The organism is Nocardioides humi (genome assembly GCF_006494775.1).
Taxonomy (GTDB): Bacteria; Actinomycetota; Actinomycetes; order Propionibacteriales; family Nocardioidaceae; genus Nocardioides; species Nocardioides humi.
Genome location: NZ_CP041146.1, coordinates 5351695 through 5407848, shown reverse-complemented (window position 1 = coordinate 5407848; position 56154 = coordinate 5351695). Strand labels below are relative to the sequence as shown.

Annotated in this window: 53 protein-coding genes and 3 pseudogenes (2 of these 56 cut by a window edge); 26 read left to right on the top strand and 30 right to left on the bottom strand. The window is 72.7% G+C overall.

Going from position 1 to position 56154, the window contains the following annotated elements; all coding sequences use genetic code 11:
• Nucleotides 1–723, top strand: partial view of a winged helix DNA-binding domain-containing protein gene (locus tag FIV44_RS26095; RefSeq protein WP_141006999.1) — the 3' portion only. 330 nt of this gene lie to the left of the window's left edge; the window shows 723 of its 1053 coding nt (coding positions 331–1053); its start codon lies beyond the left edge, outside the window; it ends in the stop codon at nucleotides 721–723.
• A 64-nt stretch (nucleotides 724–787) separates the two neighbouring features.
• Here the strand turns inward: FIV44_RS26095 and FIV44_RS26090 are convergent, their stop codons facing one another.
• The 3 genes from FIV44_RS26090 to hrcA are packed head-to-tail and all read right to left on the bottom strand — an operon-like array spanning nucleotide 788 to nucleotide 3799.
• On the bottom strand, nucleotides 788–1585 hold the full coding sequence (locus FIV44_RS26090) for a 16S rRNA (uracil(1498)-N(3))-methyltransferase (protein ID WP_141006998.1): 798 nt from the start codon (nucleotides 1583–1585) through the stop codon (nucleotides 788–790).
• An 11-nt stretch (nucleotides 1586–1596) separates the two neighbouring features.
• A complete protein-coding gene (dnaJ, locus tag FIV44_RS26085; RefSeq protein WP_141006997.1) occupies nucleotides 1597–2757 on the bottom strand; it encodes a molecular chaperone DnaJ in 1161 nt (386 codons plus the stop codon).
• 16 nt (nucleotides 2758–2773) lie between these two features.
• Nucleotides 2774–3799, bottom strand: coding sequence for a heat-inducible transcriptional repressor HrcA (hrcA, locus tag FIV44_RS26080; protein ID WP_141006996.1), 1026 nt, complete (start codon nucleotides 3797–3799; stop codon nucleotides 2774–2776).
• A 177-nt stretch (nucleotides 3800–3976) separates the two neighbouring features.
• Between hrcA and FIV44_RS26075 the strand changes: the two genes are divergently transcribed.
• The 5 genes and pseudogenes from FIV44_RS26075 to FIV44_RS26055 all read left to right on the top strand — a co-directional run bounded on the left by FIV44_RS26075 (nucleotide 3977) and on the right by FIV44_RS26055 (nucleotide 7854).
• Nucleotides 3977–4711 (top strand): hypothetical protein, encoded by a 735-nt coding sequence (locus FIV44_RS26075; RefSeq protein ID WP_141006995.1) that lies wholly within the window; start codon nucleotides 3977–3979, stop codon nucleotides 4709–4711.
• A 45-nt stretch (nucleotides 4712–4756) separates the two neighbouring features.
• Nucleotides 4757–5533 carry an MBL fold metallo-hydrolase gene (locus tag FIV44_RS26070; RefSeq protein WP_141006994.1) on the top strand — a complete coding sequence of 259 codons (777 nt, stop codon included), beginning with the start codon at nucleotides 4757–4759 and terminating at the stop codon, nucleotides 5531–5533.
• 143 nt (nucleotides 5534–5676) lie between these two features.
• Nucleotides 5677–6135, top strand: a pseudogene (locus tag FIV44_RS34225) (glycine rich domain-containing protein); the annotation flags it as partial.
• Nucleotides 6136–6251: 116 nt separating this feature from the next.
• Nucleotides 6252–6944, top strand: coding sequence for a hypothetical protein (locus tag FIV44_RS32715; RefSeq protein WP_246086626.1), 693 nt, complete (start codon nucleotides 6252–6254; stop codon nucleotides 6942–6944).
• 67 nt (nucleotides 6945–7011) lie between these two features.
• Complete coding sequence (locus tag FIV44_RS26055) at nucleotides 7012–7854, top strand: DUF3097 domain-containing protein (RefSeq protein WP_246086625.1); 843 nt, start codon at nucleotides 7012–7014, stop codon at nucleotides 7852–7854.
• 77 nt (nucleotides 7855–7931) lie between these two features.
• Here FIV44_RS26055 and FIV44_RS26050 read toward each other — a convergent pair whose 3' ends face one another.
• The 8 genes from FIV44_RS26050 to FIV44_RS26020 all read right to left on the bottom strand — a co-directional run bounded on the left by FIV44_RS26050 (nucleotide 7932) and on the right by FIV44_RS26020 (nucleotide 14879).
• Nucleotides 7932–8192: a DUF6752 domain-containing protein gene (locus FIV44_RS26050; protein ID WP_141006990.1), complete on the bottom strand. Its 261-nt coding sequence runs from the start codon at nucleotides 8190–8192 to the stop codon at nucleotides 7932–7934.
• Nucleotides 8189–9757, bottom strand: a complete 1569-nt coding sequence (locus tag FIV44_RS26045) for a class I SAM-dependent methyltransferase (RefSeq protein ID WP_141006989.1) — start codon at nucleotides 9755–9757, stop codon at nucleotides 8189–8191. The genes FIV44_RS26050 and FIV44_RS26045 overlap by 4 nt, the downstream gene beginning before the upstream one ends.
• Nucleotides 9754–10209, bottom strand: coding sequence for an FAD synthase family protein (locus tag FIV44_RS26040; RefSeq protein WP_141006988.1), 456 nt, complete (start codon nucleotides 10207–10209; stop codon nucleotides 9754–9756). The genes FIV44_RS26045 and FIV44_RS26040 overlap by 4 nt, the downstream gene beginning before the upstream one ends.
• A gap of 33 nt (nucleotides 10210–10242) precedes the next feature.
• Complete coding sequence (gene hemW, locus FIV44_RS26035) at nucleotides 10243–11454, bottom strand: radical SAM family heme chaperone HemW (protein ID WP_141006987.1); 1212 nt, start codon at nucleotides 11452–11454, stop codon at nucleotides 10243–10245.
• Nucleotides 11455–11480: 26 nt separating this feature from the next.
• A complete protein-coding gene (locus FIV44_RS26030; RefSeq protein WP_141006986.1) occupies nucleotides 11481–12221 on the bottom strand; it encodes a hypothetical protein in 741 nt (246 codons plus the stop codon).
• A gap of 95 nt (nucleotides 12222–12316) precedes the next feature.
• The gene (locus FIV44_RS26025; protein WP_181410842.1) at nucleotides 12317–14140 is read right to left on the bottom strand and encodes an AMP-dependent synthetase/ligase; all 1824 of its coding nucleotides are present in this window, start codon (nucleotides 14138–14140) and stop codon (nucleotides 12317–12319) included.
• 50 nt (nucleotides 14141–14190) lie between these two features.
• A complete protein-coding gene (locus tag FIV44_RS32710) occupies nucleotides 14191–14334 on the bottom strand; it encodes a hypothetical protein (RefSeq protein ID WP_246086624.1) in 144 nt (47 codons plus the stop codon).
• Between the two features lie 11 nt (nucleotides 14335–14345).
• A complete protein-coding gene (locus FIV44_RS26020) occupies nucleotides 14346–14879 on the bottom strand; it encodes an MOSC domain-containing protein (protein WP_246086623.1) in 534 nt (177 codons plus the stop codon).
• Between the two features lie 21 nt (nucleotides 14880–14900).
• Here FIV44_RS26020 and FIV44_RS26010 point away from each other — a divergent pair, with 21 nt between their 5' ends.
• Nucleotides 14901–15956: a hypothetical protein gene (locus tag FIV44_RS26010; RefSeq protein WP_181410841.1), complete on the top strand. Its 1056-nt coding sequence runs from the start codon at nucleotides 14901–14903 to the stop codon at nucleotides 15954–15956.
• Here FIV44_RS26010 and FIV44_RS26005 read toward each other — a convergent pair.
• From FIV44_RS26005 to FIV44_RS25990, 4 genes and pseudogenes are all read right to left on the bottom strand, one after another.
• Nucleotides 15928–16706: pseudogene (locus FIV44_RS26005) on the bottom strand (aminoglycoside phosphotransferase family protein). The gene FIV44_RS26010 and the pseudogene FIV44_RS26005 sit on opposite strands and share 29 nt — an antisense overlap.
• Before the next feature lie 330 nt (nucleotides 16707–17036).
• Nucleotides 17037–18908: a translation elongation factor 4 gene (lepA, locus tag FIV44_RS26000; protein ID WP_141006983.1), complete on the bottom strand. Its 1872-nt coding sequence runs from the start codon at nucleotides 18906–18908 to the stop codon at nucleotides 17037–17039.
• Between the two features lie 36 nt (nucleotides 18909–18944).
• Nucleotides 18945–20465 carry an amidohydrolase gene (locus FIV44_RS25995; RefSeq protein ID WP_281285886.1) on the bottom strand — a complete coding sequence of 507 codons (1521 nt, stop codon included), beginning with the start codon at nucleotides 20463–20465 and terminating at the stop codon, nucleotides 18945–18947.
• 97 nt (nucleotides 20466–20562) lie between these two features.
• Entirely contained in the window at nucleotides 20563–22008 is a 1446-nt protein-coding gene (locus FIV44_RS25990) for a purine-cytosine permease family protein (RefSeq protein ID WP_141006982.1), read from the bottom strand.
• 136 nt (nucleotides 22009–22144) lie between these two features.
• On the opposite strand from FIV44_RS25990, the gene FIV44_RS25985 reads away from it, so the two are divergent.
• The 3 genes from FIV44_RS25985 to rpsT all read left to right on the top strand — a co-directional run bounded on the left by FIV44_RS25985 (nucleotide 22145) and on the right by rpsT (nucleotide 24622).
• Nucleotides 22145–23179, top strand: a complete 1035-nt coding sequence (locus FIV44_RS25985) for a LacI family DNA-binding transcriptional regulator (RefSeq protein WP_246086622.1) — start codon at nucleotides 22145–22147, stop codon at nucleotides 23177–23179.
• A 13-nt stretch (nucleotides 23180–23192) separates the two neighbouring features.
• Entirely contained in the window at nucleotides 23193–24131 is a 939-nt protein-coding gene (locus tag FIV44_RS25980; RefSeq protein ID WP_246086621.1) for a phosphotransferase family protein, read from the top strand.
• Between the two features lie 230 nt (nucleotides 24132–24361).
• On the top strand, nucleotides 24362–24622 hold the full coding sequence (gene rpsT / locus FIV44_RS25975; RefSeq protein WP_141006981.1) for a 30S ribosomal protein S20: 261 nt from the start codon (nucleotides 24362–24364) through the stop codon (nucleotides 24620–24622).
• 123 nt (nucleotides 24623–24745) lie between these two features.
• Here rpsT and holA read toward each other — a convergent pair whose 3' ends face one another.
• A complete protein-coding gene (gene holA / locus FIV44_RS25970) occupies nucleotides 24746–25717 on the bottom strand; it encodes a DNA polymerase III subunit delta (protein ID WP_141006980.1) in 972 nt (323 codons plus the stop codon).
• Nucleotides 25718–25754: 37 nt separating this feature from the next.
• Entirely contained in the window at nucleotides 25755–26375 is a 621-nt protein-coding gene (locus FIV44_RS25965; RefSeq protein WP_181410840.1) for a ComEC/Rec2 family competence protein, read from the bottom strand.
• Between the two features lie 26 nt (nucleotides 26376–26401).
• Between FIV44_RS25965 and FIV44_RS25960 the strand changes: the two genes are divergently transcribed.
• From FIV44_RS25960 to FIV44_RS25910, 11 genes are all read left to right on the top strand, one after another.
• Nucleotides 26402–26959: a recombinase family protein gene (locus tag FIV44_RS25960; protein ID WP_342778858.1), complete on the top strand. Its 558-nt coding sequence runs from the start codon at nucleotides 26402–26404 to the stop codon at nucleotides 26957–26959.
• Nucleotides 26935–27960 carry a recombinase family protein gene (locus tag FIV44_RS25955; RefSeq protein WP_181410838.1) on the top strand — a complete coding sequence of 342 codons (1026 nt, stop codon included), beginning with the start codon at nucleotides 26935–26937 and terminating at the stop codon, nucleotides 27958–27960. The genes FIV44_RS25960 and FIV44_RS25955 overlap by 25 nt, the downstream gene beginning before the upstream one ends.
• Before the next feature lie 610 nt (nucleotides 27961–28570).
• Complete coding sequence (locus FIV44_RS33735) at nucleotides 28571–28891, top strand: helix-turn-helix domain-containing protein (RefSeq protein WP_342778857.1); 321 nt, start codon at nucleotides 28571–28573, stop codon at nucleotides 28889–28891.
• Nucleotides 28891–29094: a hypothetical protein gene (locus FIV44_RS25945; RefSeq protein ID WP_141006975.1), complete on the top strand. Its 204-nt coding sequence runs from the start codon at nucleotides 28891–28893 to the stop codon at nucleotides 29092–29094. The genes FIV44_RS33735 and FIV44_RS25945 overlap by 1 nt, the downstream gene beginning before the upstream one ends.
• A gap of 398 nt (nucleotides 29095–29492) precedes the next feature.
• Nucleotides 29493–29807: a hypothetical protein gene (locus tag FIV44_RS25940; RefSeq protein ID WP_141006974.1), complete on the top strand. Its 315-nt coding sequence runs from the start codon at nucleotides 29493–29495 to the stop codon at nucleotides 29805–29807.
• A gap of 114 nt (nucleotides 29808–29921) precedes the next feature.
• Nucleotides 29922–30239 (top strand): hypothetical protein, encoded by a 318-nt coding sequence (locus FIV44_RS25935; protein ID WP_141006973.1) that lies wholly within the window; start codon nucleotides 29922–29924, stop codon nucleotides 30237–30239.
• A gap of 188 nt (nucleotides 30240–30427) precedes the next feature.
• Nucleotides 30428–30706, top strand: coding sequence for a hypothetical protein (locus FIV44_RS25930; RefSeq protein ID WP_141006972.1), 279 nt, complete (start codon nucleotides 30428–30430; stop codon nucleotides 30704–30706).
• 46 nt (nucleotides 30707–30752) lie between these two features.
• Complete coding sequence (locus tag FIV44_RS25925; RefSeq protein WP_141006971.1) at nucleotides 30753–31349, top strand: hypothetical protein; 597 nt, start codon at nucleotides 30753–30755, stop codon at nucleotides 31347–31349.
• A gap of 112 nt (nucleotides 31350–31461) precedes the next feature.
• Entirely contained in the window at nucleotides 31462–31731 is a 270-nt protein-coding gene (locus FIV44_RS25920; RefSeq protein ID WP_141006970.1) for a hypothetical protein, read from the top strand.
• Between the two features lie 2 nt (nucleotides 31732–31733).
• Nucleotides 31734–34616 carry a phage tail tape measure protein gene (locus FIV44_RS25915; RefSeq protein WP_484213900.1) on the top strand — a complete coding sequence of 961 codons (2883 nt, stop codon included), beginning with the start codon at nucleotides 31734–31736 and terminating at the stop codon, nucleotides 34614–34616.
• 21 nt (nucleotides 34617–34637) lie between these two features.
• Nucleotides 34638–34985 carry a minor capsid protein gene (locus FIV44_RS25910; RefSeq protein ID WP_219996179.1) on the top strand — a complete coding sequence of 116 codons (348 nt, stop codon included), beginning with the start codon at nucleotides 34638–34640 and terminating at the stop codon, nucleotides 34983–34985.
• 282 nt (nucleotides 34986–35267) lie between these two features.
• On the opposite strand, the gene FIV44_RS25905 is transcribed toward FIV44_RS25910, so the two are convergent.
• On the bottom strand, nucleotides 35268–36359 hold the full coding sequence (locus FIV44_RS25905) for a tyrosine-type recombinase/integrase (protein ID WP_246087071.1): 1092 nt from the start codon (nucleotides 36357–36359) through the stop codon (nucleotides 35268–35270).
• Nucleotides 36360–36550: 191 nt separating this feature from the next.
• Between FIV44_RS25905 and FIV44_RS25900 the strand changes: the two genes are divergently transcribed.
• The 3 genes from FIV44_RS25900 (at nucleotide 36551) to FIV44_RS25890 (ending at nucleotide 38263) form a co-directional block, all read left to right on the top strand.
• Nucleotides 36551–36889, top strand: coding sequence for a hypothetical protein (locus FIV44_RS25900; RefSeq protein ID WP_141006967.1), 339 nt, complete (start codon nucleotides 36551–36553; stop codon nucleotides 36887–36889).
• A complete protein-coding gene (locus FIV44_RS25895) occupies nucleotides 36886–37092 on the top strand; it encodes a hypothetical protein (RefSeq protein ID WP_141006966.1) in 207 nt (68 codons plus the stop codon). The genes FIV44_RS25900 and FIV44_RS25895 overlap by 4 nt, the downstream gene beginning before the upstream one ends.
• Before the next feature lie 499 nt (nucleotides 37093–37591).
• Nucleotides 37592–38263 carry a recombinase family protein gene (locus FIV44_RS25890; RefSeq protein WP_141006965.1) on the top strand — a complete coding sequence of 224 codons (672 nt, stop codon included), beginning with the start codon at nucleotides 37592–37594 and terminating at the stop codon, nucleotides 38261–38263.
• Here FIV44_RS25890 and FIV44_RS32705 read toward each other — a convergent pair.
• A pseudogene (locus tag FIV44_RS32705) lies at nucleotides 38184–39739 on the bottom strand (ComEC/Rec2 family competence protein). The gene FIV44_RS25890 and the pseudogene FIV44_RS32705 overlap by 80 nt on opposite strands.
• Nucleotides 39740–40132: 393 nt before the next feature.
• Here FIV44_RS32705 and FIV44_RS25875 point away from each other — a divergent pair.
• Nucleotides 40133–41170: an HPP family protein gene (locus FIV44_RS25875; protein ID WP_141006962.1), complete on the top strand. Its 1038-nt coding sequence runs from the start codon at nucleotides 40133–40135 to the stop codon at nucleotides 41168–41170.
• A 31-nt stretch (nucleotides 41171–41201) separates the two neighbouring features.
• Here the strand turns inward: FIV44_RS25875 and FIV44_RS25870 are convergent, their stop codons facing one another.
• The 11 genes from FIV44_RS25870 to FIV44_RS25820 form a co-directional block, all read right to left on the bottom strand.
• A complete protein-coding gene (locus FIV44_RS25870) occupies nucleotides 41202–42263 on the bottom strand; it encodes a helix-hairpin-helix domain-containing protein (protein ID WP_141006961.1) in 1062 nt (353 codons plus the stop codon).
• Between the two features lie 218 nt (nucleotides 42264–42481).
• Nucleotides 42482–43351 (bottom strand): DegV family protein, encoded by an 870-nt coding sequence (locus FIV44_RS25865; protein ID WP_141006960.1) that lies wholly within the window; start codon nucleotides 43349–43351, stop codon nucleotides 42482–42484.
• 46 nt (nucleotides 43352–43397) lie between these two features.
• Entirely contained in the window at nucleotides 43398–45830 is a 2433-nt protein-coding gene (gene leuS / locus FIV44_RS25860; RefSeq protein ID WP_141006959.1) for a leucine--tRNA ligase, read from the bottom strand.
• 30 nt (nucleotides 45831–45860) lie between these two features.
• Entirely contained in the window at nucleotides 45861–47654 is a 1794-nt protein-coding gene (locus FIV44_RS25855; protein WP_141006958.1) for an ABC transporter ATP-binding protein, read from the bottom strand.
• A complete protein-coding gene (locus FIV44_RS25850; protein ID WP_219996178.1) occupies nucleotides 47651–49312 on the bottom strand; it encodes an ABC transporter ATP-binding protein in 1662 nt (553 codons plus the stop codon). The genes FIV44_RS25855 and FIV44_RS25850 overlap by 4 nt, the downstream gene beginning before the upstream one ends.
• A gap of 106 nt (nucleotides 49313–49418) precedes the next feature.
• Nucleotides 49419–51095, bottom strand: coding sequence for an ABC transporter transmembrane domain-containing protein (locus FIV44_RS25845; RefSeq protein ID WP_141006957.1), 1677 nt, complete (start codon nucleotides 51093–51095; stop codon nucleotides 49419–49421).
• Complete coding sequence (locus tag FIV44_RS25840; RefSeq protein ID WP_141006956.1) at nucleotides 51088–51867, bottom strand: ABC transporter ATP-binding protein; 780 nt, start codon at nucleotides 51865–51867, stop codon at nucleotides 51088–51090. Before FIV44_RS25840 ends, FIV44_RS25845 begins: the two co-directional genes overlap by 8 nt.
• A complete protein-coding gene (locus tag FIV44_RS25835; RefSeq protein ID WP_141006955.1) occupies nucleotides 51864–52886 on the bottom strand; it encodes a FecCD family ABC transporter permease in 1023 nt (340 codons plus the stop codon). The genes FIV44_RS25840 and FIV44_RS25835 overlap by 4 nt, the downstream gene beginning before the upstream one ends.
• Complete coding sequence (locus tag FIV44_RS25830; RefSeq protein WP_246086620.1) at nucleotides 52886–53875, bottom strand: FecCD family ABC transporter permease; 990 nt, start codon at nucleotides 53873–53875, stop codon at nucleotides 52886–52888. The genes FIV44_RS25835 and FIV44_RS25830 overlap by 1 nt, the downstream gene beginning before the upstream one ends.
• An 8-nt stretch (nucleotides 53876–53883) precedes the next feature.
• Nucleotides 53884–54774: a siderophore-interacting protein gene (locus FIV44_RS25825; RefSeq protein WP_219996177.1), complete on the bottom strand. Its 891-nt coding sequence runs from the start codon at nucleotides 54772–54774 to the stop codon at nucleotides 53884–53886.
• Nucleotides 54771–55829 carry an ABC transporter substrate-binding protein gene (locus FIV44_RS25820; protein WP_141006954.1) on the bottom strand — a complete coding sequence of 353 codons (1059 nt, stop codon included), beginning with the start codon at nucleotides 55827–55829 and terminating at the stop codon, nucleotides 54771–54773. Before FIV44_RS25820 ends, FIV44_RS25825 begins: the two co-directional genes overlap by 4 nt.
• Before the next feature lie 112 nt (nucleotides 55830–55941).
• Here FIV44_RS25820 and FIV44_RS25815 point away from each other — a divergent pair, with 112 nt between their 5' ends.
• Nucleotides 55942–56154, top strand: partial view of an SDR family NAD(P)-dependent oxidoreductase gene (locus FIV44_RS25815; protein ID WP_141006953.1) — the beginning only. Its footprint extends 549 nt past the window's final position; only the first 213 of its 762 coding nucleotides appear in the window; the start codon lies at nucleotides 55942–55944; its stop codon lies off the right edge, out of view.

Sequence of the window (56154 nt, the reverse complement as noted above, 5' to 3'; positions counted from 1 at the left end):
GCGCGGACCGTCGACCGGGACGCCTTCACCGCGGCGGTGGACGACGTGCTCGCCGGCGGCCCGCTCCCCCAGCGGCGGCTCGGCGCCGCCCTGGCCGAGCGGTTCCCCGACCACACCGCGGCCCAGCTCGGCGGCGTCGCGCGGCTGCTCGCGGTCCTCGCCCAGCTGCCACCGCGGGGCTGCTGGAAGCCGGCCGGGTCGACCGCGGTCGCCTACGACTTCGCCTCCCGCTGGACGGGGCTCCCGCTCGCCGAGCCCGACGTGCCGGAGATCGTGCGCCGCTACCTGCGTGCCTACGGCCCCGCCACCGCCGCCGACGTGACCGCCTGGTCCGGCATCACCCGCCTCGGCCCGGCGCTCGAGGCGATGGACGACCTGGTCCGGCACGAGGACGAGGACGGCAGGCCCCTGTACGACGTCGAGGGCGCCCCGATCGCCGACGAGGACGCCCCCGCACCGGTCCGCCTGCTCGGCAGCTACGACAACGTCTGGCTCTCCCACGCCGCCCGGGACCGGGTCACCGCACCGGAGCACCGCAGGCTGTGGATGGGCGCCAACGGCGCCCAGGCCATGTCGGTGTACGTCGACGGCTGGCTCACCGGGCTCTGGCGGGTCGAGGAGGGACGGGTCGTCCTGGGCGAGCCGGTGCGACGGCTGACCCGCGCCGAGCGGGCCGATCTGGACGACGAGGTCGCTCGGGTGGAGGCCCTGCTGGCCCGCTGAGCGTTGCGGTTTGGTCCCAAACCGCAACAATTCCGGCCGATCACCTGCAGTCTCTGCCCAATCGTCAACTGGTCAGACCACCCCAGCGCGGGGTCTGCGCGAGCAGCGCGGCGACGGCGGCGACGCCGGCGGTCGAGGTCCGCAGCACCTCCTCGCCCAGCCGTACGGCGACCGCGCCGGCGGCGACGAACCGGGCCACCTCGTCGTCGGTGAGCCCGCCCTCGGGCCCGACCACGACCAGCAGGTCGCCGTCGGCGGGCAGGGCGAGCGCGGCGAGGGGCTCGGCGGCGTCCTCGTGCAGGACGACGGCGACGTCGACGCCACCGACGCCACCGACGCCACCGACGCCACCGACGCCGACGACGCCGGCGACCAGGGCGACGACCTCGTCGGTGGTGGCCAGCGGCAGCACCTCCGGGTGCCAGGCGCGACGAGCCTGCTTGGCGGCCTCGCGGGCGGTGGCCCGCCACCTCGCGAGCGACTTGGCGGCCCGCTCGCCCTTCCAGACCGCGACGCTGCGGGCGGCCGCCCACGGGACGATCCGGGCGGCGCCGATCTCGGTGAGCACCTCGACGGCCAGCTCCCCGCGCTCGCCCTTCGGCAGCGCCTGCACGACGGTCACCGAGGGCCGCGGCTCGGGGCGGTCGTCAACGGCCACGACGGCCACCGTGAACGCCCGCTTCGCCGTCGCGGTGACCTCGCCGGTCGCGACCCGGCCCCTCCCGTCGGCGAGGGTCAGCCGCTCGCCGACCCGGAGCCGTCGTACGACGACCGCATGGTGTGCCTCGTCGCCCTCGACGGTCACCTCGTCACCGGCCCGCACGCCGTCGAGCGACGGGACGAGGTGCTGCGGGAGGGTCATCGCAGCGGGGCTCAGTGGGCGCTGAACGCGTCGCGGAGCCGGCCGAACATCGACTTGTGGGTCGGCCGGACGTCGCCGGTCGGCCGCTCCTCGCCGCGGATCGCCGCCAGCTCGCGCAGCAGCTCCTCCTGCCGCGGGTCGAGTCGCGAGGGCGTCTCGACGGCGACGGTGACCGCCAGGTCGCCCCGCCCGCCGCGCAGGCCGGGGACGCCGCGGCCGCGGAGCACGACCTGGTGGCCGGACTGCGTGCCGGCCGGGATCTGGAGGTCGAAGTACCGCTCGACGTCCTCGTTCGGGCCGAGGTCGGCCTCGAGCGTGGGCAGCTCGATCGTGGTGCCGAGCGCGGCGGCGGTCATCGGCACCGTGACCGTGCAGTGCAGGTCGTTGCCGTGGCGCTCGAAGATCTCGTGCTGGGCGACGTGGATCTCGACGTACAGGTCGCCGGCGGGACCGCCGCCCGGCCCGACCTCGCCCTGCTCGCTGAGCTGGACCCGGGTGCCGTTGTCGACGCCGGCGGGGATCTTCACGGTGAGGGTACGACGCGAGCGGACCCGCCCGTCGCCGGCGCACTCGCGGCACGGGTCGGGGATGACGGTGCCGAACCCGCGGCACGCGGCGCAGGGCCGCAGGGTGCGGATCTCGCCGAGGAAGGAGCGCTGGACGTGGGCGACCTCCCCCGCGCCGCGGCAGGTCTCGCACGGGACGGGGTGGCTGCCGGGCGCCGCGCCCTCGCCGCCGCAGGTGGTGCAGCGCACGGCGGTGTCGACCTTGAGCTCGCGGGAGACCCCGAAGGCCGCCTCGGCGAGGTCGACCTCGATCCGGATGAGAGCGTCCTGGCCGCGGCGCATCCGCGGCCGGGGACCGCGACCGCCGCCCGCGCCGCCGGCGTTGCCGCCGAAGAAGGCGTCCATGATGTCGGTGAACGAGAAGCCGGCGCCCTGGCCGCCGAAGCCGCCGCCGAACGGGTCGCCGCCACGGTCGTACGCCGCCCGCTTCTGCGGATCGGTCAGCACCTCGTAGGCGGCGGTGACCTGCTTGAAGCGCTCCTGGCTCTCCGGGTCGGGGTTGACGTCCGGGTGGAGCTGGCGGGCGAGCTTGCGGTACGCCTTCTTGATCGTGTCGGCGTCGGCGTCGCGGTCGACGCCCAGCAGCTCGTAGGGGTCCTGGCTCACGTGGTGCTCTCTCACTTCAGCTCTCGTCGAGGATGCGCGAGACGTAGCGCGCGACTGCGCGCACGGCCGCCATCGTTCCGGGGTAGTCCATGCGGGTGGGACCCACGATGCCGAGCGCGGCGAGCGCGTCGTCGGGGCCGTAGCCGGTGGCGACGACGCTGGTCGACGCCAGCTCCTGGATCGGGCCCTCGGCGCCGATCCGGACGGTCACCGCGCCACCGCTGGTGGCCTCGCCCAGGAGCTTGAGGAGCACGACCTGCTCCTCCAGCGCCTCGAGCAGCGGCCGGACCGAGGTCTCGAAGCTGTCGCCGAACCGGGCGAGGTTGGCGGTGCCGCCGACCACGACCCGCTCGTCGGAGCGGTGGTCGCTCATCGCCTCGACCAAGATCTCGACGACGGCGACCGTGGCACCCGACGCGCTCGGCGTACCCTCCTCGGCCCGGACCAGCGCGTCGAGCGCGGACGCGGCGTCGGCGATCACCTCGCCGGTCGCGGCGAGGTTGATCCGGGTCCGCAGCGTGCCGAGATCGTCGTCGTCGATCTCGTCGTCGAGCTCGACCAGGCGCTGCTCGACCCGGCCGGAGCTGAGGATCAGCACCAGCAGCAGCCGGGACGGCGTGAGCGCGACGACCTCGATGTGACGCACGGTCGAGCGGGACAGCGTGGGGTACTGCACCACCGCGACCTGCCGGGTCAGCTGCGCCAGCAGCCGCACCGAGCGGTGCACGACGTCGTCGAGGTCGACGGCGCCCTCGAGGAAGCCGGCGATGGCACGGCGCTCGGCGGAGGTGGTCGGCTTGACCGTCGAGAGCCGGTCGACGAAGAGCCGGTAGCCCTTGTCGGTCGGCACTCGCCCGGCGCTCGTGTGGGGCTGGTGGAGGTAGCCCTCCTCCTCCAGCGCGGCCATGTCGTTGCGGATGGTCGCCGGAGAGACGTTGAGGTGGTGGCGCTCGACCAGGGCCTTCGAGCCGACGGGCTCCTCCGTCGCGACGTAGTCCTCGACGATCGCCCGCAGCACGGCGAGCCTGCGGTCCTCCTGCATGTCCACCTCCTCACTGTCCGTTCGCCCACGACTGGCACTCCGCCGCAGGGAGTGCCAATCCTAGCGCCGAACCCGGCGATTCCCCGGACCGCGGGACCCACCCTTCCCCCGCGTCGCCCGATCGAGTAGGTTAGGCTCACCTAATCTTTCGCAGACGTCGGAGATGAAGGAGAGGACATGACGGTCGACCCCGGTCTCGACACGAACCGCATCGCCGCGGCGGCGCGGAGCATCCTGGCCTGCCCCCACGAGGTCCAGCTGGTCGTCGACGGCATCGACGACGTCAGCGGCGGGCTCGAGGAGACCGGCCTGGAGATGCAGGACCACGGCGGCCGCCCGCTCCTCTCCTGCCCCGCCGACTCGGCGCTCGCCGTCGCCGCCACCGACCGGCGCGGCGCCCTGCTCACCCTCACCAGCGGGCTCGGCGCCGACGGCTCCCCCGACCGGGACGCCACCCTGACCCTCTCGGGCCGGCTCGAGGCGGTCGGCCTCGAGCAGTGCGAGTGCTGCGACGAGATCCGGATGCGGGTGAGCCTGCAGCTCGACTTCGTGCTCCTCGCCCGCGCCAGCGCCCCCGAGGACGCACCCGAGGGCACCCGGGTCCGGGTCCCCCTCGGCGCCTTCGCCTCCCACGAGCACGAGCTCAACCGCGGCTTCCTCCAGCGCTCGACCGAGCACGCCAACCTGTGCCACCAGGACGAGCTGCGCCGCGCGGTCTCCGCCATGACCCAGACCCGGCTCGGCGAGGTCGTCGGCGTCCACCTCACCGAGCTGAGCGCCGAGGGGGTCGTCCTCCAGTGGGTCGACCTCACCGGCGCCCACAGCGCCGAGCTGCGGTTCCCGCACCCCGCCGGCTCCGCCCACGAGCTGGGCGACCTGCTCCGCTCGGAGCTGCACGCCGGCCTCTGCTGAAGGGCGGCCGGCGTCGGCGTCCTCCGACGCCCGTACCCTGGCCCCGTGCCGTTCACCGAGGTCGCGGACCGGATCTGGGTCCGCCGTGTGCCGTCGTACGACGTCAACCTGACCGTCGTCGGCGGCGAGCGCGGCCTCGTCGTGGTCGACACGCTCGCCACCGCCGCGGAGGCCGGGGCGGCGATCGCCGCGATCGGAGACCTGCGCGCGGGCCGGGTCGTCGCGGTGGTCAACACCCACGACCACTTCGACCACGTGCTCGGGAACGCCACCTTCCGGGAGCGGTACGACGACCCGCCGGTGCACGCGACCGAGGAGGCCGCCGCCCGGACCGACCCGGCCGCGCCGCCCGCCGACCGCACCTTCTCCAGCGCCGCGGTGATCGACCTCGGCGACCGCCAGCTCGAGCTCGTCCACCCCGGACGCGGGCACACCGCCGGCGACCTCGTCGTCCGGGTGCCCGACGCGGACGTGCTGCTGGCCGGCGACCTGGTCGAGGAGTCCGCCCCGCCCTCGCTCGGCGCGGACTCCTGGCCACTGGAGTGGCCGCAGACCCTCGACCTCGTGCTCGGGCTGCTCACGCCGGACTCGGTGGTCGTGCCGGGGCACGGCGGCACCGTCGACCGGCGCTTCGTCGAGCAGCAGTGCGACGACCTGCGCGCCGTCGCCGAGACGATCCGCGACGTCGCCACGCGCGGCGTGCCGGAGGCCGAGGCGCTGGCCTCCGCCACCTGGCCGTTCCCGGCCGAGGCGCTGCACCACGCGGTCGCCCGGGGCTACGCGCAGGTGCCTCCCGCGCGCCGCCAGCTCCCGCTCGCCTGAGCCGCCGGCCCCGCCGAGCGGGCGGCCTGCCCCCTCCAGGGAGTACGGCAGGCACGCATGCCAGGACAGGTGCTGGCACTGATGCGCCGCACCGCGCCGGTCGGCGACGCTGAAGGCGACCGACCACCCTCTCGGAGGATCCCATGAACCGGCGCCTGCTCCCGCTCGCCGCCGCCACGGTCACGGCCGTGGCGCTCACCGCCGTCCCGACCCCACCGGCGGCCACGGCCGCCGACGAGGTCACCCTCACCTACTCCTTCACCGGCGGCGAGCAGACCTTCACCGTCCCCGCCGGGGTGTCCGCCCTGAGCATCACCGCGTACGGCGCCCGCGGCGGCAACAGCGCGTCGGGCGGGGACGGCGTCAAGCTCGGCGGCGCGGGAGGAGCCGTCAGCGCCACGCTCCCGGTGACGCCCGGGCAGGTCCTGTACATCAACGTCGGCGGCGTCGGCGCCACGGGAACGATCTCGGGCTCGAACCCGGGCGGGTTCAACGGCGGCGGATCGGGACGGAAGACCGCCGGTAGTGGCGGCGGCGCGAGCGACGTGCGCACCACCCCCCGCAGCCAGAATCTGCCGGCCACACGGATCATCGTCGCCGGCGGCGGAGGAGGCGCCTCGGCCAGCCCCGGCGAGGCGTACTACGGCGCCGGCGGGCCCGGCGCCCTGACCCTCGGCCCGGTGCCCTCCGGGAACCCGGGCTGGATCGGCGGCGCCGGGTGCTCGGCGGGCGCCGGCGGCGGCGGGGGGAACACGGTCGGGGGCGCCCCCGGCACCGGTGCCTCACGCCCGCCGGCGGCCACCGCGGACTCGGGCAGCTCCGGCGTCCTCGGCACCGGTGGCGGCGGGGCACCGCGGACGACGGCGCCGGCGGTGGCGGCGGAGGCTGGTTCGGCGGAGGCGGGGGCGGCGCGGGCCGGCTGTTCACCAACCCCGTCTGCTGGGGCCACCCGGGCGGCGGCGGAGGTGGGTCGTCGTACGTCGGGCCGGGGGGAACGGGCATCAGCACGGGCTCGGCCGGGGCCAACCCCGCCAGGGTCGTCCTGCGCTACCAGCAGCCGGACTCGCCGCCGTCCGCGAAGGCGGCCACCGCCCTGCAGCTCGAGGCCAAGCCGAAGCGCGACCGCAAGGCGCCCTACGCCTACCGGGTGCGGGGCCGCGTGGACGGAGTGTTCCCTGCCGACGCGATCCGCTGCCAGGGGACGGTCCGGCTGACCGTGAAGAAGGGCGGGCGGACCCTCAAGAAGGCGACGACGGCGCTCTCGGCGGACTGCACGTTCGCCAAGCGGGTCAAGGTCACCCGGGCCAAGCTCGGCACCGGCAAGAGGACCAAGCTCACGATCAAGGTCCGCTTCCCGGGCAACCCGGCGCTCGAGCCGAGCACGGGCACCCTCCCGGTGCGCGCCAACTGATCCGGGCGGCGTCCCGCGCGGAGTGTCAGCGCCGCCACCGGCTGCGGTCGACGTAGGTTGGTCCGTCGTGGATCGCTACGGGACCGACGTGCTGTCGGGCGACTGGAAGGTGCCCCAGCGGGGCCGGGCCGTGGAGGCGCCGGCCGACCTCGGCCAGGTGGTCGAGGAGGTCACCACCGACTTCTGCGGCGAGATCGTGGCCGTCGACCGCGACCTGCACACGGTGACGCTCGAGGACCGGCGGCTGAAGCGGCGTACCTTCCCGCTCGGAGCGGGCTTCCTGCTCGAGGGCAGGCCGGTCATCCTCACGGCGCCGGTGACCAAGGCGGCGCCCGCCAGGCCGACGCGTACGGCGAGCGGCTCGATCGCGGTCCACGACGCGAAGGCGCGGGTGGCGCGCGCCAGCCGGATCTTCGTCGAGGGCCGGCACGACGCCGAGCTGGTCGAGAAGGTGTGGGGCGACGACCTGCGGATCGAGGGCGTGGTCGTGGAGTACCTCGGCGGCGTCGACGACCTCGCCGACCACCTGCGCGACTTCAAGCCCGCGCCCAACCGGCGGGTCGGCGTGCTGGTGGACCACCTGGTCGCCGGCTCCAAGGAGAGCCGGATCGCGCAGGGCATCATGAGGTCGGCGGTCGGCAAGGACGTGCTGATCGTCGGGCACCCGTTCATCGACATCTGGCAGGCGGTCAAGCCGTCGCGGCTGGGGTTCGAGGCCTGGCCGAAGGTGCCCAGGGGCATCGACTGGAAGAAGGGCACCTGCCAGCAGCTCGGCTGGCCGCACCGCGACCAGGCCGACATCGCCCGGGCGTGGAAGCACATCCTCGGCGGGGTGCGCGGGTTCCAGGACCTCGACCCGGCCCTGCTCGGGCGGGTCGAGGAGCTGATCGACTTCGTGACCACATCCTGAGACTGGGCATGCGGTTTGGGACCAAACCGCGGCTTTTCCGGCCTCAGGCATGCAGTCTCTGCCCAATCGACGAGCCCTCAGAGCCCGCTGCGGTACCGCTCCAGCACCTCGTCCACCCGGGCCTGGTCCCGCGCGCCGAGCGGCAGCAGCAGCTCGGTCACGACGTCGGTGAGCTCGGCGATCCGGCGGTTCAGCTGCCGGTTCTCCTGCACCTCCTCCTCGAGGGCCCGCACCCGCTCGCGCAGGCCGGCCCGCTCGCGGATCCGGTTCGCGACGGGGGCGGGGAGGCGGTGCCGGGCCTGCGTGCGCAGGCGCTGCCTCAGCTCGTCGGTCGTCATCGGGTCTCCTCCTCGTCGGGCGCGGGCCAGGCGGCGCGCATCCGGCACACGGCCGGGTCGGGCAGGTCGAACATGTCCTCGCCGAGGCCGACGGTCGCCAGCTCGACGACGCCGCCGGACCGCTCGATGGCGGTGCGTACGACGTCGGGGGCGACCCGGCGGACCAGTCCACCGGGCTCCACGGGGGTGCCCGCCGCGCCGTCCGGGCCGTCGTAGGTCGTCGCGAACTCCAGGAACAGCCGCCCGCCGCCGGGCCGCAGGGCCATCCGGGCGAGCAGCCACAGCTGGTCGAGCGCGGCGGCGTCGAGGCAGCCGACCAGGTGGCGGGCGTAGAGGTGGTGGGGGTCGCGGGCCAGGCGGGTGCCGTGGACCAGCGTGGAGCGCAGCTCGCCGAGGATCAGCTGGTCGGTGTCGACGGCGACGCCCGCCCGCCGGGCGCGGCGACGCACGACGCCGAGGCTGCCGCGGGAGAAGTCCAGCGCCTCGACCCGGCGCCCGTCCCGCGCGAACCACAGCGCGTCCCGTCCGCCGCCGGCGCCGAGGTCCACGACCGGGAGCGCACCCAGCTGCGGCGCGACCCACGCTGCGAAGGTCGAGGCCCGCTTCGGCACCGCCGCCCGCCGCGGCCCGTTGTGGAACTCCGTCCACCGGCCCATCTCGGTGCGGAACCCGCGCAGCCACCCGTCGAGACGGCGTACGCCGGCGGGCGGGTCGGCGTACTTGAACGAGGGGTCGGGCGTGCGCCAGTGCGGGCCGTAGAGGAAGGCGAGCATCGCCTCGGGGTCGCGCGGGGCCGGGAAGTCGTGCCCGTGCAGCGAGATCGTCGAGAACGGCACGATCGCCTCGCGCGGCAGCCGGCCGCTGCGGTTGCCGAGCTGGTAGAAGGTGCCGCCGACGTGGAAGGCGGCGAACACGTCGATGTGGCAGTACCGGCCGTCGGAGAGCGGCAGCAGCAGCTTCACGTCGCCGCCGGACATCCGCAGCAGCCGCCAGCCGCGGGCCCGCATCGCGCGCGAGATGCGGTACGACTCGGTCACCACGTCGGCCGGCGAGGTGTGCTCGGACAGGTAGCACAGGTCGGTGTCGGAGTCGTGCGCGAGCATCCGGCCCTCGCGGACCGCGCCGAGCAGCGCCCCGTAGTTGAGGTACGCCGCCACGCCGGCGTGCTCGCGCAGGTCGTCGATCGCGCGGCGGGTCCCCGCCAGGATCTCGTCGCGGATGCCCTCGTCGGTGGCGGCGAAGGAGCGGGCGAGGTGCCCGACCTTGTCGACGCTGAGCCGATGGCCGGCACCGTCCACCACGGCCAGCACGCCCTCGCCGGAGCCGAGGCCGACCTCGTCGTCGTACAGGACGGCGGCGCCGGCGCCGTCGGTGACCCGGACCCGCCCGCGGCCGCTGAGGTAGGGCCGGAGCACGCCGGGCCAGGGCACCAGGACGCCCCCGTCGGCGGGCCGGCCGTCGCGCAGCGGGGTCAGCGACCAGACGTAGTGGCCGTCGATCTCGACCACGAGCGGCTGCGCGCCAGGCGGAACCAGGAGGCCGTCGTCGGAAACGGCGACGCTCATGCCGAGGAGGCTCCGGGCGTCCCGGACGAGCCGCGGTGGGCCAGCGCCTTGCGCAGCGCGGTCGAGGAGGTCTGCAGGGTGTAGGGGAAGTAGCTGACCTCGACGCCGAGCGCGGCCATCTGCCGCTCCAGGCGCCGGCCCTTGGGCGTCCCCTGCCAGTCGTCGCCCTTGAAGATCCGCTGGAAGCCGACGTCGCGCCAGGAGTCGGTCTTGTCGGCGGTGACCTCGGCGTAGACGGCGTCGACGATGCCGATCGCCTCGACGATCTCCAGCCGCTCGGCGAGCGGGACGGTCGGCAGCACGCCCTTGGTCTCGAGGCAGATCTCGTCGGCGACCACGCCGGCGACCAGCACGTCGCACCACTGCCGCGCCTGGCGCAGCGCATTGAGGTGGCCGACGTGGAACAGGTCGAAGGCGCCCGGCACATACCCGATCACAGGTCCCGACTTCATAAAGTCGAGTATAACACTAGATTTAAATGCTGTTTACCTCAGCAGGCGGTGCACGACACCGTCGGCGAGCAGCCGGCCGCGTGACGTGAGCACCACCCGGTCGGCGCGGTCCTCGACCAGGCCGTCCTCGACCAGCCCCGGCAGCGCGCCGCGGCCGGCCTCGTCGAGCGCCGCCACCGGCAGGCCGCTGCGCAGCCGCACCTCCAGCAGCACCCGCTCCACCCGCTGCGTCTCCGCGTCGAGCACCTCCCGGGCGTGGGCCGGCGTCACGCCCCCGGCCAGCCGGCCGGCGTACGCCGCCGGGTGCTTGACGTTCCACCAGCGCACCCCGCCGACGTGGGAGTGGGCGCCCGGCCCGATCCCCCACCAGTCGGCGCCCGCCCAGTAGCCCAGGTTGTGGCGGCAGCGGGCGGCGTCGTCGCGCGCCCAGTTGGAGACCTCGTACCAGCCCAGCCCCGCCGCGCCGAGCCGCTCGTCGGCCTGGACGTACTTGTCGGCCAGGTCGTCGTCGTCCGGCATCGGCAGCTCGCCGCGTCGTACCCGGCGGGCCAGCGCCGTGCCGTCCTCGACGATGAGGGAGTACGCCGACACGTGGTCCGGCGCGCACGCGAGCGCCGCCTCCAGCGTGTCCTCCCAGTCGGCGTGGCTCTCCCCCGGCGTGCCGTAGATCAGGTCCAGGCTCAGCTGCTCGAAGCCGGCGGCCCGGGCCGCCTCGACGACTCCCGGCACCCGGCGCGGGTCGTGGGTGCGGTCGAGCACCTCCAGCACGTGCGGCACCGCCGACTGCACGCCGAGCGACAGCCGGTTGTACCCGGCGGCCCGGAGCCGCTCGAGGTAGCCGAGGTCGACGGAGTCCGGATTGGCCTCGGTGGTCACCTCGGCGTCCGGCGCCAGGCCGAACTCGTCGTCGATCGCGGCCAGGATCCGGCCGAGGTCCTCCGGCGGCAGCAGCGTGGGGGTGCCGCCGCCGAGGAACACCGTCGCCACCGGGAGGTCCTGCTCGCCCAGCACGCGGCGGGCCAGCCGGACCTCGGCGACCGCCTGGTCGGCGTACGTCGCCCGGGAGACACCGGGTCCCAGCTCCTCGGCGGTGTAGGTGTTGAAGTCGCAGTAGCCGCAGCGCACCCGGCAGAACGGGACGTGGACGTAGAGCCCGAACGGGCGGGTGCCGAGCCCGGCGAGCGCCTGCGGCGGGAGCCCGCCGTCGGGCGGGACGGGCTCTCCCTCGGGCAGCGCGGACGGCATCCGGCCATTGTCCTCCCCGGGCCGTCCTACCCGGCGGCGAGGCTCCCCTCCGGCGGCGGGTCGCCCCACCGGCCGCCGTCGACCGCGCGCTCCTCCGCGAGCCGCGGCCAGTCGCCCTGCGCCCGCGTGGCGTCCTTCGGGTCGATCGCGACCGGGATCTCGGCGCCCGGGTGGACGTACCACCGGACGTACGGCGGCACGTGGTCGCGGTGGATCGTCGCCCGCGCGCCGTCGGCCCGCTGGACGACGACGTCCCAGTCCTGGCTGGGCATCCCGAGCACGCGGGCCTGCTCCACCGACACCACGACCGCTGTCTCGGCGGGCCACTTCCGCAGCCGCGACAGCACCCGGGCGTCCAGGGAACGGTCGTCGACGCCCTGCTCGGGCACCTTCCGGGAGCGCCGGCCGGGGTCGGTCCAGCCGCCGAGCCGGCCCGCCATCGCGGCGACGTCGAGTGCCACGGTGTCACCGTCGGTCCGCACCCGCACCGTCGCACCCAGCCGGATCACCGGCGCGAGGTCGTCGCCGAAGCGGAGCGCCCCGGCCCTCGCCTCCGGTGCGCGCCACTCCAGGCGGACCTGGGTCTCGGTGGTGCCGTCGTTGAGGCGCCGCCTGATCCCGGTCACCACGGCCTCGCCGGTGCTGCCGGTCGCCGCGAGCTCCTCGGCGCGCTCGAAGCGGCGGTCCCGGAACACGTGCAGCTCGGCGCTGGTCTTCGCCTGCTCGGCACGGTTCGCCGCACCGATGAGTCGGTCCAGGAGTCCCATGAGCGGATCGTAGGCGCTCCGCGGCACCCGGCCGGGTGCCGCGGAGTCTCACTCCGGTGTCAGCCTGCGCTCGCCCCGCGGCCGACCGCCCGTCGTCAGCCGTAGAAGGACTCGATGAGGTCCTTGTTGTTGTTCTCGACGACGGTGCGCTTGACCTTCAGCGACGGGGTGAGCTCACCGGACTCGATGGTGAGGTCGTGGTCGAGGAGCTTCCACTTCTTGATGGTCTCCCAGCGGTTGAGCTGGGCGTTGAGCTCGTCGACGTACTCCCCCACCATCGCCTGAACGGCGTCGTCGTTGACGAGGGCGGTGTAGTCCTTGCCCTCCTTGCCGTTCTCGGCGGCCCAGCCGGCGATGGCGTCGGGGTCGAGGGTGATCAGCGCGGAGACGAAGTTGCGCTCCGCGCCGAAGACCATGAACTGGCTGACGTAGGGGCAGATCGCCTTGAACTTGGCCTCGATGGCGGGCGGGGCGATGTACTTGCCGCCGGAGGTCTTGAAGAGCTCCTTGATCCGGCCGGTGATCGTGAGGAAGCCGTCGGCGTCGAGCTCGCCCTTGTCGCCGGTGCGCAGCCAGCCGTCCTCGGTCAGCGTCTCGCCGGTCGCCTCGGGCCGGTTGTGGTAGCCGGCCATGACGTGCGGGCCCTTGAGCTGGACCTCGCCGCCGTCGCCGATGCGGACCTCGGTGCCGGGGAACGGCTGGCCGACGGTGCCGAGCTTGTAGGCGTCGGGGTGGTTGACCGTGGCGCCGGCGGCGTTCTCGGTCATGCCGTAGCCCTCGAGGATGAGGATGCCGGCGGCGTGGAACCAGGCGGCGATGTCGGCGTTGAGCGCGGCCGAGCCGGAGATGAAGAACTTCACCCGGCCGCCGAAGCGCTCGCGGACCTTGCTGAACACCAGCTTGTCGAACAGCCGGTGCTGCAGCTTGAGCGGCAGCGGGACGGACTTGCCGGCCAGTTCGAGCTGGTCGACCTTGCGGCCGACCTCGAACGCCTTGAGGAAGATCTTCTCCTTGGCGCCGCCCTCGGCGGCCTGCATGGTGACGATCCGGGCGTGCGCCTTCTCGAAGATGCGCGGCGCGGCGCCCATGAAGGTCGGCTTCACGACGCCCAGGTTGTCGACGATCTTGTCGACGCGGCCGTCGATCGCGGTCGCGAACCCGCACGCGAGCTGGGTGGAGAGCAGCACCTTGCCGAAGGAGTGGGCCATCGGCAGCCAGAGGAACTGCAGGTCGTCCTCGTGGAGGATGTCCTGGGTCTTGATCGCCTCGCCCTCGAACACCCACGCGCGGTGCAGCGTGCGCACGCCCTTGGGCTTGCCGGTGGTGCCGGAGGTGTAGATCAGCGTGGCGAGCTGGTCGGGGCCGATGCCGCGCGCCACCTCGTCGACCGCGTCCGGGTGCTCGGCCAGGTGGGCGTCGCCGAGCTCGGCGAGCTGGTCGAGCGAGATCACCCAGTCGCCGTCGGCCAGGCCGTCGTCGAAGCTGACGACCTTCGCCAGGGCGGGGAGCTCGCCCTGGTGGTCGCGCAGCTTGGCCAGCTGGGTCTCGTCCTCGGCGAAGACGATCCGGCACTCGGAGTCACCGAGGATGTACGCCGTGTCGTCGCCGCCCGTGGACGGGTAGACGGTCGTGGTGGCGCCGCCGGCGCACATGATGGCGAGGTCGGCGAGGATCCACTCGTAGCGCGTGGACGACGCGATGCCGACCCGCTGCTCGGACTCCAGGCCGAGCGCGAGCAGCCCGGCGGCGAGGCGGCGTACCCGGTCACCGGCCTGGCGCCACGTCACCGACTCCCAGGCCTCGCCGCGCGGGAAGCGGAAGGCCTCCCGGTCGGCGCTCCTCTCCACCCGGTCGAGGAACTGCACCGCGCAGTTCTGCGGCATGTGCTCGAGGAAACTCGTGTCGTGGTTGATGGGCATGGCGCTCCCTTGCGTCTGCTCGTCCGAGACCGGCCTAACTGAGCAGTAACCTAAGCCACGGGTTCCGCGGGCGGTAGCGAACCGGCCGTCCTCTGGACGAATTCCTCCGCTTTCGCGCGCACCTTGGGCACCAGGCCGTCGATCACGAGCAGGTCCGGGAGCCGGCTGCGGTCGGTGCTGAGCGCCACGAACATGTCCCGGACGGTCACGCCGTGCCCCGGCGCGTGCACCACCTCGACCGGGTCGCCGGGTGCGATCCGGCCGGTCTCCAGCACCCGGAAGTACGGCCCCGGCCGGGCCTCCGCGGTGAACCTCTTGACCCAGGCCCGCGGGTCGTAGCCGCTCTCCCCATCCAGCCCTTGAAGTCGTTGCAGGGGATGCGCACGGCGACGGCCTCGAGGAGCACGCCGACGCCGGGTAGACCGACGCGCAGCCGGCTGCCGATCTCCAGGGCGTTGACGTCGATGCCCTCGGTGGTGAGGTTCTCGCCGAACTGGCCGTCGCGGATCGGCATCCCGAGCCGCTGCTCCCAGAAGTCCAGGTCCTCGCGCGCGTAGGCGTACACAGCCTGGTCGAGCCCGCCGTGGTGCTGGGTGTCGGAGACCTGGTCGCCCTCGATCCCGAGCGGGTGGACCTCGACCGGGCCGCCGACCGCGCGCTTGTCGATCGACGTCCGGCCGAGGCCGGCCCACTCCTTGTCCTGCGGCCGACCGACACTGATGGTGCGCACGAACGACATGCTCCGAGGCTACCGTCGGGGATGTCTCGGATCCTGCTGGTTTCCTGCCTCGTGCTGGGCCTGGCCGCCTGCACCGGCGGGGACCGGACGCCCGCAGGCCCCGGCGGTCCCGGCAGTCCCGGCCCGACGGCGCCGTACGCCTTCGCGGCCGAGGCGCCCGGCGTACCGGACGGCTTCCGGGAGATGCGCTGCCCCGACCTGCGCGGCGACGGCACCGGACTGACGGTGCGCCTGGTCGTGCCCGTCGCGACGACGGGCGGCCAGCAGTCCGGCAACGTCTGCTCCTACAGCCACGGCTACGTCCGCGGCGTGGGCGTGGAGCTCGGGCCGGACGAGACCCTCGCGGACTACCGCGCCGAGGAGCTGGACCCGTTCGAGGACATCGGCGGGGACGACGAGGTCAGCGACATCGCCTACCGTGCGGACGCCCCCGGCCTCGACGGCCGGCCGGCGGAGGAGCTGACCTACCGGGTCTACAACGACGGCCTGCCCTATCGGCAGGTCACCGTGCAGTCGGCCGGCGTCCGGCTCGGCTGGTCGGTCCCCGACGAGAGGCCGCGCCGGTTGGACGCCTTCGACGTCGTCCGCCGCTCGGTCGGGGTCGACGCCGGCACGACCTCGCTCTGCCCCAGCTGGGGCCGGCCCGACCGGGCGACCCTGGTCTTCACCCCGCCGCCGGACGTGGGCTGGATCGAGCGCGAGCGCGGCCACTGCCGGATCTACGTCGAGGGCGCCCCGACCGTCCTGGAGTACGGCGCCGTGCACCCCGCCCCCGGCCCGCTGGAGGACCTGGCGGCCCGGGTGCGCCGGGACCCCGAGGCGACCCGGGTCCGGCTCCGGCGCGGCGCCGGCGAGATCGACGGGGAGTCGGCCGACCGGCTGACCTGGGTGGTGGTGCGCACCGAGGAGACCGAGACCTACGAGCCGCCCGGCACCTGGCGGATCGTGGCGCTGCAGAGCCCGAGCGCCCGGGTCGAGTGGGGCGCGACGCCGCAGTGGTGGCGGGCCCACCGGTCGACGTACGACGACCTGGTGGCGTCGGTGCGGGTCAGTCCTGGACCGCCTTCGCGACCGTGATGCAGGCCGTCACGTGGACGCGCTCCGCGGCCTCGAGGGGCCGGTGGGCGCGGACGGCGTCCTCGTGCGCCCAGTGGGCGTTGAGGACCGAGCGGACGACGACCCAGTCCCGAGCGCGGGCCTCGTCGAGCCCGGCGGCGTCGACGAGGGCGTGGAAGCGGCGGCGGATGCCGTCGCGGACCGATCCGGCGGCCCAGGGGGCGGCGTACTCCTCGAACCGGTCGCGCAGCATCGGCTCCAGCTCGTAGTGCGGGTCGCCGTTGGTCGGCTTCGGGTCGATGACCAGCCAGGCGTCCTCGCCGTCGCGGCGACCGCGCAGCACGTTGCCGTAGTGCAGGTCCCGTGGATCACGGCGGTCGCGGGCTCGGCGACCAGGTCCCGCGCCAGCCCGAGCGCCTGCTCGACCAGTCGCCGCGGGACCGGGACGCCCTGGGCGTCGCGGGCGAGGGCGGCCGCCCAGCGCTCGACATACGACGCCTGCGTGCGCAGCTGCGGCATCGGGGGCACGTGCAGGTCGGCGTACCTGCTCGCGACGACCTCGCAGGCCTCCACGTCCCAGGCCTCGCCGAGGTCCTCGCGGTCGAGCCGCTCGAGCAGCAGCGCCCGGCGGCCCGGGTCGGCGCGCAGCAGCTCGACGGCGCCGCGGCCGCGCCAGCGCTGCAGGGCGAGGTGCTCGTGCTGCGACTCGTCGTCGGGCAGCCCGACCTTGAGAGCCGCGGGCGTGCCGTCCGCGGTGGCGACGGGCAGCACGAGCGAGCAGAAGCCGTGCCAGCTCTCGCCCTCCGGCGTGAGCTCCCAGTCGTCGAGGACCGCCTGGGTGGTCGCGGGGAGCCGGTCCAGCCACGCGGCCCACTCGGGCCCGAGGGCGCGCCGGGCGTCGAGCTCGGCGGGGACGGTCACGGACGCGGGCACGGGGTCATCCCACCAGAGCCGGCCAACCGACGTACCGTGCGAGGCATGCGGATCGACGACATCCGGCGGATCGACCTCGGCAGTGGTCAACTGCCACGGCGTCGGCGTGGTCGGTGGACGTGCTCGCCGCGCAGGCCCGCGAGCGCTGCGGTGTGGGAGCCCTGAGCGCTACTTCTTGGGCTTGTCGCCCGACGGGCCGCTGGTGGAGAGCGCGGCGACGAAGGCCTCCTGGGGCACCTCGACCCGGCCGACCATCTTCATCCGCTTCTTGCCCTCCTTCTGCTTCTCCAGCAGCTTCCGCTTGCGGGTGATGTCGCCGCCGTAGCACTTGGCGAGCACGTCCTTGCGGATGGCGCGGATGTTCTCCCGGGCGATCACCCGGGCGCCGATGGCGGCCTGGATCGGCACCTCGAACTGCTGGCGCGGGATGAGGTCCTTGAGCTTGCCGGCCATCATCACGCCGTAGGAGTACGCCGCGTCCTTGTGGATGATCGCGGAGAAGGCGTCGACCGGCTCGCCCTGGAGCAGGATGTCGACCTTCACCAGGTCGGCGGCCTGGTCGCCGGAGCGCTCGTAGTCGAGGCTCGCGTAGCCCTTGGTGCGGCTCTTGAGCTGGTCGAAGAAGTCGAAGACGATCTCGCCCATCGGCAGGGTGTAGCGCATCTCGACCCGGTCGGCGGAGAGGTAGTCCATGCCCTGGAGGCTGCCGCGCTTCTCCTGGCACAGCTCCATGATCGTGCCGATGTAGTCGCTCGGGCTGAGGATCGTGGCCTTCACGACGGGCTCGCGGACCTCGTCGACCTTGCCGTCGGGGTACTCGCTCGGGTTGGTCACCTCGATGACCTTGCCGTCCTCCATGTGCACCTCGTAGACCACGTTGGGCGCGGTCGAGATGAGGTCGAGGCCGAACTCGCGCTCGAGCCGGTCGCGGGTGATCTCCATGTGGAGCAGGCCGAGGAAGCCGCAGCGGAAGCCGAAGCCGAGCGCGCCGGAGGTCTCCGGCTCGTAGGTCAGCGCCGCGTCGTTGAGCTGGAGCTTCTCCAGGGACTCGCGCAGCACCGGGTAGTCGTCGCCGTCGATCGGGTAGAGCCCGGCGTACACCATCGGGTTGGGGTGCTGGTAGCCGCCGAGCGACTCCGTGGCGCCGTGGTGCTGGGAGGTGACGGTGTCGCCGACCCGGGACTGGCGGACGTCCTTCACGCCGGTGATCAGGTAGCCGACCTCGCCGACGCCGATCTCCGCGGCCTTCACCGGCTCGGGGCTGATCACGCCGACCTCGAGCATCTCGTGGACCGCGTTGGTCGACATCATCTTGATCCGGTCGCGGTGCTTGAGCTTGCCGTCGACGACCCGGACGTAGGTGACCACGCCGCGATAGGTGTCGTAGACGGAGTCGAAGATCAGCGCACGGGCCGGGGCGTCGGCGTCGCCCACCGGCGGCGGGGTCTGCTTGACGATCTCGTTGAGGACCTTCTCCACGCCGAGGCCGGTCTTGGCGCTCACCCGGAGCACCTCGTCGGGGTCGCAGCCGACGATGCCGGCCAGCTCCTCGGCGTACTTGTCCGGGTCGGCGCTGGGCAGGTCGATCTTGTTGAGCACCGGGATGATGTGGAGGTCGGCGCCCATCGCGAGGTAGAGGTTCGCCAGGGTCTGCGCCTCGATGCCCTGCGCGGCGTCGACCAGCAGGATCGCGGCCTCGCACGCCTGCAGCGAGCGGGACACCTCGTAGGTGAAGTCGACGTGGCCCGGGGTGTCGATCATGTTGAGGACGTAGGTGCCGGGCTCGGCGCCCTCCTCGTTGTCCTCCGCGACCGTCCACGGCATCCGCACGGCCTGGGACTTGATGGTGATGCCGCGCTCGCGCTCGATGTCCATCCGGTCGAGGTACTGCGCCCGGGCCGCACGCTCGTCGACGACGCCCGTGAGCTGCAGCATCCGGTCGGCGAGGGTCGACTTGCCGTGGTCGATGTGCGCGATGATGCAGAAGTTGCGGATGATCGCGGGGTCGGTGCGACCCGGCTGCGGGGCGGAGGCTGGCATGGTGCCGCCCATTGTCCCGGATGCCGCTCCGGTTCGCTAAACCGCCGCGAGCCCCGCCGGGCGCAGGGTCGCCTGCTCGACGCCGCCGACGTAGGTGCGCAGCACCTCGGTGGTGAGCAGCGCCTCGGGCCGGGCGGCGAACGGGTCGGCGGCGAGCACGACCAGGTCCGCGGCCATGCCGGGGGCGAGGGTGCCGATCCCGCCCTCCAGCCGGGAGGCGTACGCCGCGTCGCGGGTGGCGTGGGTGAGCGCCTCGGCCAGCGGTACGGCGAGGTGCGGGGTGTTGGCGGGCAGGCCGGCCACCAGCGCGGAGCGGCGGGTGGTGGCGACGTACATATTGGGCAGCGGCGGGTGCGGCGCGGTGGGCGCGTCGGTGCCGAAGGCGAGCACAGCGCCCGCGTCGGTCATCTCGCGCCACGGGTAGCCGCGCTCGACGCGCTCGTCGCCGAGCATCGCGCGCCAGTTGTCCTGGATCGCGGGGTCGGCGTGGACGGGCTGCATGGAGGCGACGACGCCGAGGCGGGCAAGCCGGGCGACGCTCTCCTCGGAGACCACCTCGAGGTGCTCCATCCGGTGCCGGCGCTCGCGCGGACCGTTGACCCGGATCGCCTCCTCGAGCGCGTCGAGGGCGATCGCCGAGGCCTCGTCGCCGATGGCGTGGATCGCGATCTGCAGCCCGGCCGCGTCGGCCGCGACCACCACCGGGGTCAGCGCCGCGCGGTCCCAGATCGGCGCGGCGTTGCTGCCGTCGGCGTACGGACGGGCCATCGAGGCGGTGCAGCTGTCGATGACGCCGTCGGCCATGATCTTGATGCCGGCGATCCGCAGCCGGTCGCCGTCGAGGCGGCGGGCGTGGGCGATCGCGGTCTCGACCTGGGCGAGGTTCTCGGCCTCGGTCGCGGCCGGCTTCACCAGCCAGTGGCCGACGATCCGCAGCGGCAGCGCGCCGGCGGCGAGCGCCCGCTCGAAGGTGGCCAGGTCGTGCGCCTCGACGCCCATGTCGACCACGGTGGTCACGCCGTCGGCGAGATAGCGCGCGCAGGCGGTCCGCAGCCAGGCGTCGCGGTCGGCGTCGGTGACCTGGGCGGCGAGGAAGGAGCGGGCCAGGCCGAGCGCGGCCATCTCGCTGAGCAGGCCGGTGGCCTCGCCGGCGGCGTCGCGCTCGATGGTGCCGCCGATCGGGTCGGGGGTGCGCTCGTCGATGCCGAGCTCGCGGAGCGCGGCGGAGTTGACCCAGGTCGAGTGCAGGTCGTTGGCCTGGAGGTAGACGGGAACGCCGGGTACGACGGCGTCCAGCAGGTCCTTGTGAGGGGCACGGCCGCCGAGGGCGGGGTACAGCCAGCCGTTGCCGATGACCCGCGCGCGGCCCTCGGCGGCAGCCGCGACCCGGTCCTGGATCTCGGCGAGGCCGGCGGCGTCGACGAGGGCGACCTCGCCCGCCGCGGCGCCCATCTCCACGAGGTGGGTGTGCGCGTCGACGAAGCCCGGCAGCACGAAGGCGCCGTCGAGGTCGACGACGGTCGCGCCCGCGGGAGCGTCCGCGTCGACGGCCCGGATCCGGCCCTCGGCGATGACGATCGCGTCGGCCCAGGGCGGTCGGGGTCGGCGGTGAAGATCCGCGCGTTGCGCAGCACGAGGGTCTCGTCGGCGGCGGTCATCGGGCGGTCCTTCCGTAGAGCAGGCGGGTCAGGCCGACGTACAGCGCGGAGGCACCGATCATGCCGACGGGCAGGGAGAGGTCGAGGCCGTCGAGGGCCTTCGCGACCGGGCCGGTGAAGGCCTCGGTGCTCGCGCACGTCAGCGCGGCGGCGAACGAGGTCAGGCACGCGATCGCGCCGGCGAGGTTGACGCCGCCGGTGTACCAGTAGCGGGAGGCCGGGCCGTCGACGCTGAGCTCGATGCCGTCGTACCGGTTGCGGCGCAGGAGGATGTCGGTCACGTAGATCGCCATGATCGGGCCGACCAGCGCGACGAGCAGGACCAGCGCGCTGCTGACCGTGTCGAGGAAGTCGAAGACGAAGAGCGCGTAGAGGGTCATCCCGGCGCCGATGAGCGCGGTCACGGCGACGCTCGCCACACGGGTGAGCGGGACGCCGACGGCCTGGAGCGCGAGCCCGGAGCTGTACGTCGTGAGCGCGTTGTTGGCGAGGATGCCGACGAGGATCGCGACCAGGAAGACCGTGATCAGCCAGCCGGGCACGATGCCCTGCAGCCCGGTCTCGGGGTCGGACAGGTCGGTGACGGTCGCCGCGAGGGCGCCGACGGTGAGGAAGACGACATTGGGGACCGCGCCGCCCAGGGCGGTGTACGACGCCACCGCGACCGGGTTGGTGGAGCGGGGCAGGTAGCGCGCGAAGTCCGAGCTGATCGTGTACGACAGCGGGGTCGCGGCGATCAGGGTGACGGCGGCGAGCCAGGTGATCCACAGGTCGGCGCCGTGCAGGGCGACCGGCGGCGTGTAGGAGAGGTCGGCGTCGGCGACGAGGAAGACCGAGACGACCAGGAAGACGACCGTCAGGCCCGCGGACAGCGGGCCGTAGAGCCGCATGATCAGGCCCTGGCCGTAGACGGAGATCGCGGTCGTCGCCGTCGCGATGACGAGCACCACGACGACCTGGACCGGCGTCGAGGAGCCGATCCCGAGGCGCTGGGTCAGGGCGAAGCCGATGATCGAGGCGGTCACCCAGTTCAGCGCGATGTAGCACAGCGAGACGAACCAGCCGTTGACCGCGATCGCGACCCGGTTGCCGCGCACGCCGTACATGGTGCGGGTGACGACCTGGCTGGGCGTGCCGGAGGCGGGGCCGGTCACCGCGACGATGCCGGTCGCGATCGAGAACAGCGAGCCGGCCACGACCGCGGCGACGGCCTGGACGAGGGAGAGGCCCATCAGGACGAGCACGCCGCCGACGACGAAGGAGAGGTAGTTGACGTTGGGCGCCACCCACAGCGCGAACAGGCTGCGGGCGGTGCCGTGCCGCTCGGCGTCCGGGATGACGTCGATGCCGTGGGCCTCGACGTGGCCGGGCAGCAGGCCGTCGTCGGCCGGCGGGGTCGCGATGCCGACCTGCTCGGGCGTCGGTGTCTGGTCGATGGCCATGGCTCTCCCGTGGTGGGTCCGTCGGCGCGGGCGCCGAGTCGGTGTGTCGCGGGTCACGCTAGGCAGCCAAAACGATTTGGGCCAGACCTGGGCCGATGGTGGCCAAAACGGTTTGGTACCACCTACGGTGGCTGCCGTGGCAGCCCGCCGACCCACCATCCGCGACGTCGCGCGGCGCGCCGGCGTCTCGGTGACGACGGTGTCGCACACCTTCACCGGCAACGGGACGGTCGCCCCGGCCACCCAGCAGCGGGTCCGCAGCGCCGCGCACGACCTCGGCTACCGCCCCGACGTCATCGCCCAGGGCCTGCGCCGCAACCGGCTCGGCGTGATCGCCCTCGTCGCCCGCCAGCTCGACGCGCTGCGGCCCGACCTCCTCGTCGACGTCGACTACTTCGCCCGCTTCGCCGGCGCGGCCGCGGTCGCCTCGCTCGCGGAGGGCCTGGGCCTGATGCTCGTCTCCGACCCGACCGGACCCCGGGCCGCCGGCGCGGCCCTCGCCAGCGACGGCTTCATCGTCACCGAGCCCGTCACCGACGACCCGCTGGTCGCCATGCTCACCAGCGCCGGGATCCCGTTCGTCACCGTCGGCGAGGTCCCCGGCGGCGCCCCCGTCGACGACCCGGCCGCTGCTCCGCTCGTCGACATCGAGTCCGGTCGGCTGACCACGCTCGCGCTCGACCACCTCTGGGAGGCCGGCGCCCGCCGGATCGCCCTGGTCACCGGCACCGACCGCAACGAGTGGAACCTGCGCACCGCCGCCGTCTACCGGCGCTGGGCGGCCTACCGCCGGATCACGCCGGCGATGGCCCATGTCCCGGAGGCGCTCGACGACGAGGGCGGGCGCCGCGCCGCCGCGACCCTGCTCGACGCCGGTCCTCCCCCGGACGGCGTCTACGCCCTCACCAGCAACCATGCGCTCGGCGTCGTCTCGGTGCTCTCCGAGCGCGGGCTGCGCGTGCCCGAGGACGTCCGGATCGTCGCCGGCTCCGACGCCGAGAGCCTGCGCACCGCCCATCCCGCCATCTCCTCCATCGACCTCCAGCCCGACGAGCTGGCCCGTCGCGCCGTCGAGGCCCTCGTCGCCCGGCTCGACGACCGGCCGGCCCCCGACCACACCGGCGAGCCGGTCGGGCAGCTCGTCGTCCGGGCGTCCTCCGGCTCCGCGTGATGAGCCTTCGACCATGATGGGCCGCGTGTTCCCCACCGCCATCCCCCACGGACGGACCGCCCGGCGCCTCCCCTGGGCGCACCTGCCCCCGCTCGTGCGCCACGCGGTCGAGCGCCGGCTGGGCTCGCCGGTCGTGGACGCCGCCTCGCAGGACAGCGGGTTCACGCCCGGCTTCGCGTCGGTGCTGACCTGCGCCGACGGCACCCGGACGTTCGTGAAGGCGGCCTCCGCCAAGGCGCAGCAGGTGTTCGCGGACGCCTACCGCGAGGAGGCGCGCAAGCTCGCGGCACTGCCCGCCGCCGTACCCGCTCCGCGACTGCTGTGGACCGACGACGTCGCGGACTGGTTCCTGCTCGCCACGGAGCACGTCGACGCCCGGGCCCCGCACCGCCCGTGGCGCGACGACGACCTGGCCGCCGCGTCGGCGATGGCGGTCGCCATGGCCGGCGCCCTCACCCCGGCGCCGCGGATCCCGCTGGACAGCGCGGTGGAGGAGTTCGCGACCTGGCCCGCGCTCTGGGACCGCATCGACCACCCGCGCGCGGCCGAGATCCGGGCGCTGGCCGAGCGGTACCCCGACGTCGTCGCCGGCGACACCCTCGTCCACACCGACATCCGCGACGACAACATCCTGCTGCGCCCCGACGGCACCGCGCTGCTGTGCGACTGGAACTGGCCGACCGTCGGCGCCCCCTGGCTCGACTCCCTGCTCCTGCTCATCGGACCGCGCGGCGACGGCCTCGACGTCGAGGCCCACATCGCCGCCCACCCGCTCCTCGCGAGCGTCCCCGCCGAGCACGTCGACGTCTTCCTCGCGCTGATCCTCGGCTACTTCGCGGCCAGCGCCCTGCAGCCGGTCCCGCCCACGTCGCCGTACATCCGCGAGGCGCAGGCCTGGCAGCGCGACGTCGTCGACCACTGGCTCGCCGAGCGGCGCGGCTGGTCGGTCTGAGCCGTCGTGGTTCCGCGGCGGTGTCTCTCCGACCGACGTGTCCGACCGGCGCTCGCGCGACGGCGCTGATTTGGGCGGCGGATCGACCCGCTGTTAGTCTTGCTGGTCGCGTCTCCGCGTTCCGCCCTGCCCGCCCTCTGCTCACGCAGTCGAGGCGATCAGGACCACGGCGACCGAGACGCGCTCCGGACCAGAACCAGCATCCCACCTGACACAGAGGCGAGTAACACGTGGCGAACATCAAGAGCCAGATCAAGCGCAACAAGCAGAACGAGAAGCGTCGCGAGCGCAACAAGGCCGTCAAGTCCGGCCTGAAGACCGCGATCCGCAAGTTCCGCGAGGCCGCCGAGGCCGGCGACAAGGACAACGCCGTCGCCCTGGCCCGCGAGGCCGGCAAGAAGCTCGACAAGGCCGCCTCCAAGGGCGTCATCCACAAGAACCAGGCCGCGAACCGCAAGTCGTCGATCGCGAAGCAGGCCGCCTCTCTCTGAGACCACCCTGCTGGCTCCGGTCCTGAGCCATCACGACAAGGGAGTCCCCGTCCGGGGGCTCCCTTCGTGATTTCCGCGGCACGCCGATGACCGGCGGTCCCCGGCCGGACAGGCGGCCCTGGGTCAGCCGCGGCGGAGGGCGGTGACGGTGAGGACCAGGCGCTCGAGGGCGTACGACGCGTCGCTGGCGGCGCCCTTGATGTCGGCGTCGGCCTGGGCGACGGCGCGGATGGCGCGGGCCAGGCCGGCGTCGGTCCAGCCGCGGGCCTGGTCGCGCAGCGAGCGCAGCTTCCACGGCGGGACGCCGACCTCGCGGGCCAGGTCGGCGTCGCGCATCCCGCGCGGGGCGCTCACCAGCCGGGCCAGGCCGCGGGCGCTGCCGGCGAAGGCGGAGGTGATCAGCACGGCGGCCGTGCCGGAGTCGAGCGCCCAGCGCAGCTCCTCGAGCGCGACCCGGTCGCGACCGGCGAAGGCAGCGTCGGCGACCGCGAAGGACTTCGCCTCGGCCCGGCCCCCGAAGTAGCGACGGACCTGCGCCTCGCTGATCCGCTCCCCCGGGAAGTCGTTGGTCAGCTGGTGGACCGCGCCGGCCAGGGAGCGCAGGTCGCGGCCGATCGCCTCGATCAGGGCGTCGGCGGCCTCGCGCTCGATGCCGGCGCCGAGGCGGCGTACCTCGCCGGCGACGAATCCGGGATAGTCCGACGGGCGGAGCTCCTCGGACTTGTGCTCGGTGACCGCGGGCAGCTTGCGCAGCTTGGTGAGCACGCCGCTGCCCTTCTGGCCACCGCCGTGGACGAGCACGAGGGCGACGTCCTCGACGGGCGCGGCGGCGTACCCCAGCAGGCCCTCGACGGACTCGTCCGGCAGGTTCTCCAGGCCGCGGACCACCACGCAGCGGACCGCGGAGAACAGCGACGGCGCCGCCATCTCCCCGAGTGTGGCCAGGGTGAGGTCGGCCGCCGGGCTGTCGGCGAACTCCGCCTCCGGGTCGTGGCCGCGCACCGCGGCCCTGACGTCGTCGACCGTCCGGGCGCCGAGGAACTCCTCCTTGCCGGTGACCAGGATGACCCGGCCCAGCACGTCCTCGGCCCGCATGTGCTCACCCTCCCACACGCCCCCGACACCGCAGCCATCACCTCCGGGTGACCGTGCGGACCCCGCCGGAGCCGTCCGCGACCACCGCGACCTCGCCGTCGCGGTCGGTCCGCAGCACGCGCGCGCCCCGCGCCTCGAGCGCGCCCACGACCGCCGCCGACGGGTGGCCGTAGTCGTTGTCGGCACCGACCGACACCAGCGCGACCTCGGGACGGAGCGACACGAGCCAGGGCAGGTCCTGGTGGGAGCTGCCGTGGTGGGGGACCTTGACCACGTCGACGTCGAGGTCGCCCACCAGCCGCGCCACCTGCCCCTGTCCCGGCGGCTCCAGGTCGCCGGTGAGCAGCAGGCGCAGGCCGGTCACCTCCACGAGCAGCACCACGCTGGCGTCGTTGGCCGTGCTGCCGTCGCCCGGCCCCGGGACGGGCTCGCCCGGCAGCTCCGGGTGGAGCACCTGCACGGTGGCGTCGCCGATCCGCCGGGTCGCGCCGTACGACGCCGTCGTCACCGGCACGCCCGCCTCCGCCGCCGCGCGCCGGACCAGGTCGACCCCGCCCGGAGGGTCGGCCAGGGCCGTGGTCTCGACGGCGTCGACACGGCGTCCGGCGAGGACGCCCTCGAGGCCGTCGACGTGGTCGGCGTGGAAGTGGGTGATCACCTCTTTGCAAGTTGTACGCTCCAACAGTGGAGACTAAACGAGCCGTCGGATACGTGAGACTGTCCAACCTGACCGAAGTGACCACCTCCCCCGAGCGGCAACGCGAGCAGATCCGCGCCTACTGCGAAGCCCGAGGCTGGGACCTAGTGGACATCGTGGAGGACCTGGGCGAATCCGGCAGCCGTGTCGGCAAGGGGCTCGAGCGGCCCGGCCTCCAACGCATCCGCAACGACTGGACCCGGTACGACGTGATCGTGTCCGCGAAGCTCGACAGGCTGGCCCGCAACGTCCGCGACTTCACCAGCCTCGCCGAGGAAGCCAGAGACAACGGCTGCGACCTGGCGGTCGTGAGCGAAGGTCTCGACCTGTCCACGCCCACCGGCCGTTTCGTCGCGACCATCCTCGCCGCCTTCGCGGAAATGGAGGCAGACCAGATCAAGGAACGCATCCTGGCGATGCGCACCGACGTTCGCACCAACCACATGGGGCGCTTCATGGGCGGCATGGTGCCCTACGGCTACCGGCCCGCCCCCGCGCCGCAGGGGGCAGCACCCTCGTGGTGGACGAGGCCGAAGCCGCGTTGATCCAAGAGGCCGCACGGCGAGCGCTAGCCGGCGAGACGCTATACAGCATCACCAACGACTGGAACGCCCGCGGCCTCACCAGCAAACACGCCAAGCCGTGGATCGCGACCACCCTCCACGGGGTCCTCACCGGGTACCCCGTGATCGGCGCCCAGTCCCACAAGGGCGAGCCGCTGCGCGACGGGAACGGAGTCGTTGTCGAGGTCTACCCCGCCATCCTGGACCGCTCCACGTGGGGACAGCTCCGCGCGATACTGGAACGACAGAAAGCCACCACTCGGAGAAGGAAGCCCGCCCTGATGCTTGCTGGACTGGCCGTCTGCGGCGGCTGCGGTACTCGGCTCTACTCCCGAACTCGGCCCGGAGGGAAGCCGCCCCTGTACGAGTGCAACGGCCGCCGGCAGGGCAACGGCTGCCGTGTCGGAACCATCACGGCGCACAACCTGGACGCCGAAGTGGAACGCCAGGTGCTCGGCAGGTTCTCCGATCACGTCGTCCTGCGCAGGGTCCAGGAGCAGAACGACCACACCGACGAGCTGGCCGAGGTAGAAGAGGCCATCCGGCAGACCACCCGCCAACTAGCCGAGGACGACGCCGACGAGCAGCAGACCCTGGCTCGGCTTGGCGAGCTGAAAGGCCGCCGGGCTCGCCTACGCGCCACCCCGGAAACCACGGAGGTGCTGCGGTGGCTCGCCTACGGAGACACCTATTGGGCCGAAGCAGACATGGGCACCCGGCGCGAGCTGCTGCAGGAGCTGCTCGAGGGCGTGAAGGTGACCGGCTCGAACACCCGCGGCGGAGGCTTCGACCCGTCCCGGGTAAGTCTCGACTGGTCCGAGACCGGATGGTGGATGGCCGGTCAGGAAGTCACCGGCAGCCAGCCGTGGCTTGTACTCGGCGGGATGCCGCAGGGCGCCTGTGAGGTGCGGATGCCGGACTGGATGGACGACCCCGCCGAGCGAGACCGGCGGTGGCGCGACACCCCGATGGGGCGTCTGTAATCCGGACCGGGCCGCACGCGACCGTGGAAACCGACATCCTTAGACATGACACCCGCGAAGGACCTGCGTGGGATCCGGCAGTTCGAACAGGTGTTCTAATGTGGTGGCATGCAGAACCCCGAGTCCCCACCGCGGATGCTGTTAGCCGGCGGCGTACGCCACGTGTGGGCGTGCCCACCAGGGCTACGCGGCTACGCGGCGGGGCTCGTGCTCGACTGGAAGCAGTCGGGCGAGGACTGGTGGTCTCTTGTCACGTCGGTTCCCTCGGAGCAGCTGGCAGCGGAGACGCAGTGGCTTCCGTCGCGGTCGCTGATCGCTCGACCGGGGAATCCGCCGTTGTTCGGGGCGCCGTATCAGGGGGTGGTGTGTCCGAGGTGTGGGCATGTGCTTGTGCCGCCCAAGGAGTGAGCGGGCTCACCTCATAGCCACTGTCGTAACGGCGACGTTCCTAACCGTTACGACAGTGGCGAGTCGGACCGTTGGCGTTACGCAACCGTGTTCGCGCGAACGCTGATTGAACTTCGCCCGCAAACGGGGACAGGGGTGCACACCCCAGGACGCCGCTGTCCCGGCCAGGTTTGCGTAATACGCGCGTAGTGTCCTAGTGTTGATGTCACGGTCGCCTTTCCTGGCTGACTCTCACGTCGAGCCCTTGGCCTCAGTCGCGGTCAGGGGCTCACTTGTATCCCGATGCGTTGAGCACGCCCGCTCCGCGTCGAACCCCGAAAGGTGGCGATCAGCCATGCCAACTGCGCGCCCTCGATACCTCAGCCAGCAGGCCCTTGCCGATGAGTTGGGGGTCTCTGTCAGGACAATCAGAAGGAGAATCGCCAGTGGCGCGATCCCTGGCTACCTCGTTGGCTCCCGCATCCGCGTGAAGGAATCCGACGCCGCGACTCTGATTCGCCCGATTGCCGCAGGGGTGGCTTGATGACCGGCCTTGACAGCGTCGTCGTGATCCGGTTCGGAGACGGTGACACAACTTCGCTGACCGTCACTCAGGCTTGCCGCCACCTGGGGGTCAGCGCCACTGAGTACGAAGCCGTCATGAACGATCTGGTAGCCAAGGGCTGGCTGGCGCCCTTGGACGACGGGAGCTTTGCCGCAGTCGTGCCGACTGCGGAGGCAGTGTGAAGGTGGCGGGTCGCCCGGCTCGCGACCGCAACGAGTACCGCGACGCGGTGTGGTCGTCCGACCTCAAGCCGCACCGCCGCCTTGCTGCTCTGTGCTTCGCAGATCATGCAGGCGACGGCAACACCAGTCAGGTGTGGGTGGCGACCGCCCGCGGCGTTGAGCGGACCGGGATGGGAAAGACGGCATGGCACGAGTCGCGGAACGGGCTTGAGTCAGACGGCTGGCTGTTGGAGACGGTGCCGGCGACCTTCAAGGAGTCCGCTCGGTACCAGCTGACGATCCCGACCGGACAGTACCGGGAGACGGACACCCCCCTACCGGGAGACGGACACCCCCCTACCGGGAGACGGACCGAACCCCTGCGAACCCCTGATGAACCCGCAGGCACGGAGGATCACATGGACGATCTAGCCACATGGCTCGCCGCCGAGTTGGACGAGGACCCCGCGGCGTGTGCTGCGGCGATCAGGTACAAGCGCCGCCGCGCAGAAGATGCTGGCAGGCCGTGGCGCAACCCGGTGGCGATGGTCAAGACCATCCCGTTAGACGAGTGGCGCTCCCTGGTCGGGCGCAGTCGTCCCGCGGCCAAGCGCGCCACGCTGATGCAGTGCCAGGACCGCGACCCGCACGTCCGGCACCGCTGGGAGGACTCCCGGAACCTCTACCACTGCCAGGGGATCGAGGACGACCAACTGGCAGCGGCGGGCACCTGAGCCCCTTCCCCGGCCGCAGGGTCCTGCGGCACCCCGCTCCCCCAACCACGTAGAGCCCGGACAGGTTGTGCCTGTCCGGGCTCTGCTGTTCGACAACGAAACGAGGAATCACAGGTGGCCGGTCGCAAGCTCAGACGACAACGAGAAGAGCGGCTTGCGGCTCTCACCGACGAGCAAGCGGTAGCACTCGCGCAGCGCGCGATGCGAAAGCTGAACGACAGCCAGGTGCTGAGCGTTCTCGCCGCAGGCTCCGGCGCCGACCTGCGGAGCCTGCTCCGCACCCCCATGGACGAAGTCCGCGCCAACATCGCTGAACAGGTCACCTCCAACCCCGCACACGCCCGCCTGGTGCTGGTCGCGTGTCAACACCTCGCAGTAGTCGAACAAGGCATCGGCCTCACCCGGACACCCGGACAGCAACGCCGCCGATAGCCCTCGCGCACACGCACGCGCGTCCAGGAAGAAAATCCCGGAGCGAACGTGCTCTGTGCTCTCGCCGGATGCCCCTGTTTGTGGCGGGGGTGTCTGCGGTCCGGCATGCCTGGCGCTGTCGTGGCCGTGGCGTCGATGCGAGCGACGCCACCTGTCTCTATCCCTCTTGGTTCTGAAAGGACCGCTGCATGACCCTCGACAACGGCACCGCGAGAGCGGCACAGGCCACGCTCGACAACCCGTATGCCAGCCACGAGTCCAGGCAGCGAGCTACTGCCGTGCTGGGCATGGTTGAGCTGATCGGTGACGGCTCGGACCTCACTGGCGCGCACTTCGCGAGGCTCACTCGGCAGGAGCTTGCCTACCTGCTGTCGGACTATCCGGAGCAGTACGAGCGCCTGAGCCGTGAGGCGGATCGGCTGACTGCCCTGGCGCGCATCGAGTCCCGCGGCGCTGGGCACCTCTAAGCGCCGCCCGGCGCATCAGACAACGACGACTACCGAATTGAGCATCATGACGACCGACAAGAAGACGACTGCCGCCGCGCTGGAGCAGCGGGCCCACGACCTGGAGGCCCACGCATACCAGCTGGAGCAGCGGGTGCTGGACGGTGACGACCAGATCACGCACGAGCAGATCACCGAGGCCCGATCCCGCTGCGACTTCCTCAGGCTCCAGGCTGAGGGCAAGCGGCGCAGAGAGGCCCGGGAGGCGCGAGAGGCGCGCTCCCTGGCTGCTCAGGCGCTGCATCAGGACGTGGCGGCCGTGGCTCCCACTGATCCACTGAGGGAGGGCAGTACGGCGGCCAAGGCGGCGGCCAAGACCATCGCCGGGGCGTTCACGAAGTACCTGACCGCCGTCCGCGCGTACGACGAGCAGGCGACGGCGCTGGCGAGACGCGCGAACGACCTCCAGGTCCCGCCGTGGGGCGAAGACCTGGAAGGGCTTTCGTTCTTCGGCAGGTCCGGCTCCACGTTGGTGGCCCGCGTAGACGACGCCACCGTGTGGCACCTGGAGCGGAGTACCAGCGCCACGCTGGAGGCGTCTCTCCGGAAGGTGCTGCAGGACGCGATGAAGACGCTTCCGGCAGACGACCGGGTGCGTCTGTGACCTGGCTCGAGCTGATCCCCAACGGCTTCATGGCGACCGTCAAGTTCATCGGGATCCAGGCCGCCCGACTCCGTGGGGCCTCGCGAACGAACGAAGCCGCAGGGGGAATGCGATGAGTAACCGAAGAAAGCTCCCCCGTCCCAAGGTCTCGCATGATGCCCGCTCCACTGCGGCGCGCATCGTGCAGGCCGGCGCACGGGGTGACGCTGCTGCGGCGGGTCGTCTGCTGAACGCGTACGCCGCGACGGCCGACGGGCCGGATCTCGCGCGTCTGCTTGAGCAGATGGTGGCCGCTACGTGCCTGTTCGCCAGTCACGCGCCCGAAGCGATCCGAGCGCAGGCGATCGCTGAGCTTGACAGCCTCGGGAAGGGGACGCCGTGACCATGTCCATTGGTGGCCTGCTCGGGTACGTGGACCTTGAGACTGGTCCCGCCGAGAAGGCCGCCGGCTGGCTCGATGGGTTCTTCAAGAACAAGGGCGGCGCGTGGGGTAAGACTCTTGCTGTCGTGGGCGCCACGGCCGGAGGCGCGTTGGCAGCGGGGGTTGTGGGCGCCATCAACATGGAGCCCTCCCGGGACCGGGTGGTGGCGGCTCTCGACCTCACCGAAGAGGCAGCGGCCCGCGCCGGCAAGGTGTCGGGGCAGTTGTTCGCGGACGCCTGGGGCGACTCGGCTGCGGAGGTTGACTCCGCCGTGGAGGCGGTCATGTCCTCGATCAAGGGCATGCGGAACGCCTCTGAGGGCGAGCTGCGGAAGACCACTGAGGCCGCGCTGGCGCTGTCGTCCGCCATGGAGGTGGACGTGGTGCGGGCGAGCCAGGTCGCCGGCAACATGATGTCGAACGGGCTGGCCAAGGACGGCGTGTCCGCGATGGACATGCTGGCTAAGGCGATGTCCAAGGTCCCGGTCCAGCTCCGTGAGGATGTGCTGGACGCCGCAGACGAGTATGGGCAGTTTTTCAGCCAGCTGGGCATCAAGGGTCCGCAGGCGATGGCGCTGCTCACTCAGTCGGCCGGCAAGGGCATGTACGGCATCGACAAGATGGGCGATGCAATCAAGGAGTTCACCATCCGCGCCACGGATGGCTCCACGGCGACCACGGACGCGCTCAAGGCTGTGGGCCTGGACGCGGACAAGGTGGGCGTGGACCTCCTGGCCGGTGGCGACCGGGCGGCGGGGGCGTTCGACAAGGTTGTGTCCGCGCTGGTGTCCGTGAAGGACCCCGCGGCGCAGTCGCAGGCCGCTCTGGCGCTGTTCGGGACCCCGCTCGAGGATCTGGGAACCAAGGACATTCCGAAGTTCCTCAAGTCGCTCAAGACGGGCGGCAAGGGGATGAAGGACTGGCAGGGCGCCACGTCCCGCATGAGCGACACCATGGGCGGCAACGCGTCTACGAACCTCAAGAAGTTCACGCGTGGCATCCAGACCGGGCTGGTTGATCTGGTGGGCGGCAAGGTGCTGCCTGTCCTGGAGGACTGGACGGGCTCTCTGTCCACCTCGCTGGGCCCGGCACTGGAGACCGCGGGGTCGGCTGTCCAGTCGGTGACTGGGTTCCTCCAGGAGCATAAGACGGTCGCGATCGTCCTCGCGTCGGTGATCGGCGCCTTGACGGCTGTGACGGCGGCTCATTCAGCGGTGATGGCTGTCTCTGCTGCCGGCGGCATGGCTAAGTGGCTGATGCAGACGCAGCTGATCAGCGCTGCCACCAAGGTGTGGACGGCCGTTCAGTGGGCGCTCAACTCGTCTCTGTTGGCCAATCCGATCACTTGGGTAGTTCTCGCCCTTGCGGGCCTCGTGGCTGGGCTCGTGATCGCCTGGAAAAAGTCGGACACGTTCCGGGCGATCGTGATCAGCGCCTGGGAGGCGATCAAGTCCGCCACCGTGACCGCTTTCGGAGCGGTCAAGGACGCCGTGGTGAAGGCGTTCGGGTTCCTCAAGAACATCTTCCTCAACTTCACCGGGCCCGGGCTGATCATCAAGCACTGGGACAAGATCAAGTCTGTTACGGGCAAGGTCTGGTCTGCGATCAAGTCGGCTGTGTCGGCTGGTATCAACGGCGTCAAGGGCGCTATCGGCGGCCTGGCCGCGCTGCCCGGGAAGGTCGCCGGCTGGTTCGGCGCCATGCGGGACTCTGCCCGCCAGAAGGCGCAGGCGCTGCTGAATTTCGTGAACGGGATCCCGGGCAAGATCCTCGGCGCCCTGGGTGACCTGGGCTCGATCCTGCGCGACGCCGGCCGGAAGATCATCGGCGGCCTGATCGACGGGATCACCGACAAGATCGGTGCTCTCAAGGGCAAGCTCAAGGAAATCACGGGCAAGCTGACCTCGTGGAAGGGCCCGCCGTCCACGGACAAGAAGATCCTCCGGAAGAACGGCCGCCTCATCCTGCGCGGCCTGATCGACGGGATCAACGACGAGGTGCCGAACCTCAAGAAGCTGCTGCGGGACGTGACGGACAAGCTGGGCAAGAAGCGCTTGGCGCGTGTCGAGCAGGCTGTCAAGGCCCAGTACCAGAAGGGCCTCAAGATCGCTGCTCAGCGGTCTGAGGTTGCGGCGAAGATCGAGAAGGCGACCGGGGAACTGGAAGCAGCGATCAAGCTGCGGGACGACTTCTACGCCAACGTCTACGACTCGTCGGTTTCGTACGCGTCGCTGTCTGCGGCGGCTGAGGGCGCGGCCGACGCCAAGGGCATTGTGGCCGGGCTGCAGGCTCGGTACGACGCTATCGAGAGGTTCCGCGAGAACATGCAGACCCTGCTCGCGAAGGGCCTGGACGACGACTCGTACCAGCAGATGCTGGAGGACGGCGTGGACCGGGCCGGCGCGATCGCTGACGCACTGGTGAAGGACGACGAGTCCATTGCCGCGATCGGTGATCTGCAGGGGAAGATCAAGACCGCTTCGGCTGCGTTGGCTAGCGAGTCGTCCAAGCATCTGTATCAGGCTGGCGTGGACATGGCGCAGGGCACCGCCAACGGTCTGGCGTCGCAGGCGGCGTACCTGGAGTCGGTGGCTACACAGATCGGTACACAGATGGCTGCGGCGTTGTCGAAGGCGCTCAAGGTCGCGGTGGACGTGTCGGGGTCGGTGAAGCCTCAGGGTCAGAGTCAGGGCGGCAACGGCAAGTCCAAGAAGGACAAGAGCCAGCTTGGTGCGACGCCTACGCCGCGGGCTGCTCCGTTGATCGGTGCTGTGTATCAGCAGCCGGGTGAGTCGTCCTCGGTGCTGGCTGAGCGATTGGGCCTGTTGGTCCGGACTGGGGGTTGATCCTTGGCGAATAGAGCAAGAGTGGTCGTCAAGATCGACGTGAGCAAGGCCCTTCGTGGCGTCCGCGAGGGCGCCACGAAGGGAGTGACGCTCGCCGTCGAACACGTCCTCAGCGAGGCGAACAAGCACGTGCCGCACGACGAGGGCACCCTGGAGCGTTCTGGCGCCACGGTCGTGGGACCGACGGCGAAGGGTGTCCGCGGGGTCGTCTCCTACGACACGCCGTACGCCGTGAAGCAGCACGAGGACATGACTCTCAACCATCACGGGAAGGGTCAGGCGAAGTGGCTGGAGAACACGCTGGCCGCTGAGCGTCAGACTGTCGGCAAGATCATCGCCACTGCGATCAGCAAGGAGCTGGGTTCGTGACCGCGCTCCCCGGACTGGATGCGGTGCGGCTGCGGATCCTTGAACGCGCTGCGGATGGTGGTGAGTCGGCCGCAAGTATTGCCCGCCGGTACCCGGACCTCTGGAGCTGCGCGGAAGCGGTACACGCCGACGTAGACCGACTCCAGCGGCCGACGTGACCTCACCCCGCAGAAACGCCCCACAGGGCTGCCATAACGGCGCACTGTGGGGCGTTTCTGTCGTTCCAGGCCTCTCCGTCCCCGTGACGAGCTGCCGGCCGCGCAGGGAGGCGCAGGCGAGCAGTCAGAGAGTGTCCATCGGCGCTCGAGACTGGTACGCCTTCCGGGCCCTCTGAGCACGCGTCGCTGCCGCGTACCGATCGACCATTTGCCGCGACGACCACCCAAGCAACGCCATCAGGTCCCCCTCGGTTCCGCCGCCTTCGAGCCACACGTGAGCGAAGCTGTGCCGGAACAGGTGCGGATGCAGGTAGATCCCGAGGCGATCGGCTCGGCGGCGCATCATCTGATAGATGCCGTTCTTGGTGAGCCGGCCCTTGTTGGTCGAGCTGAGCCACAACCAGTCCATACCCTCATACGCCATCCGTCGCCGCGCTCTGATGTAGCGGTCGAGCGCGGCAGCGGTCTTCACCCCGAACGGCACCGTCAGCTCACGGCCGCCCTTGAGGATGACGCAGCCGGTGCGCTCACGCAGGTCCAACTGCGACACCCTCATGTCCGCCACCCCGCTAAGCCGGGCCCCGGTGTCCGCGAACGTCATGAAGATGGCGCGGTCCCGCACGGATGCGAAGTCGCGGCCGGCACAGTCGTTGATGAGCTTGGCCAGGTCCGCGGTGGCAAGTGGCGCCGTCGTCTTCGGCACGCTGGTCGGCTGGACGATGTTGGCCATCGGGTTGTGCGAGAATTCGCCCTCGGCTAGGCACCACTTCACGAACTGTCGGAGGGCGACGTAGCGGGTTCGGCAGGTCTCTGCGCTGCGGGTGGCGGCGAGGTGGGCGAACCAGCCGCGCACCAGCTCGGGCGTCACGTCGCGCACGTCATCCACTGCGTGGCCTTGGGTGAGCATCCACCGCGCGAACAGATCGACGGTGAGCATGTACGCCTCGATGGTGCGGGGTGACTTGCGTTCGGCGGTCAGGGTGAACGACCAGGAATCTGCGAGTCCGAAAGCATCCGCCACAGGAGTGCCGTTGTGCGCGCGAGCGACGGCCCTCGAAGTGATCGCGCTATGGCCCGTTGGGCGACGGGTGGACGGCGACCTCTCCGGCGGCCGTGGCGCACGATCGGCACCGCGCTTCAAGGCCGCTTTCCGGGACCGCGCGCGCCTCTGCTCTGGGGTCAGGGTGGAGTGCTCGGCTCGCCTCCTGTCGGGCATTTCTAGGGGTTCGTCGGCGCTCATGCTGTGACGCTATTGCGGCGTCTTGTGGGGTGTCTATAGAGGGCTTCGCGTACCTAATGCGTAGAGCTATACCGCTACGCGCGCAGGTTCGAGCATGTCTCCAAACATTGCTTTAAGCATCGCTTTGGGGTTGATCTTCCAGCATCACCGGGCGTAGCGTTCCACCCATGAACAACAACGACACGTGGGAGCCGGTGGCCCTGATCCCGGCAACGCTCAGCGACGAGAACAACACCACCGTGGAGGTCGTCCAGACCCGCGGCGGCATCTACCTCCTGGCGATGGAACCGAACAGCGACACCGCGGCCCGCGACTGCTGCATGACCGAGGGCGAGGCACGCCGGCTCGCGCTTGCCATCCTCGCCACTGTCGGCCCCGAGCCGGCTCGAGCCACCAGCAAGCCGGACAGCGAGTGCCAGCCCGACGCGACGGTCGCCCACCTTCCCAGCGCTCGCCGTGGCCGCAAGTACGCCGGCACCCCCGCCTACCTCCAGGCCGCCGCGTGACGGCCGAGAAGGTGCGAGAGAACCGCCTGCGACGGATGGCCGACCGCCAGGGGCTGCGGCTCAACAAGTCGCCCCGCCGCGACCCTCGCGCACTGGACTTCGGGACGTTCACCATCGTCCGCGGTGACGAGGTGGTGGCCGGCCCCGGGCTGACCGTGGATCAGGTGGAAGAGTTCCTAACCAACGGTCCTCAGGGCGAATGACGGCCGCCGTCGAACCGCGGCCAGGACGCACCCCGATGCCCTCGGGGGATGACCTGTTGCGGTGGTACGTGTGCCAACGGAAACGGACCTATTCGACCGAGGACGCAGCGCTGACATGGCTCTCGCGGACAGGGCGCCGGCAGTGGCTCGTCTACCTCTGCCCCCACTGCTCTTGCTGGCACGTCGGCAGGCCGATGGGGCATCCGCCGAACAGTGTCACCCGTCGCAACGCGCGCAAGGCCTGGCGCCGACTGGAGGCGCACACCCGAACCGAACACGCCGAGGCCGCATAACGGCAACGTCAGTCGCGTAGCGGTAACGCTCGTCAGCGTCACTAGTACCGAAAGACAGATCGGCCGCAGCTGGTGCGCCAACACCGACTACGGCCTAGGAACCACGTCTCTGGAGGACGCAGGACCATGCAAAGAACCCTAGCCAGCGCCGCCGCCCACCTCGCGCGTAAGGCTCCGTGCGCGCACGGAGCCACTGGGCGGACCCAATGAGCACACCGGCAGGTTCTCCACTTGCCCTCGGGTACGTACGCGTCTCGACCGCCGAGCAGGCCGACAGTCGCTTGGGTCTCGACGCACAGCGGGACCAACTCGAGCGCGAGGCGCAAGCCCGCGGATGGCAACTCGAGATTGTCCCCGACGAGGGACTGACCGCAAAGCACACTCGCCGGCCCGGCTACCAAGAGGCACTCCGGCGCTTGGCCGACAAGAACGACCCTGCCACCGTGCTAGTGGCTACCAAGGTGGATCGAGTCTCACGCTCCCTCCTGGACTTTCTGCAGGCGGTCGAGCTGGCCGACCGTCAGGGGTGGCAACTTGTCGTGCTCAACATGCCTGAGGTGGATCCCGCCAACCCGTTCTCCAAGATGGCGCGTGCTGTCCAAGCCGCGTTCGCGGAGGTCGAGCGCGACCTGACTAGCCTCCGAACCCGTGAAGCGCTCGCTCAGCTCAAGGCACAAGGGGTCGAACTGGGAACTCATGTCCAGCACTCGGAGGCAACTCTGCGAAGGATCCTCGCTGCGCGTGCGGCGGGAGCGTCGTTCGGGCGCATCGCGGACGACCTGAACGACGAGGGGGTGCCTACCTCGAACGGCGGTAGGTGGTACGCGACGACGGTGAAACGTGCCGCCGAGTCACAGCGGGCAGCGCGCTTGACGTAGTGCGGCTTGTACACCTTGGGAGGTTGTGACTGAGCACCACCAGCGGCACCCGCTCGACGCCGAGCCGGTCCAGGCAGCCGTCGACCGCGCGTGGGTCGGGGCCGGCGTCGACGACCACTGCGGCCCGTCTCCCGACTGCCAGCGCCAGTGCGTCGCCCTGGCCGACGTCGCAGGCGACCAGCACCCAGCCCGGCGGCGGCCAGTCGCCCGCGACCAGGGCCGACCACAGCCGGCCGGGCACGCCCAGCACGACCAGGACCACCAGCGCGAGCAGGGCCGCCCCGACCGTGCGGTGCCGGACCAGCCGCGGCAGTGCCACGGCCAGCAGCACACACAGCAGGCTCAGCAGGCCGATCGCCGGCGCGCTGCTCCCCCACCCGATCGCGGCGCCGGGCAGGGCGGCCGCATGGCGGGCGACGGCGACGATCCAGCCGACGCTCCATCCCGCGACCGTCCCGCACAGCCGGCCGGCCCACGGCCACACCAGGCCGACCAGCCCGCCGACGAGCCCGAGGACGGTGGCCGGCGCGACCGCCGGCCCGGCCAGCAGGTTGGCGCCGATCGCCACCAGGCTCACCTCGCCCGACAGGCCCGCGATCACGGGCGTGCAGGCGAGCTGGGCCGCCGTCGGGACCGCGACCGCCTCGGCCGCCCCGCCCGGCAGCCAGCGGGCCAGCGCCCGGCTCAGCGGCGGCCCGAGCAGCACGATCCCGGCGGTGGCGAGCACCGACAGCGCGAACCCCGCCGCGACCGCGAGGTCCGGCTGGACCAGCACCAGGCCGGCCACGGCCACCCGAGGGCGCGCAGGCCGCGGCGACGGCCGTCCGGGCCGAACGCGAACAGGCCGACCGTGCCCATCACCGCCGCCCGGAGCACGCTGGGCTCGGTGCGGGCGAGCAGGATGAACCCGGCGATCCCGGCCAGGCCGACCACGGCCAGCCAGCGCCGCCGGACTCCGACCGCCCGCGCGACCAGCAGCAGCGAGCCCACGACCAGGGTCAGGTTGGTGCCGCTCACCGCCGTGAGATGGGTCAGCCCGGTGGTCCGGAAGTCCTGCTTGATGTCCGGCGGCAGCCCGGCGTCGTCGCCGTCGACCAGCGCGGGCACCAGGCCCGCCTGCTCCGGCGGGCGGTGCGCGACGGCGCGGCGGATCGAGGCGCGGACCACCGCCGAGGCGCGCCACCACGGGTCGGGGCCGCGGATCCGGACCGGGTCGCGGGCGCCCGTGAGCAGCGCCGCCGTACCGGGGTCGTCGGACACGGTCAGGCGTCCTCGGGCCAGCACGCGCTCGCCCAGCTCCGCCCGGTTCCAGCCGGGGACGCCGATGACGACGACCGTCCCGCCGGTGCGCAGGTGCCGGTCGCGGGCGGTCACCTCCCGCACGCGGAGCCGGAGCACCGCCTGCGGCCCGGACCGCCCCTGGATGGCCCGGGGATCGGACACCACCGTCCCCACGACCTCGGCCGTGGCCCGCATCGCCGCGAAGTCGCGGAGGGGCGAGCCCCGCACCGCGTCGTGGCGCAGGACGGCGCCGGTGACGGCCGCGGCCGCGATCAGCAGGGCGGCGAGCAGCAGCCGGGTCCGCCCGGGCGGCAGCCGCGGGCCGAGGAGCCAGACGAGGCCGGCGGCGACCGCGAGGCCGGCGTACGCGGCCGTGCCGGAGCGCTGGGTGGCGATGGCGCCCAGCCAGGCGGCCGCGCCCAGGAGGGGCATCCGCAGGTCGGGGCCGGGTCGTCGAGGAGTGTGCTGGTCGGTGTCGCCGTCGCGAACGTCGCGAGGCGCGTGCGACGGCGCGGCAACGCCGCCAGCGTGCGTGCGTCGCGGCGTGGAGCAGGCGAGATCGTCCAGCGGACTCCTAGAGTTCCGGGGGTGAACCGCTACAGCTCCCCCGAGCTCGCCCGCGGGGCGCTCGGCGCCCTGGTCGGGATCGCCGTCGCCGGCGCGACGGCGCGCGCCGTCCCCGGCGGTCCCGAGCTCCTGCCGTTCATCGTGGCCCCGATGGGAGCGTGCGCGGTGCTGCTGTTCGCGGTCCCGGCCAGTCCGCTCGCCCAGCCGTGGCCGGTGCTCGGCGGCAACGTCATCTCCACGGCGATCGGCCTGGGGGCGCACTGGCTGGTCGACGACTTGCTGCTCGCGGCGGCCGTGGGCGTGGGCGCGGCCATCGGCGTGATGATGCTGCTCGGCTGCCTCCACCCGCCCGGCGGCGCCTGCGCCCTCCTGACCGCGACCGCGACCCCGGCCATCCACGAGCAGGGGGCGCTGTTCGTGCTCACCCCGGTCGCGGTGAACACGGTCGTGCTGCTGCTCGTCGCGGTCGCGGTCAACAACCTCAGCGGGCGGAGGTACCCGCACCGCCCCGCGGCTCCCGCCGCCGCCTCGCCCGCGGCCGCCGCGCTGGGCATCACCACCCCCGACGTCGAGGAGGCGATGAAGCGCCTCGCCGACCGGCTCGACGTCCTGCCGGCCGACATCGTCTCGATCGTGCGGGACGCCGAGACCCACGCCCTGGACCGGCGGCTGGGCTCGATCCCCGTCTCCCGGATCATGAACCCCGACGTGGCGGTCGTGCACCCGTTCGAGTCGATCTACCGCGCCCGGACCCTCCTCGTGCAGCGCCAGGTCAAGACGCTGCCGGTCGTCGACGACGGGCGGCACGTGATCGGCGTCGTGTCGATCATCGACCTGTTCACCCGCGACATCGTCGAGCTGGAGTCGGTCGACTCGATCATGCGGCCCGACGTCACCACCATCCCCGCCGACACCCCCGTCGCGGACCTGGTGCCGATCATGACCACCGAGGGGTACAAGAACGTCCCGGTGGTCGACGACGACGCCCGGCTGGTCGGCATGATCACCCGCGGCGAGCTGATCGCCGTGCTGCACCGGGCCCTGCTCGGCGCCCCCTGATCCGACTCCCGGTCGCGTCATCTCCGCCCCCTCACACCGTCACGTGCGGGGTCAGCCGCTGCAGGGTCTTCGCGCCGATCCCGTCGACCTCGAGCAGCTCGTCGACGCGGGTGAACCCGCCGTGGGCCTCGCGCCAGGCGATGATCGCCTGCGCGGTCACCGGACCGACCTGGGGCAGCGACTCGAGCTCCGCCTGGCCGGCGGTGTTGAGGTTGACCAGCGCACCGCCGGGCGCACCTGCACCGGCACCGCCGGCGCCCGACGTCCCGGACGGCGCCGCCGCCGACGCCGGGGCGCCGACCACGATCTGCTCGCCGTCGACGAGCACGCGGGCCAGGTTGAGCGAGGTCAGGTCGACGCCCTTGCGTGGACCGCCGGCGGCCTCGAGCGCGTCGGTGACCCGCGCCCCCGTCTCCAGTACGACGATGCCGGGACGCCGCACCTTGCCCGCGACGTCCACGGTGACGGTCTCCGTCGTCGTGGCCGGCGCCGACGCCTCGCCGGCCGCGGGCGCGGGGTCGGCGCCGGTGGCCGCGACCAGCGGCGCGGTCGGCTCCGCGGCGACCGGCGCGAGCGGCTGGGTCCGGTCGCGCAGCACCCACCAGGTGGTCACCGCGAGCCCCAGCGCGACGGCGATGGCGACGACCGCGACCTGTGCCGTGCCGAGGGCCGGCAGACGGTCGGCGAGGGGCGCGAGCACGACGCGGGCGTCCGGTCGCTCGCGTCGCCCGCGGGCGGCGTGGCGCCCCGGCCGGGGCAGGGCGGGAGCCCTCTCCCCCACCTCAGGCGCAGGCTCGGAGCGGGCGCGCTCGGGAGGCACCGGCTCCGGCGTGACCGGCGAGGCCGCCTCGTCCACCGCAGCGGCCACCCGGGTGTGGTCGGCCCACCACGGCTCGGCCGCGCCCTCGGGCCCCCGGACCGACGGCGCCGACGACACCGAAGGCCCCGAGGACACGGAGGACAGCGCGGGCGCGGTGGCGGCCGGCACCGTGGGCGCCGTGACGCCGAGGTCGGCCGCGATCAGCGCCAGTCGGCGCGCGGCGGCGTCGGCACCGGGCGGGTCGGGGCGGGCAGCGGGGCGTCGTACGGACATGGCGGCACGCTAAGGACTCCGGGCGACCCTCCGCCCCGGCGCCGGCGCGGCCTGTGGAGGACCGGCCACCCGACCCGGCCCTGTGGACGAACGAGGTCGCCCCTTGTGAATCCTGGGGCCAGAGGGAGCGAAGCGGCGAGAGCCACTGCCACGCGGCCGCCGACGGACCGCGCACCACCATGACCTCGACCGCGGTGGCCGGCAGCGTGTCGGGCCCTTCAGGGCAGCGCCGGCGCGACGCAGATCGCGAGCATGCCCGGACCGACGTGCGCGCCGAGCACGCCGCCGAGCTCGACGCACCGCACCGGCTCCCCGGAGCAGGCCGGCACCAGCCGCTCGCCGAGCTCCTCGGCCAGCCGCGCGGCCATCGCCGCCGCCCGCTCCTCGGCGGCCAGGTGCGCGACGCACACCTCGACCGAGCGCTCCCCCGCCGCCTCCAGCGCCAACGCCTCCAGCCGGGCGATGGCCTTGGCGGCCGTGCGGACCTTGGCCCGCGGCGAGATCACGCCGTCGACGATGCCGAGCAGCGGCTTGACCGCGAGCGCGCCGCCGAAGACGGCGGCGGCCGCGCCGACCCGGCCGCCGCGGCGGAGGTACTCGAGGGTGTTGACGTAGAACAGCGACGTGGCCTCCGCCGCCCGCGAGCGCGCGGCCTCGGCCGCCTCGGCCGCCGTGCCGCCGGCCCCGATCACGTCGAGGGCCGACTCGACGGCGTACCCCGTGGCGACCCCGACCTGCCGGGTGTCGACGCAGGTCACCGGCACCGGCGCCTGGCGGGAGCCGACGAGGGCCGACTCGAAGGTGCCGCTCACCTCGGCGGAGAGGTGGATCGAGACGATCTCGCTCGCGCCCTCCTCGGCCAGCCGGGCGTACAGGTCGGCGAAGACCGCGGGGGCGGGCCGCGAGGTGCTGACGGCGCGCTTCTCCCTCAGCGCGACGGCGAGCCGCTCGGGGGTGACCTCCTCGGCGCCCTCGTCGTAGACGTCGTCGTCGATGACCACCTGCAGCGGGACCACGTGGACCCCGCTGGACTCCGCGACCTCCGCCGGGACGGTCGAGGTGGAGTCGGTGACCACGACGATCGACATGTCGCTGAGGCTAGCGCCTCGGGGCCCGATCGCTGACGGTTCGGACTCAGACGACGATGTTGACGAGCTTGGGCGCCCGGACGATGACCTTGCGGACCTCGCGGCCGTCGATGGCCTTGACGACCGCCGGGTCGGCGAGGGCGGCGGACTCCAGGTCCGCCTCGCTGATGTCCGGCGCGACCTCCAGTCGGCCGCGCACCTTCCCCTGGATCTGCACGACGGCGGTGACGGCGTCCTCGACCAGCAGCTCCGGCTCGACGACCGGCCAGGACACGGCGGCGACGGTCGGCGCGTGGCCCAGCCGCTCCCACATCTCCTCGGCGGTGTAGGGCGCGACCAGCGACAGCAGGATCGCGACCGTCTCGGCCGCCTCGCGGACGGCGGGGTCGTCGGGCCCGCAGCCCCCCTGTCCCAACGGGCCGTCGATCGCCTTGCGGGTGGCGTTGACGAGCTCCATCATCCGCGCGACCACGACATTGAACCGATATGACTCGAGAAGGTGCTGTGCCTCGCTGATCGTCCTGTGGGTGACCTTGCGCAACGCGACATCCCCACCGGAGAAGTCGATACCGGGCGCCGACGTCACGTCGCCCGCCAGCCGCCAGGCCCGCTGCAGGAACCGGACCGAGCCGGACGGCGAGACGTCGGCCCAGTCGATGTCGTCCTCCGGCGGGCTCGCGAAGACCAGGGTCAGCCGCACCGCGTCGACGCCGTACCTCTCCAGCTGCTCGCCGAGGTTGACGCCGTTGCCCAGCGACTTGCTCATCTTGTGGCCGTCGTTGATGACCGTGCCCTGGGAGAGGTACGCCGAGAACGGCTCGTCCCAGTCGATCAGGCCCATGTCGCGCAGCACCTTGGTGAAGAAGCGCGCGTACAGCAGGTGCAGCACGGCATGCTCCGCGCCGCCGACGTACAGGTCGATCGGCCCCCAGGCGTTGGCCAGCGCCGGGTCGAAGGCCTGGGTGTCGTCGCGCGGCGAGAGGTAGCGGAAGAAGTACCAGGACGAGTCGACGAAGGTGTCCATGGTGTCGGTGTCGCGCTCGGCCGGACCGCCGCACGCGGGGCAGGCGACCTCGACCCACTCGCGGGCGGCGCCCAGCGGCGAGGTGCCCTTCGGCTTCAGGTCGGCGCCGCGCAGCTCGGGCAGCTCGACGGGCAGCTGGTCCTCGGGGACGGCGACCTCGCCGCAGGACGGGCAGTGGACGATCGGGATCGGCGCGCCCCAGTAGCGCTGCCGCGACAGCAGCCAGTCGCGCAGTCGGAAGTTGACCGTGCCCTGTCCGTGGCCGTCGGCCTCGAGCGCGGCGATCGCCTTCGACACCTCGGCGGCCTTGTCGTAGGGCTGCGCGCCCTCCTCGTCGGTCTCCGTGTAGACGGGGACGATGGGGAGGCCGAACCTCTCGGCGAACTCGCGGTCGCGGTCGTCGTGCGCGGGCACCGCCATGATCGCGCCGGTGCCGTAGTCGGCCAGCACGTAGTCGGCCGCCCAGACCGGGATCTGCTCGCCGGTCAGCGGGTTGGTGGCGGTGACGCCCAGGTCGATGCCGGTCTTGGGCCGGTCGGTCGCCAGGCGGTCGATGTCGGACGACTTGCGGACCTCGGTGAGGTAGTCGTCCAGCGCCTGCGCGCGCTCGGGCGCGACCAGCTGCTGCGCCAGGTCGGCGTCGGCGGCGACGACCATGAAGGTCGCCCCGACGAGCGTGTCGGGACGTGTCGTGAAGACCGTGATCGGGTCGTGGCCCTCCACGTCGAAGGTGACGTGGGCGCCCTCGGAGCGGCCGATCCAGTTGCGCTGGGCGTTGACGACCTTGCCGATCCAGGTGGCCTGCAGCTCGTCCAGGCAGTCGTACAGCTCCTGGGCGTACGCGGTGGTGCGGAAGTACCACTGGGTCAGCTCGCGCTTGGTGACCTCGGCGCCGCAGCGCTCGCAGGTCCCGTCGGCCAGCACCTGCTCGTTGGCCAGCACGGTCTGGTCGTTGGGGCACCAGTTGACGGCTGAGTTCTTGCGGTAGGCCAGGCCGCGCTCCCGGAACCTCAGGAACAGCCACTGGGTCCACTTGTAGTACTCGGGGTCCGAGGTGTGCAGCCGGCGCGACCAGTCGAAGCTGACGCCGTAGCGCTTCATCGAGGCGTACTGGGTCTCGATGTTGGCGTAGGTGTACGTCGCCGGGTGCTCGTCGTTGCGGATGGCGGCGTTCTCGGCGGGCAGGCCGAAGGAGTCCCAGCCCATCGGGTTGAGGACCTCGTAGCCGCGCAGCCGCCAGTAGCGGGCGATGACGTCGTGGAGGGCGAAGACCTCGGCGTGACCCATGTGCAGGTCGCCGCTCGGGTAGGGGAACATCGTCAGCGCGTAGCGCTTCTCCCGCTCGCCCGAGGTGACGGCGTCGTCGTCGGCCCGGAACGGGTCGAGCGACTCCCAGACGGGGAGCCACTTCTCCTCGACGGCGTGCGCGTCGTAGTGGACGTCAGATTCACTCACGGTCGAAGGATAGTTCCCGCCGTCGGCCGGTCAGGCGACGCCCTCACCCGTCTGGACGCTCCACAGCGCGGCGTACGCACCGCCGAGGGCGACCAGCTCGTCGTGGGTGCCGGCCTCGCTGACGCGCCCGTCGTCGAGGACCCAGATCCGGTGGGCGTGCCGTACCGTCGAGAGCCGGTGGGCGACGACGAGCGTCGTGCACCTCTCGCCGGCGACCCTCAGCGACCTCTGGATCGCCGCCTCGGTCTCGTTGTCGACCGCGCTGGTGGCCTCGTCGAGCACCAGCAGGGCCGGCTCGCGCAGCAGGGCGCGCGCCAGCGCGATCCGCTGCCGCTGGCCGCCGGAGAGGGTGACGCCGCGCTCGCCGACCCAGGTGTCGTAGCCGTCCTCGAGGCTCTCGACGTACGACGAGACGGCCGCCCCCTCGGCCGCGGCGACCACCTGCTCGCGGCTGGCGTCGGGGCGGCCGTAGGCGATGTTGTCCGCGATCGTCCCGGAGAAGAGGTAGACGTCCTGGGCGACGTACCCGACCGAGCCGCGCAGCGAGTCCCAGTCGAGGTCGCGTACGTCGGTGCCGTCGAGCAGCACCGCCCCCGAGCGCGGGTCGTCGAAGCGCAGCACCAGCCGCAGGAGGGAGGACTTGCCCGCTCCGGTGGGGCCGACGATCGCGTGCGTCTCCCCGGCGGGCACGACGAGGTCCAGGTCGTGCAGCACGTCCGGCCCGTCGGCGTACCCGGCGCGGACGGAACGCAGCTCGACCCGGCCCCGGACCGGCCGCGCCAGCGCGCGGGTGCCGGCCGGCACGGTCACCGGCTCGGCCAGCAGCGCCAGGATGCGCGCGGTCGAGGCCCGCCCGCGCTGGTAGAGGTCGAGGACCTCGGCGACGTCGGTCATCGGCCACAGCAGCCGCTGGGTCATGAACACCAGGACCGAGTAGAGGCCGAGCTCGAGGTCGCCGTCGAGGGTGGCCCAGCCGCCGAGCAGCAGGGTGCAGGTGAAGCCGGCCAGGATCGCCATCCGCACCAGCGGCACGAAGGCGGCCGAGGAGCGGATCGCCCGCAGGTTCGTGTCGCGGTAGGCCGAGGAGACCTCCTCGATCCGGTCCCGCTCCCGCTCCTCGGCGGTGAACGACTTGATCGTCGCGATGCCCGCCAGGTTGGCGCTCAGCGCGCCGGAGAGGTCGCTGACCTTCTCCCGGACGTCGTCGTACAGCGGCTCGAGCCGGCGCTGGAACACCAGTGAGCCGGCGATGATGACCGGGATGGGCAGGAAGGCGTAGAGCAGCAGCTGCCAGGAGGCGACGGCGAAGACGATCCCGACGAGCAGCACGTTGAGGGCGGTCTGCAGGATCGCGGGGATGCCGATGTCGAGCATCCGCTCCAGCTGGTTGACGTCGTCGTTGAGGGTCGCGAGGGTCGCGCCGGCGGTCCGCGACTCGTGCCAGCCGAGGTGCAGGTGCTGGGCATGGTCGTAGGCCTCGACCCGCAGGTCGTGCTCGATGCCCTGGGCCAGGCCGCGCCAGAGCACGGCGGCGACGTACTCCGAGGCGGACTCGATCACCCAGACCGCGAGGTTGATGGCCGCCAGCCAGGCCAGCTGGGCGTAGCGGGACTCGACGCCGAGCAGGTCGGCGACGAAGGACCCCGAGCCGCGGACGACGACGTCGACCGCGGCCCCGATGAGCAGCTCCGGGACGACGTCGGCGACCTTGTTGACCGTCGACATCACGATCGCCAGCACGAACCGGCCACGGTAGCGCCGGTAGCGCTCCCACAGCGCCGCCAGCGGTCGTCGCACGACGGCCGCCTCGCTCACCGCGCTCATCCGGGCTCCCCGGAGCCTCGCGCCCACGCGGCCCACAGGCGGGCGTAGACGCCGCCCGCGGCCATCAGCTCCTCGGGGGTGCCGAGCTCGACCAGCCGGCCGTGCTCCATCACCGCGATCCGGTCGCAGCGCGCGGCCTGGCTGAGCCGGTGGGCGACGATGATCGTCGTCCGGCCGGCGGTGGCGCGCTCGATCGCCTCCTCCAGCTGGCGCGCGCCGGCGCTGCCGGCCTCCGCCGTCGCCTCGTCGAGTACGACGACAGGCGGGTCGGCCAGCACCAGCCGGGCGAGCGCGACCTCCTGGGCCTGGAGCGCGGTGAGCGGGTGCCCGCCCGCGCCGATGGCGGTGTCCGTCCCGTCGGGCAGGCCCGCGACCCATCCCGACGCGCCGACCAGGTCGAGCGCCGCGGCGAGGTCGTCCTCGCTCGCGTCGGGCGCGGCCAGGAGCAGGTCCTCGCGCAGGGTGCCGCGGAAGAGGTGGACGTCCTGGGTCACCAGCGCGGCGGTGTGGCGCAGCGCCTCGGGCGCCAGCTCGCTGGTGGCGATGCCGCCGAGGCGGACGCTGCCCGTCGTGGGGAGCCGCAGGCCGGTGGCCAGCGCGCCCAGGGTGCTCTTGCCCGCGCCACTCGCGCCGACGACCGCCAGCCGCTCCCCCGGCGCGACCTCGAGCGAGAGGTCGTGCAGCACCGGGTGGTCGGCGTGGTAGCCGAAGCCGACGGAGGCGAACGCGACCGAGCGGTCGGCGACGGCCACCTCCCCGGGCGGCACCTCGCGCCGCGGCGACTCCAGGACGCCGACCAGGCGGCCGAGGCCGGCCGCCGCGGCCTGCACGTCCTCCAGCAGCGCGAGCACGATGTTGATCGGGTTGAAGAGCCGGATGAACATCAACGCCGCCGCGGTCGCCGCGCCGGCGGTCACGGCGTCGCGGGCCACGAGCCACCCGCCGACCGCGAGGATGGCGCCGGTGCCGACGTACTCGGCGAGGTTGAGGCGCTGGAAGAAGACCGTCCGCATCCGGACGGCGTCCAGCCGCAGCCCGCGGGTCACCAGGGCGCGGCGCAGCACGGCGTCGCGGTGGCGCTCCCCGAGGCCGAGGGCGCGGACCGTGCCGCTGGCCTGGACCGACTCGAGGATCTGCTGGACCTCGGCGCCCTCGGCGCGCGAGAGGGAGCGGTAGGTGGGGCCGGCGAGGCGCAGGTAGCCGCGGGTCGCCCACACCTGGATCGGCACGGCGAGCAGCGCGGCCAGCGCGAACCGGTAGTCGACGACGGCCAGCCCGACCAGGCTCAGCGCGAGGGTGATCGCGGCGCCGCCGAACCGGCTGAGCACCGCCCGGACGACGTCGGCCAGGGCGCGCACGTCCTGGCTGACCCGGGCGAGGAGGTCGCCGGTGCCGGAGTCCTCCACGACGCCGTACTCCAGGTGGAGGGCGTGCTCGAGCACCTCCTCGCGCAGCTCCGCGACGGCGGGCTCGCCGACCCGGGCGATGAGCAGCTCGGCGGCGAGGCCGGCGGCGCCCGCCAGCGCGGCGAGCGCGACCAGGAGGAGCACCGGGCCGGTCAGCGAGCCGCCGCCGGCGCCCGGCGCGAGCACCTCGTCGACGACCCGGCCGATCACGACCGGCACGGCGATCCCGGCCGCCGCGGCGACGACCATCATCAGCACCGCCCCGCGGCGAGGCCGGCGCGGGGACGCAGGATCCGGCGCAGCTCACGGAGGGTCGTCCGCCCGGAGGCGACGCCGATCAGGGTGCTCTCGACCTGGCTCATCGCAGCACCGCCGTCGCGTAGCCGGTGTGCTCCAGCAGGGCGTGGTGGGTGCCGACGGGCACGCCGTCGGTCAGCCACACCACCTCCTCGCACGCGTCGAGCAGGACCGGGCTGGTCGTGAGGACGACGGTCGTCAGGCCGGCGCGGAGCCCGGTCAGCCGGGAGGCCACGAGCGCCTCGGTGACGGAGTCGACCGCGCTGGTCGGCTCGTGCAGGACCAGGGCGGGCGCCCGGACGGCGAGCGCCCGGGCCAGCCCGACCCGCTGACGCTGGCCGCCGGAGAGCAGGTGACCGCCCTCGCCGACCTCCGCGTCGAGGCCGCCGGGGAGCACCTCGATCACGTCGGTGACCGCCGCGGCCTCGAGGGCGGCGGCGACCGCGCCCGGCTCCCGGCCGGCGCCGTCGACGTTCTCGGCGAGGGTGCCGGTGAAGAGCCGGACGTCGTGCGGCGCGACGACCAGCGCGGCGCGGAGGGCACTCGGGTCGGCCTCGCTCAGCGGCAGCCCGCCCAGCCGGACCAGCCCGCCGTCGGGACGCGGCTCGCCGGTCAGCGCGGCGGCCAGGCGCTCGAGCTGCTCGGGACTGCCGACGACGCCGGTCGTCGCGCCGGCCCGCAGCCGGAGCGTCCTGCCCGCCAGGCCGACCACGGCACCGTCCACGTCGATGGGCTGGGGGCGCGGCGGCACGTCCGTGTCGCCGTACGCCGGCGGGGTGGTCGCGAGCACGCCGGCGACCCGCTGCGCGGCGGCGCGCACGGTCGCGAGCTCGGCGAAGGTGTAGGCCACCATCTGCAGCGGGCCGGCGAGGAACTGCGCCAGGCCCAGGGCGGCGACGAGCGCGCCGAGGCTCAGCTGCCCGTCGAGGGCCAGGGCACCGGCGACCGCGACCGTGGCGGCGACCAGCAGCGCCGGGGCGAGGGCGGCCAGCGCCTCGAAGCCGGCGCTCGCGCGGGCGCTGCGCAGCGCGGCGGCCAGCGCCCGGCCGCTGACCAGCCGGAAGCGCCGGCTCGCGGCGTCCTCCGCGGAGAGGCCCTTGAGCACCCGGAGGCCGGTGAGCAGGTCCGAGGCGGCGTCGGCCGCCTCCGCGCTGGCCTGGCGGTCCGCGACGATCCGTCGCTCCAGGAGCGCGGACACCCGGTGCAGCAGCAGCGCCACCACGACGACACCGACCACGACGACGACGCCCACCACGACGTGGATCCGGAGCAGGGCGACGACCGCGACGATCATGCCCGCCAGTCCGGCGGCGAACATCTGCAGCACCCCCGAGATGTCCGCCACCACGCGGACGTCGGAGGAGGCGACCTCGGCCAGGCCGCCCGAGCCCGCCTCGTGCGGGCCGACGCCGCGGACGTCGAGCAGGTGGGCGGCCACCCGGCGGCGCAGGGCGACCTCGGCGTCGGCGGTCACCCGGGTCGCCGTACGGTCGAAGCAGAAGTAGGAGTACGACAGCAGCGCGAAGGTCGCGCCGAGCACGACCAGCCAGAGCAGGAGCGCCCGGTCGTCGCGGGCGCTGACCCCGCGGTCGAGGGCGAGGCCGACGACGACCGGGACGAGCGCCTCGCCCGTCTGGTGGCCGATCGCGCAGACGGTCGCGAGGGTCACCCGCCACGGCTGGGCGGTGACGGCGTCGCGCAGCAGGCCGCGCGCCTCGGGCGTGGTCGGCTCAGGCATGGCTGCCCAGCGGGAGGACGAGCGGGGCGCCGGAGACGGGGTCCTCGATCACCTTGCACGGCAGGTCGAAGACGTCCTCGACCGTGGTCGCGGTGACGACGTCCGCCGGCGCGCCCTCGGCGACGATCGCGCCGTCGCGCAGGGCGACGATGCGGCTGCCGTAGCGGGCCGCCTGGTTGAGGTCGTGGAGCACGGCCACGATGGTGCGTCCTTCCCTGTTGAGCCGGGTGAGCAGCTCCATGAGCTCGATCTGGTGGGCGATGTCGAGGAAGGTCGTCGGCTCGTCGAGCAGCAGCAGCCCGGTCTGCTGGGCGAGCACCATGGCGATCCAGACCCGCTGGCGCTGGCCGCCGGACAGCTCCTCGACGAGCCGGCCGGCCAGGTCCGTCGTACCGGTCGCCTCGAGGGCCTCACGGCACGCCTCCTCGTCGGCGCGCGACCACTGCCGCAGCGCCGACTGGTAGGGGTGGCGGCCGCGGCCGACGAGATCTGCGACGGTGATGCCGTCGGGCGCGAGGGCGGTCTGGGGCAGCAGGCCGAGCCGGCGCGCGACCTGCTTGGAGCTCATCGAGCCGATCGCCTTGCCGTCGAGCAGCACCTGGCCGCCGGTCGGCTTGAGCAGCCGCGAGAGCGCGCGCAGGAGGGTGGACTTGCCGCAGGCGTTCGGGCCCACGATCACGGTGAAGGAGCCCTCGTCGATGGTGAGGTCGACGTGCTCCCCGACCATGGTGCCGGCGTAGCCGAAGGTCAGGTCTCGTGCCTGCAGTGTCATCGGATCTCCTTGCGCGCCTGGACGACCAGCACCCAGACCAGGTAGCAGCCGCCGACCACGATGGTGACCAGGCCCACGGGCACCAGAGCGGGGAAGGCGTGCTGGGCGACGAGGTCGGCGACCACCACCAGGCAGCCGCCCATCGCCGCGGACGGAACCATACGGATCCCCGCCGACCGGGTCAGCCGCCGGGCCAGCTGGGGAGAGGCGAGCGCGACGAACGTGATCGGTCCGGCGAGCGCCGTGACGGTGGCGGTGAGCATGGTGGCGCCGACCAGCAGGCCGAGCCGGACCCGCTCCACCCGGACCCCCAGCGCGGCCGCGGCGTCGTCGCCGAGGTCGAGCGCCGTGAGCTGCCGGCCGGACCAGCCGACCACGACCAGCGCCACCGCGATCGTGGCCGCTCCCGCGCGCAGGTCGGACCAGGTCAGCCCGTTGAGGCTGCCCGCCGCCCAGATCGCGGACATCCGGGCGACCTCGACCGGCGCCTTCAGGACGAGGTACGCCGTCAGCGCGCCGAGCATCGAGGTGACCGCGATGCCCACGACGATGAGCCGGAAGCCGTGGACGCCGCGGCGGTAGGCGAGCAGGTAGACCGCGAGCGCGGTGGCGATGCCGCCGGCCAGCGCGCCGGGGATGACCAGCGCGGTCGAGCCGACGGCGATGATCGTGATCACGGCGCCGGCGTACGCACCGGCGTCGAACCCGATGACGTCCGGGCTGCCGAGCGGGTTGCGGGTCAGTGACTGGAAGATCGCGCCGGCGAGGCCGAGCGCCCCGCCGAAGAGCAGGCCCAGCAGCACGCGGGGCAGCCGCCAGTCCGTCACGACGGTCTCGAGCGCGGGCGTGGTGTGGCCGACCAGCGTGCGGACCACGTCGATCGCGGAGATCTGCACCTTGCCGATCGCCAGTCCGGCGATCGCCGCGGCGGCGGCCGCCGCGCACAGCAGGAGGGTCGTCACGAGGGTGCGCAGCGGCACCCGCCAGGAGAGGGCCCCGCCGAGGCGCAGGACGACCATCACAGCGCGCTCGCCGTCCGGCGCCGGACCAGGCCGATGAGCACCGGCCCGCCGATCAGGGCGGTGACCACGCCGGCCGGGATCTCGTCGGGGATCACCACGACCCGGCCGACCACGTCGGCGGCGACCATCAGCAGCGCGCCGAGCAGGGCCGACCACGCCAGGATCCGGCGCTGGTCGGGGCCGGTGATCCAGCGCGCGATGTGGGGCACCATCATGCCGAGGAACCAGACCATCCCCACGGCGGCGGTGGCGGCGCCGCAGAGCACCGTGACGCCCACGATCACCAGCGCCCGCACCAGCCAGGGGTGCACGCCGAGGGCCGCGGCGACGTCGTCCCCGAGCGCGACGGCGTTCAGGCCGCGGGCGGCGAACGCCGCGACCAGCACGCCGGCGAGGACGAACGGGGCGACCTGGCGCACGACGTCCCAGTCGGCGCCCTCCAGGGACCCGGCCTGCCAGGAGCGCGAGGCCAGGAACGCGCGGCGGTTGAACAGCACGAGCAGGGAGGAGAGCCCGGCGAGCACCGAGCCGACCGCCATCCCCGCGAGCACCAGGGTGACCGGCGAGCGGCCGCGCCCGCCGGCGTTGCCGATCAGGTAGACGACCACCGTCACCAGCGCGGCGCCCGCGAAGGAGAACCAGACCAGGGTGGTGGCGCCGGCCCCGGGCCACAGGATCGCGCCGAGCACGATCGCGAACGACGCACCGGCGCCCACGCCCAGCAGCCCGGGGTCGGCGAGCGGGTTGCGGGTCATCCCCTGCATCAGCGCGCCCGAGAGCCCCAGCGCCGCACCCACGACGACACCGAGGACGGTGCGCGGGATCCGCTGCTCGACGACGATCGTGTGGGGATCGCCGTTGTCGCGGATCAGCGCCTCGACGACCTCCGAGAGCGGCAGCGGCCGCGAGCCGAACACCAGGCTGGCCACCAGCAGCAGCCCGAGCGCGAGGAGGGCCCAGCCCAGACCTCGCAGCCTCGGTGCCACCGGCGAGGTCACAGCCCGAGCTCGGTCAGCCGGGCGTCGTACTCGTCCTCCAGGTCGTCCTCGTCGCCGCCCTTCTCCCAGATCGCGTCGAGCGCCGCGCGGGTCTCCTCGTCGAGGTTGTCGTAGCGCTCGCGCCACTTCTCCGCGTCCTCGATCCAGTACCCGACGGTCTTGTACGCCGTCGCCGGCAGCCGGAGCTCGTGCCGCAGGTGCTTGCGCACGCCGCGCAGCACCTTCGACTCCCCCGCGACCCAGACGTAGCCGAGGCCCTCGGGCCGCGGCAGCGAGCGGACGATCTCCTCCAGCCGGCTCGGCGCGTGGCCGTTCCCGCCGTGCACCCAGACCACCTCCAGGTCGGGGCGCACCGCGATCTCGACCTGGTACGACGGCCCGGGCACCTCCAGCACCAGGCGGGTCGGCACGCCGGGGGTGGTCTCGGCCAGCCGCACCGCGGCCGGGAGTCCCGCGTAGTCGGCGATCAGGACCTGCCACTCCAGCCCGGCGGGCGGGGCGTACAGCGCCGTGGGCGTGTTCAGCCCGATCACCTGGCCGGGCGTCGCCTGCCGCGCCCACGTCGCGGCGACGCCGCCCTCGTGGACGACGAAGTCGACGGTGAGCCGGCGGGCCTGGGCGTCCCAGTCGCGCACGGTGTAGGTGCGCAGCCGGTCGAGGTCGATCGAGCCGTAGTCGAGATTGCCGTCGACGACGTCGGGCAGCTCCGGACGCTGGTCGGGGTCGGCCGGGAAGAGCAGCCGGATGTACTCGTCGCCCACGCCGGTGGACCGGTAGCCGGCGAGACCCTCGCCGCCGAGCACGACGCGCCGCATGCCGTCGGTCAGGTCGACGGCGTCGAGCACCTCGGCGTGGTGGACGCTCATCGCGATGTCGGCGGCGCTCACGTCGCCAGCGCCTTCTCGACGACGTCGAGGAACGCGAGCTGGCCGCTGGGCGAGCCGTAGGTCATCTCCCACTCGTAGGTGACGATCTGGCTCTCCTGCACGAAGCCGAGGTCGCCCCACAGTGCGTTCTTCTGCAGCTCGGCGAGGGTCTTGTCGTACTCCTGCTGGCCCTCCTCGCCGAGGCCCTTGATCATGAAGCCGTAGTCGACGTCGCCGAGCTGGCCGAACTGCTCGGCGCTGAGCGCCTCGCCCTCGCGGTCGTTGACGAGCGAGGCGGCGTTGATGGTGAGGCCGAGGTCGTCGAAGACCTGGCACTCCACGCCGGAGTAGCAGCCGGTCTGGATCTTGCCGTCCCAGTAGCCCACGGGAGACACGACGACGTCGGAGACGTCGCCGATCGCGGCCCGCACCTCGGCGACGCGCTCGTCGTAGATCTTCTTCCAGGCGTCGTAGTACTCGCTGCGCCCCAGCGCCCTCGCGGTGTCCTCGAAGTGCGTCATCCAGCTCTCGCCGTCGAAGGCGTCCACGCTGTACGTCGGCGCGATCTCCGGCAGCCGCTTGACCACCTTCTTGTCGTACCCGAGGCCGTTGAGGATGAAGTCCGGCTCGGCCAGCAGGATCGACTCGTAGTCGTAGTCGGGGTAGTTGGCGAAGGTGCTCACGCCGTCGAGCGGGTCGTAGGGGAAGAAGCACGGGAACGTCTTGTAGCCGTCGCCGCGGATCGGCTGGCTGCCGGCGAGCGGGTAGCGCAGCCAGATCAGCATGTCGACGTCGGTGGTGTACATGCCCAGCGCCGCCTTCGGGTGCGTGGGCAGCTCGACGGTGCCGAACTCGGTCTCGACCTGGCCGGTGCCCTCCTCGGCCGGGATCGGCTCCAGGTCGGGCAGGTCGGGGATGACCGTTCCTGCGCACTGCTCGTCGAAGAGCTGCTGGCGCTTCTCGGCCGTCGGGGCGTCGGTGGCGCTGTCGGTGCCGCAGCCGGCGACGGCCAGGACCAGCGCGGACAGGGCGGCGCCGGCCACCAGGGACCGGACGCGGGGGGAACGACGGTTCATCAGGAACTCTCGAGATAGGTAAGGCACACCTTAGGCAGTCGCGGAGTCGCCGTTCTCCCCGGGTCCACATCGCGGCAGCACGCGCCGGGACGCCGACCGATAGCGTGCAGCCATGACCGTCCTCGACCTCTTCCGACTCGACGGCAAGGTCGCCGTCGTCACCGGCGCCAGCTCCGGGCTGGGCGTCGACTTCGCCCGTGCGCTCGCCGAGGCGGGCGCCGACGTCGCCCTCGGCGCGCGCCGCGCCGACCGGCTCGCCGAGACCGCGGCCCTCGTGGAGGCCGCCGGGCGCCGGGCGCTCAGCGTCGCCACCGACGTGGCCGAC

What these genes read in the sequence shown, in the direction of transcription:
- FIV44_RS26090 (WP_141006998.1), bottom strand. Translation starts at nt 1,585, where the DNA reads ATGACCCTCCCGCAGCACCTCGTCCCGTCGCTCGACGGCGTGCGGGCC.
- hrcA (WP_141006996.1), bottom strand. Translation starts at nt 3,799, where the DNA reads ATGCAGGAGGACCGCAGGCTCGCCGTGCTGCGGGCGATCGTCGAGGAC.
- FIV44_RS26075 (WP_141006995.1), top strand. Translation starts at nt 3,977, where the DNA reads ATGACGGTCGACCCCGGTCTCGACACGAACCGCATCGCCGCGGCGGCG.
- FIV44_RS26050 (WP_141006990.1), bottom strand. Translation starts at nt 8,192, where the DNA reads ATGACGACCGACGAGCTGAGGCAGCGCCTGCGCACGCAGGCCCGGCAC.
- FIV44_RS26045 (WP_141006989.1), bottom strand. Translation starts at nt 9,757, where the DNA reads ATGAGCGTCGCCGTTTCCGACGACGGCCTCCTGGTTCCGCCTGGCGCG.
- FIV44_RS26040 (WP_141006988.1), bottom strand. Translation starts at nt 10,209, where the DNA reads ATGAAGTCGGGACCTGTGATCGGGTATGTGCCGGGCGCCTTCGACCTG.
- hemW (WP_141006987.1), bottom strand. Translation starts at nt 11,454, where the DNA reads ATGCCGTCCGCGCTGCCCGAGGGAGAGCCCGTCCCGCCCGACGGCGGG.
- FIV44_RS26030 (WP_141006986.1), bottom strand. Translation starts at nt 12,221, where the DNA reads ATGGGACTCCTGGACCGACTCATCGGTGCGGCGAACCGTGCCGAGCAG.
- FIV44_RS26025 (WP_181410842.1), bottom strand. Translation starts at nt 14,140, where the DNA reads ATGCCCATCAACCACGACACGAGTTTCCTCGAGCACATGCCGCAGAAC.
- FIV44_RS32710 (WP_246086624.1), bottom strand. Translation starts at nt 14,334, where the DNA reads ATGTTCGTGGCGCTCAGCACCGACCGCAGCCGGCTCCCGGACCTGCTC.
- FIV44_RS26020 (WP_246086623.1), bottom strand. Translation starts at nt 14,879, where the DNA reads ATGTCGTTCGTGCGCACCATCAGTGTCGGTCGGCCGCAGGACAAGGAG.
- FIV44_RS26010 (WP_181410841.1), top strand. Translation starts at nt 14,901, where the DNA reads ATGTCTCGGATCCTGCTGGTTTCCTGCCTCGTGCTGGGCCTGGCCGCC.
- lepA (WP_141006983.1), bottom strand. Translation starts at nt 18,908, where the DNA reads ATGCCAGCCTCCGCCCCGCAGCCGGGTCGCACCGACCCCGCGATCATC.
- FIV44_RS25990 (WP_141006982.1), bottom strand. Translation starts at nt 22,008, where the DNA reads ATGGCCATCGACCAGACACCGACGCCCGAGCAGGTCGGCATCGCGACC.
- FIV44_RS25980 (WP_246086621.1), top strand. Translation starts at nt 23,193, where the DNA reads ATGATGGGCCGCGTGTTCCCCACCGCCATCCCCCACGGACGGACCGCC.
- holA (WP_141006980.1), bottom strand. Translation starts at nt 25,717, where the DNA reads ATGCGGGCCGAGGACGTGCTGGGCCGGGTCATCCTGGTCACCGGCAAG.
- FIV44_RS33735 (WP_342778857.1), top strand. Translation starts at nt 28,571, where the DNA reads ATGTCACGGTCGCCTTTCCTGGCTGACTCTCACGTCGAGCCCTTGGCC.
- FIV44_RS25945 (WP_141006975.1), top strand. Translation starts at nt 28,891, where the DNA reads ATGACCGGCCTTGACAGCGTCGTCGTGATCCGGTTCGGAGACGGTGAC.
- FIV44_RS25940 (WP_141006974.1), top strand. Translation starts at nt 29,493, where the DNA reads ATGGACGATCTAGCCACATGGCTCGCCGCCGAGTTGGACGAGGACCCC.
- FIV44_RS25930 (WP_141006972.1), top strand. Translation starts at nt 30,428, where the DNA reads ATGACCCTCGACAACGGCACCGCGAGAGCGGCACAGGCCACGCTCGAC.
- FIV44_RS25925 (WP_141006971.1), top strand. Translation starts at nt 30,753, where the DNA reads ATGACGACCGACAAGAAGACGACTGCCGCCGCGCTGGAGCAGCGGGCC.
- FIV44_RS25920 (WP_141006970.1), top strand. Translation starts at nt 31,462, where the DNA reads ATGAGTAACCGAAGAAAGCTCCCCCGTCCCAAGGTCTCGCATGATGCC.
- FIV44_RS25915 (WP_484213900.1), top strand. Translation starts at nt 31,734, where the DNA reads ATGTCCATTGGTGGCCTGCTCGGGTACGTGGACCTTGAGACTGGTCCC.
- FIV44_RS25905 (WP_246087071.1), bottom strand. Translation starts at nt 36,359, where the DNA reads ATGCCCGACAGGAGGCGAGCCGAGCACTCCACCCTGACCCCAGAGCAG.
- FIV44_RS25900 (WP_141006967.1), top strand. Translation starts at nt 36,551, where the DNA reads ATGAACAACAACGACACGTGGGAGCCGGTGGCCCTGATCCCGGCAACG.
- FIV44_RS25890 (WP_141006965.1), top strand. Translation starts at nt 37,592, where the DNA reads ATGAGCACACCGGCAGGTTCTCCACTTGCCCTCGGGTACGTACGCGTC.
- FIV44_RS25870 (WP_141006961.1), bottom strand. Translation starts at nt 42,263, where the DNA reads ATGTCCGTACGACGCCCCGCTGCCCGCCCCGACCCGCCCGGTGCCGAC.
- FIV44_RS25865 (WP_141006960.1), bottom strand. Translation starts at nt 43,351, where the DNA reads ATGTCGATCGTCGTGGTCACCGACTCCACCTCGACCGTCCCGGCGGAG.
- FIV44_RS25855 (WP_141006958.1), bottom strand. Translation starts at nt 47,654, where the DNA reads ATGAGCGCGGTGAGCGAGGCGGCCGTCGTGCGACGACCGCTGGCGGCG.
- FIV44_RS25850 (WP_219996178.1), bottom strand. Translation starts at nt 49,312, where the DNA reads ATGATGGTCGTCGCCGCGGCGGCCGGGATCGCCGTGCCGGTCGTGATC.
- FIV44_RS25845 (WP_141006957.1), bottom strand. Translation starts at nt 51,095, where the DNA reads ATGCCTGAGCCGACCACGCCCGAGGCGCGCGGCCTGCTGCGCGACGCC.
- FIV44_RS25840 (WP_141006956.1), bottom strand. Translation starts at nt 51,867, where the DNA reads ATGACACTGCAGGCACGAGACCTGACCTTCGGCTACGCCGGCACCATG.
- FIV44_RS25835 (WP_141006955.1), bottom strand. Translation starts at nt 52,886, where the DNA reads ATGGTCGTCCTGCGCCTCGGCGGGGCCCTCTCCTGGCGGGTGCCGCTG.
- FIV44_RS25820 (WP_141006954.1), bottom strand. Translation starts at nt 55,829, where the DNA reads ATGAACCGTCGTTCCCCCCGCGTCCGGTCCCTGGTGGCCGGCGCCGCC.